The sequence below is a fragment of the Corynebacterium yonathiae genome, assembly GCF_027570195.1.
Lineage (GTDB): Bacteria > Actinomycetota > Actinomycetes > Mycobacteriales > Mycobacteriaceae > Corynebacterium > Corynebacterium yonathiae.
This window is the reverse complement of the sequence record NZ_JAKMUZ010000006.1, coordinates 55,737-111,294: the sequence shown is the minus strand read 5'-3', so window position 1 is coordinate 111,294 and position 55,558 is coordinate 55,737. Positions and strand designations below refer to the sequence as shown.

59 protein-coding genes (2 of these 59 only partly in view) are annotated in these 55,558 nt (G+C 62.7%); 24 read left to right on the top strand and 35 right to left on the bottom strand.

Going from position 1 to position 55,558, the window contains the following annotated elements; translation table 11 throughout:
• From L8V22_RS04615 to L8V22_RS04595, 5 genes are all read right to left on the bottom strand, one after another.
• Positions 1-278, bottom strand: partial view of a glycosyltransferase family 4 protein gene (locus L8V22_RS04615; protein ID WP_238800457.1) — the 5' end (the start) only. The gene continues 922 nt to the left of window position 1, outside the view; only the first 278 of its 1,200 coding nucleotides appear in the window; it begins with the start codon at positions 276-278; the stop codon falls past the left edge of the window.
• Between the two features lie 60 nt (positions 279-338).
• A complete protein-coding gene (locus tag L8V22_RS04610) occupies positions 339-809 on the bottom strand; it encodes a DUF3592 domain-containing protein (RefSeq protein ID WP_238800459.1) in 471 nt (156 codons plus the stop codon).
• Positions 810-2,432 (bottom strand): 2-succinyl-5-enolpyruvyl-6-hydroxy-3-cyclohexene-1-carboxylic-acid synthase, encoded by a 1,623-nt coding sequence (gene menD, locus L8V22_RS04605; protein ID WP_238800461.1) that lies wholly within the window; start codon positions 2,430-2,432, stop codon positions 810-812.
• 58 nt (positions 2,433-2,490) lie between these two features.
• Entirely contained in the window at positions 2,491-3,231 is a 741-nt protein-coding gene (locus L8V22_RS04600) for a hypothetical protein (RefSeq protein WP_238800463.1), read from the bottom strand.
• Between the two features lie 78 nt (positions 3,232-3,309).
• Entirely contained in the window at positions 3,310-5,712 is a 2,403-nt protein-coding gene (locus tag L8V22_RS04595) for an excinuclease ABC subunit UvrA (protein WP_238800464.1), read from the bottom strand.
• Between the two features lie 360 nt (positions 5,713-6,072).
• Here L8V22_RS04595 and L8V22_RS04590 point away from each other — a divergent pair, with 360 nt between their 5' ends.
• On the top strand, positions 6,073-6,843 hold the full coding sequence (locus L8V22_RS04590) for a hypothetical protein (RefSeq protein ID WP_238800465.1): 771 nt from the start codon (positions 6,073-6,075) through the stop codon (positions 6,841-6,843).
• 3 nt (positions 6,844-6,846) lie between these two features.
• Here L8V22_RS04590 and L8V22_RS04585 read toward each other — a convergent pair whose 3' ends face one another.
• Positions 6,847-7,872 (bottom strand): o-succinylbenzoate synthase, encoded by a 1,026-nt coding sequence (locus L8V22_RS04585; RefSeq protein ID WP_420839955.1) that lies wholly within the window; start codon positions 7,870-7,872, stop codon positions 6,847-6,849.
• Positions 7,873-7,947: 75 nt separating this feature from the next.
• Between L8V22_RS04585 and L8V22_RS04580 the strand changes: the two genes are divergently transcribed.
• The 4 genes from L8V22_RS04580 (at position 7,948) to menE (ending at position 10,947) form a co-directional block, all read left to right on the top strand.
• Positions 7,948-8,409 carry a DIP1984 family protein gene (locus tag L8V22_RS04580; RefSeq protein ID WP_238800748.1) on the top strand — a complete coding sequence of 154 codons (462 nt, stop codon included), beginning with the start codon at positions 7,948-7,950 and terminating at the stop codon, positions 8,407-8,409.
• A gap of 296 nt (positions 8,410-8,705) precedes the next feature.
• A complete protein-coding gene (locus L8V22_RS04575; RefSeq protein WP_238800466.1) occupies positions 8,706-9,674 on the top strand; it encodes a 1,4-dihydroxy-2-naphthoyl-CoA synthase in 969 nt (322 codons plus the stop codon).
• Positions 9,674-9,799 (top strand): hypothetical protein, encoded by a 126-nt coding sequence (locus L8V22_RS04570; protein ID WP_255711695.1) that lies wholly within the window; start codon positions 9,674-9,676, stop codon positions 9,797-9,799. Before L8V22_RS04575 ends, L8V22_RS04570 begins: the two co-directional genes overlap by 1 nt.
• Before the next feature lie 11 nt (positions 9,800-9,810).
• Positions 9,811-10,947 carry an o-succinylbenzoate--CoA ligase gene (gene menE / locus L8V22_RS04565; RefSeq protein ID WP_238800467.1) on the top strand — a complete coding sequence of 379 codons (1,137 nt, stop codon included), beginning with the start codon at positions 9,811-9,813 and terminating at the stop codon, positions 10,945-10,947.
• On the opposite strand, the gene L8V22_RS04560 is transcribed toward menE, so the two are convergent.
• Complete coding sequence (locus L8V22_RS04560; protein ID WP_238800468.1) at positions 10,944-11,627, bottom strand: metal-dependent transcriptional regulator; 684 nt, start codon at positions 11,625-11,627, stop codon at positions 10,944-10,946. The genes menE and L8V22_RS04560 overlap by 4 nt on opposite strands.
• Positions 11,628-11,735: 108 nt before the next feature.
• Between L8V22_RS04560 and L8V22_RS04555 the strand changes: the two genes are divergently transcribed.
• Genes L8V22_RS04555 through L8V22_RS04535 form a run of 5 tightly spaced genes read left to right on the top strand, consistent with a single transcriptional unit; the run spans position 11,736 to position 16,018 of the window.
• A complete protein-coding gene (locus tag L8V22_RS04555) occupies positions 11,736-12,656 on the top strand; it encodes a metal ABC transporter substrate-binding protein (protein WP_238800470.1) in 921 nt (306 codons plus the stop codon).
• Complete coding sequence (locus L8V22_RS04550) at positions 12,656-13,366, top strand: metal ABC transporter ATP-binding protein (protein ID WP_238800472.1); 711 nt, start codon at positions 12,656-12,658, stop codon at positions 13,364-13,366. Before L8V22_RS04555 ends, L8V22_RS04550 begins: the two co-directional genes overlap by 1 nt.
• Positions 13,363-14,217 carry a metal ABC transporter permease gene (locus L8V22_RS04545; RefSeq protein WP_238800475.1) on the top strand — a complete coding sequence of 285 codons (855 nt, stop codon included), beginning with the start codon at positions 13,363-13,365 and terminating at the stop codon, positions 14,215-14,217. The genes L8V22_RS04550 and L8V22_RS04545 overlap by 4 nt, the downstream gene beginning before the upstream one ends.
• Positions 14,214-15,041, top strand: coding sequence for a metal ABC transporter permease (locus tag L8V22_RS04540; protein ID WP_238800477.1), 828 nt, complete (start codon positions 14,214-14,216; stop codon positions 15,039-15,041). The genes L8V22_RS04545 and L8V22_RS04540 overlap by 4 nt, the downstream gene beginning before the upstream one ends.
• A 38-nt stretch (positions 15,042-15,079) precedes the next feature.
• Positions 15,080-16,018: a 1,4-dihydroxy-2-naphthoate polyprenyltransferase gene (locus tag L8V22_RS04535; RefSeq protein ID WP_238800479.1), complete on the top strand. Its 939-nt coding sequence runs from the start codon at positions 15,080-15,082 to the stop codon at positions 16,016-16,018.
• Here L8V22_RS04535 and L8V22_RS04530 read toward each other — a convergent pair.
• Positions 16,015-16,341, bottom strand: a complete 327-nt coding sequence (locus tag L8V22_RS04530) for a DUF4229 domain-containing protein (protein WP_238800483.1) — start codon at positions 16,339-16,341, stop codon at positions 16,015-16,017. The two genes, L8V22_RS04535 and L8V22_RS04530, sit on opposite strands and share 4 nt — an antisense overlap.
• A 38-nt stretch (positions 16,342-16,379) precedes the next feature.
• On the opposite strand from L8V22_RS04530, the gene L8V22_RS04525 reads away from it, so the two are divergent.
• A complete protein-coding gene (locus tag L8V22_RS04525; RefSeq protein WP_179387346.1) occupies positions 16,380-16,625 on the top strand; it encodes a hypothetical protein in 246 nt (81 codons plus the stop codon).
• On the opposite strand, the gene L8V22_RS04520 is transcribed toward L8V22_RS04525, so the two are convergent.
• From L8V22_RS04520 to hemL, 7 genes are all read right to left on the bottom strand, one after another.
• Positions 16,622-16,882, bottom strand: coding sequence for a helix-turn-helix domain-containing protein (locus tag L8V22_RS04520; protein WP_049358704.1), 261 nt, complete (start codon positions 16,880-16,882; stop codon positions 16,622-16,624). The genes L8V22_RS04525 and L8V22_RS04520 overlap by 4 nt on opposite strands.
• A complete protein-coding gene (gene ccsB / locus L8V22_RS04515; RefSeq protein WP_238800484.1) occupies positions 16,883-17,902 on the bottom strand; it encodes a c-type cytochrome biogenesis protein CcsB in 1,020 nt (339 codons plus the stop codon).
• Between the two features lie 95 nt (positions 17,903-17,997).
• The gene (locus L8V22_RS04510) at positions 17,998-19,629 is read right to left on the bottom strand and encodes a cytochrome c biogenesis protein ResB (RefSeq protein WP_269966409.1); all 1,632 of its coding nucleotides are present in this window, start codon (positions 19,627-19,629) and stop codon (positions 17,998-18,000) included.
• Positions 19,630-19,636: 7 nt separating this feature from the next.
• On the bottom strand, positions 19,637-20,440 hold the full coding sequence (locus L8V22_RS04505; protein ID WP_238800488.1) for a cytochrome c biogenesis CcdA family protein: 804 nt from the start codon (positions 20,438-20,440) through the stop codon (positions 19,637-19,639).
• Positions 20,441-21,052, bottom strand: coding sequence for a TlpA disulfide reductase family protein (locus L8V22_RS04500; RefSeq protein WP_238800490.1), 612 nt, complete (start codon positions 21,050-21,052; stop codon positions 20,441-20,443).
• On the bottom strand, positions 21,052-21,660 hold the full coding sequence (locus L8V22_RS04495) for a histidine phosphatase family protein (protein WP_238800491.1): 609 nt from the start codon (positions 21,658-21,660) through the stop codon (positions 21,052-21,054). The genes L8V22_RS04500 and L8V22_RS04495 overlap by 1 nt, the downstream gene beginning before the upstream one ends.
• 8 nt (positions 21,661-21,668) lie before the next feature.
• Positions 21,669-22,970: a glutamate-1-semialdehyde 2,1-aminomutase gene (gene hemL, locus L8V22_RS04490; protein WP_238800492.1), complete on the bottom strand. Its 1,302-nt coding sequence runs from the start codon at positions 22,968-22,970 to the stop codon at positions 21,669-21,671.
• 107 nt (positions 22,971-23,077) lie between these two features.
• On the opposite strand from hemL, the gene L8V22_RS04485 reads away from it, so the two are divergent.
• The 3 genes from L8V22_RS04485 (at position 23,078) to L8V22_RS04475 (ending at position 25,621) form a co-directional block, all read left to right on the top strand.
• The gene (locus L8V22_RS04485; RefSeq protein WP_255711729.1) at positions 23,078-23,203 is read left to right on the top strand and encodes a hypothetical protein; all 126 of its coding nucleotides are present in this window, start codon (positions 23,078-23,080) and stop codon (positions 23,201-23,203) included.
• A 424-nt stretch (positions 23,204-23,627) separates the two neighbouring features.
• The gene (locus tag L8V22_RS04480; RefSeq protein ID WP_238800493.1) at positions 23,628-24,476 is read left to right on the top strand and encodes an NAD(P)-dependent oxidoreductase; all 849 of its coding nucleotides are present in this window, start codon (positions 23,628-23,630) and stop codon (positions 24,474-24,476) included.
• A gap of 116 nt (positions 24,477-24,592) precedes the next feature.
• A complete protein-coding gene (locus L8V22_RS04475; protein ID WP_238800494.1) occupies positions 24,593-25,621 on the top strand; it encodes an HNH endonuclease signature motif containing protein in 1,029 nt (342 codons plus the stop codon).
• 183 nt (positions 25,622-25,804) lie between these two features.
• On the opposite strand, the gene L8V22_RS04470 is transcribed toward L8V22_RS04475, so the two are convergent.
• The 9 genes from L8V22_RS04470 to L8V22_RS04430 form a co-directional block, all read right to left on the bottom strand.
• Positions 25,805-27,184, bottom strand: a complete 1,380-nt coding sequence (locus L8V22_RS04470) for a protoporphyrinogen oxidase (protein ID WP_238800495.1) — start codon at positions 27,182-27,184, stop codon at positions 25,805-25,807.
• Positions 27,185-28,219, bottom strand: coding sequence for a uroporphyrinogen decarboxylase (hemE, locus tag L8V22_RS04465; RefSeq protein WP_238800498.1), 1,035 nt, complete (start codon positions 28,217-28,219; stop codon positions 27,185-27,187).
• 37 nt (positions 28,220-28,256) lie between these two features.
• Positions 28,257-28,748 carry a tellurium resistance protein TerC gene (locus L8V22_RS04460; RefSeq protein WP_238800501.1) on the bottom strand — a complete coding sequence of 164 codons (492 nt, stop codon included), beginning with the start codon at positions 28,746-28,748 and terminating at the stop codon, positions 28,257-28,259.
• Positions 28,745-29,446, bottom strand: a complete 702-nt coding sequence (locus L8V22_RS04455) for a hypothetical protein (RefSeq protein WP_238800503.1) — start codon at positions 29,444-29,446, stop codon at positions 28,745-28,747. Before L8V22_RS04455 ends, L8V22_RS04460 begins: the two co-directional genes overlap by 4 nt.
• A gap of 9 nt (positions 29,447-29,455) precedes the next feature.
• On the bottom strand, positions 29,456-30,439 hold the full coding sequence (gene hemB, locus L8V22_RS04450; RefSeq protein ID WP_238800505.1) for a porphobilinogen synthase: 984 nt from the start codon (positions 30,437-30,439) through the stop codon (positions 29,456-29,458).
• A gap of 28 nt (positions 30,440-30,467) precedes the next feature.
• Entirely contained in the window at positions 30,468-32,189 is a 1,722-nt protein-coding gene (locus L8V22_RS04445) for a bifunctional uroporphyrinogen-III C-methyltransferase/uroporphyrinogen-III synthase (RefSeq protein ID WP_420839953.1), read from the bottom strand.
• 163 nt (positions 32,190-32,352) lie between these two features.
• Entirely contained in the window at positions 32,353-33,240 is an 888-nt protein-coding gene (gene hemC / locus L8V22_RS04440; protein WP_238800508.1) for a hydroxymethylbilane synthase, read from the bottom strand.
• Positions 33,241-34,575, bottom strand: coding sequence for a glutamyl-tRNA reductase (locus L8V22_RS04435; protein ID WP_269966408.1), 1,335 nt, complete (start codon positions 34,573-34,575; stop codon positions 33,241-33,243).
• Between the two features lie 73 nt (positions 34,576-34,648).
• A complete protein-coding gene (locus L8V22_RS04430; protein ID WP_238800513.1) occupies positions 34,649-34,891 on the bottom strand; it encodes a glutaredoxin family protein in 243 nt (80 codons plus the stop codon).
• A gap of 88 nt (positions 34,892-34,979) precedes the next feature.
• Between L8V22_RS04430 and L8V22_RS04425 the strand changes: the two genes are divergently transcribed.
• Positions 34,980-36,017, top strand: coding sequence for an HAD family hydrolase (locus L8V22_RS04425; RefSeq protein ID WP_238800515.1), 1,038 nt, complete (start codon positions 34,980-34,982; stop codon positions 36,015-36,017).
• An 84-nt stretch (positions 36,018-36,101) separates the two neighbouring features.
• Here the strand turns inward: L8V22_RS04425 and L8V22_RS04420 are convergent, their stop codons facing one another.
• The 5 genes from L8V22_RS04420 to L8V22_RS04400 form a co-directional block, all read right to left on the bottom strand.
• Positions 36,102-36,203 carry a 30S ribosomal protein bS22 gene (locus L8V22_RS04420; RefSeq protein ID WP_003855542.1) on the bottom strand — a complete coding sequence of 34 codons (102 nt, stop codon included), beginning with the start codon at positions 36,201-36,203 and terminating at the stop codon, positions 36,102-36,104.
• A gap of 238 nt (positions 36,204-36,441) precedes the next feature.
• Positions 36,442-36,630, bottom strand: a complete 189-nt coding sequence (locus L8V22_RS04415; protein ID WP_005276651.1) for a helix-turn-helix domain-containing protein — start codon at positions 36,628-36,630, stop codon at positions 36,442-36,444.
• Between the two features lie 225 nt (positions 36,631-36,855).
• Positions 36,856-37,647, bottom strand: coding sequence for a pyrroline-5-carboxylate reductase (gene proC, locus L8V22_RS04410; protein WP_238800517.1), 792 nt, complete (start codon positions 37,645-37,647; stop codon positions 36,856-36,858).
• Positions 37,648-37,719: 72 nt separating this feature from the next.
• Positions 37,720-38,844 carry a tripartite tricarboxylate transporter TctB family protein gene (locus L8V22_RS04405; RefSeq protein WP_238800519.1) on the bottom strand — a complete coding sequence of 375 codons (1,125 nt, stop codon included), beginning with the start codon at positions 38,842-38,844 and terminating at the stop codon, positions 37,720-37,722.
• A 9-nt stretch (positions 38,845-38,853) separates the two neighbouring features.
• A complete protein-coding gene (locus L8V22_RS04400; protein ID WP_238800521.1) occupies positions 38,854-39,783 on the bottom strand; it encodes a Ppx/GppA family phosphatase in 930 nt (309 codons plus the stop codon).
• A gap of 33 nt (positions 39,784-39,816) precedes the next feature.
• Here L8V22_RS04400 and L8V22_RS04395 point away from each other — a divergent pair, with 33 nt between their 5' ends.
• Positions 39,817-40,743 carry a DUF3109 family protein gene (locus L8V22_RS04395; RefSeq protein WP_238800523.1) on the top strand — a complete coding sequence of 309 codons (927 nt, stop codon included), beginning with the start codon at positions 39,817-39,819 and terminating at the stop codon, positions 40,741-40,743.
• Here L8V22_RS04395 and L8V22_RS04390 read toward each other — a convergent pair.
• From L8V22_RS04390 to mshA, 4 genes are all read right to left on the bottom strand, one after another.
• A complete protein-coding gene (locus L8V22_RS04390) occupies positions 40,740-41,447 on the bottom strand; it encodes a response regulator transcription factor (protein ID WP_238800525.1) in 708 nt (235 codons plus the stop codon). The two genes, L8V22_RS04395 and L8V22_RS04390, sit on opposite strands and share 4 nt — an antisense overlap.
• On the bottom strand, positions 41,444-42,706 hold the full coding sequence (locus L8V22_RS04385; RefSeq protein WP_238800527.1) for a sensor histidine kinase: 1,263 nt from the start codon (positions 42,704-42,706) through the stop codon (positions 41,444-41,446). The genes L8V22_RS04390 and L8V22_RS04385 overlap by 4 nt, the downstream gene beginning before the upstream one ends.
• Positions 42,707-42,769: 63 nt before the next feature.
• On the bottom strand, positions 42,770-43,516 hold the full coding sequence (locus L8V22_RS04380) for a phosphoglyceromutase (protein WP_238800529.1): 747 nt from the start codon (positions 43,514-43,516) through the stop codon (positions 42,770-42,772).
• A gap of 39 nt (positions 43,517-43,555) precedes the next feature.
• A complete protein-coding gene (mshA, locus tag L8V22_RS04375) occupies positions 43,556-44,821 on the bottom strand; it encodes a D-inositol-3-phosphate glycosyltransferase (RefSeq protein WP_238800530.1) in 1,266 nt (421 codons plus the stop codon).
• A 67-nt stretch (positions 44,822-44,888) separates the two neighbouring features.
• Between mshA and L8V22_RS04370 the strand changes: the two genes are divergently transcribed.
• The 4 genes from L8V22_RS04370 (at position 44,889) to L8V22_RS04355 (ending at position 50,422) form a co-directional block, all read left to right on the top strand.
• Positions 44,889-46,604, top strand: coding sequence for a long-chain-fatty-acid--CoA ligase (locus tag L8V22_RS04370; protein ID WP_238800531.1), 1,716 nt, complete (start codon positions 44,889-44,891; stop codon positions 46,602-46,604).
• Between the two features lies 1 nt (position 46,605).
• Entirely contained in the window at positions 46,606-47,091 is a 486-nt protein-coding gene (locus tag L8V22_RS04365; RefSeq protein WP_238800532.1) for a methylated-DNA--[protein]-cysteine S-methyltransferase, read from the top strand.
• A 71-nt stretch (positions 47,092-47,162) separates the two neighbouring features.
• The gene (locus L8V22_RS04360; RefSeq protein WP_238800537.1) at positions 47,163-48,872 is read left to right on the top strand and encodes a long-chain-fatty-acid--CoA ligase; all 1,710 of its coding nucleotides are present in this window, start codon (positions 47,163-47,165) and stop codon (positions 48,870-48,872) included.
• Positions 48,873-48,883: 11 nt separating this feature from the next.
• Positions 48,884-50,422: an AMP-binding protein gene (locus L8V22_RS04355; protein ID WP_238800539.1), complete on the top strand. Its 1,539-nt coding sequence runs from the start codon at positions 48,884-48,886 to the stop codon at positions 50,420-50,422.
• On the opposite strand, the gene L8V22_RS04350 is transcribed toward L8V22_RS04355, so the two are convergent.
• Positions 50,419-51,657: a YihY/virulence factor BrkB family protein gene (locus L8V22_RS04350; RefSeq protein WP_238800540.1), complete on the bottom strand. Its 1,239-nt coding sequence runs from the start codon at positions 51,655-51,657 to the stop codon at positions 50,419-50,421. The genes L8V22_RS04355 and L8V22_RS04350 overlap by 4 nt on opposite strands.
• A gap of 71 nt (positions 51,658-51,728) precedes the next feature.
• Here L8V22_RS04350 and L8V22_RS04345 point away from each other — a divergent pair, with 71 nt between their 5' ends.
• Positions 51,729-52,205: an S-ribosylhomocysteine lyase gene (locus L8V22_RS04345; protein WP_238800542.1), complete on the top strand. Its 477-nt coding sequence runs from the start codon at positions 51,729-51,731 to the stop codon at positions 52,203-52,205.
• Between the two features lie 144 nt (positions 52,206-52,349).
• Here L8V22_RS04345 and L8V22_RS04340 read toward each other — a convergent pair whose 3' ends face one another.
• Positions 52,350-53,456 (bottom strand): UDP-N-acetylmuramate dehydrogenase, encoded by a 1,107-nt coding sequence (locus L8V22_RS04340; protein WP_238800543.1) that lies wholly within the window; start codon positions 53,454-53,456, stop codon positions 52,350-52,352.
• 24 nt (positions 53,457-53,480) lie between these two features.
• Between L8V22_RS04340 and L8V22_RS04335 the strand changes: the two genes are divergently transcribed.
• From L8V22_RS04335 to L8V22_RS04325, 3 genes are all read left to right on the top strand, one after another.
• Complete coding sequence (locus L8V22_RS04335) at positions 53,481-53,972, top strand: DUF2505 domain-containing protein (protein WP_238800544.1); 492 nt, start codon at positions 53,481-53,483, stop codon at positions 53,970-53,972.
• 20 nt (positions 53,973-53,992) lie between these two features.
• A complete protein-coding gene (locus L8V22_RS04330; RefSeq protein WP_238800546.1) occupies positions 53,993-54,805 on the top strand; it encodes a class I SAM-dependent methyltransferase in 813 nt (270 codons plus the stop codon).
• Positions 54,806-54,914: 109 nt separating this feature from the next.
• A protein-coding gene (locus tag L8V22_RS04325; RefSeq protein ID WP_238800547.1) for an LmeA family phospholipid-binding protein crosses the window boundary here: on the top strand, positions 54,915-55,558 show its 5' portion. Its footprint extends 208 nt past the window's final position; the window shows 644 of its 852 coding nt (coding positions 1-644); its start codon is at positions 54,915-54,917; its stop codon lies off the right edge, out of view.

Sequence of the window (55,558 nt, the reverse complement as noted above, 5' to 3'; positions counted from 1 at the left end):
TGGATGATATCCGGCTTAAAATCACGCAGCGCCTCATCCACCGCCGTGGTAGGAACTCCCACGGGAAGCGAATCCACCAGCGGCACGCGCACGGTAGGCACGCGGTAGATAGGGAATCCGAGGTAGTCCGGAATCTCCTCTTGGCCTTCGCGAGCGCCCGGCGCGATGACAATGGCCTCCTGTCCAGTCTCGTGCAGATGCTCCAAAACACGCAGCACTGAGTTGGTCACACCATTGACATTGGGAAGGAAAGATTCAGCCACAATCGCTACACGCATGCCACCATCATGACCCATTTTCTTAAGTTAATGGTGAAGCTAGCGGAAAATCTTGGTTAATTATTTCTCCGCACGGCGAGTAAAGAAGCTAATCAGCTTCCACAAAACAGCCGCAATGAGTGTCGCCACCACCCCTACTGAAGCCGCTGGAATAATAGCCAGCGTCCACTTACGGCCTTCTACCTTGACCAAATCTGGGTCATCTTGGGCGTATTGCACCCACACCTGCTGCCCTTCACCCAGGCCACTGGGATAAAGCAGCCCGTGCTTCGGGGCGTGGTAAATCCCCTCACTATCTTGGAAATCCACCGTGGTGCGCAGCATTCCCACATCCTTGACCGTAGCCAAAGCACGCGCGGGGTGGGCGGCGATGGCGTGATCATTTATCGCCGGTCCGATGACCATGCCCACCACTCCCACCAACGCGGCCAGATACAGTGCCAGCGTCAGCTGATGCAGGCGGCGACGATAGACCGCGGGTGTATAGCGCGGCACCACGGCTGCGTGCGGTTTATGCTGCGGCGGGGCCACTTACTGGCCTACCTTTGCGGTCAGCTTCTCATTGAGTGCCCGGCGCGTGGAACGGGTGGTCTTTGCCTCGACAACAGTAATACCGGTGGAGTATTCCTTGAGCTCCGCCAGCGTATCCAGCAGCTCCTGCGGGGTGGTGACCTCGCGGTAGTCTGCCTCATAGGCTTCTGCCAGCTTGCCGACGTCCACCCCATGCGGCGTCCCAAACGCCGGCTCAAAGGACTCGCGCAGCGCATCGGCTCCCTGCTCGAGAGTCTCAAAGATGCCGCCACCATTGTCATTGGCTACGACGATGGTGAGGTTTTCCGGCCGCGGTTGGTCTTCCGGAATGAGCAGGCTATTGGCGTCATGCAAGAAGGTGACATCGCCCATCAGCGCCATAACGCGTGGGGCGCGCCAATTGGTGGGATCCAGCGATTGCGTGGCCAAGGAAATTCCGATGGCCTGGGCGATGGTTCCATCAATACCGGCCGCCCCGCGGGGAGAGTACGTATCGACGCCGTCGAAAGGCAGGCCCACTAATGCAGCATCGCGCACCGGGTTCGAGGCGCCGAGGACCAGGGTGTCGTTAACGGAGAGCGTATCGCCCACCGCGGCGGCAACGTGTAGCCCAGTAAATCCCAGTTCCTCCTCCTCGAGCGTCTCGCGCACGGCTTGTCCCGCCATGTCGGTAGCACCCTCACAGATCTTCATCCACTCGCGGCTCGGCTCGCCGGTGACCTTGACGGTGGTGCCAAGGCGGGCGTCCTCACCACGCTGGTTGGTGAAGTCCTTGGTGCGCGAGAGCACCACCAATTCAATATCGGGGTCATTCATCAGCGCTAACACGCCGCGATGCAGTGTCGGGTGCCCGACGACGATAACCTGCTCAACCTTGGTATTGACCACATAATCATTCGCGGAGACCTGTGCTTTGCGGAAGATATGCGCCGCCGCCGGATGCACCGGATAGTACGGGCCCGGCGCGCTTGGCTCCGCGATGGTCGGCACGTCTTGGAGGCCTTCCACTTCCCAGGCCTCATCCCCCGCAATGACCAGTGTGTTCTTGCTCAAGTCCACGGCTACCTCGCCGTGATCTACAAAGGTCGGCGCAGGCTCGCGCACGCCATCGCCGGAGGTACGGGCGGGCAAGGCGGCGTCGACAAGCGGGGCATCAAAGGCCACATTAATGTGTACTTGCAGGTCTGTGCGGAAGCGCTGGGACATCGCCTCCAGATCATTTGCGCTGGTGACCTGGGTGGTATCCGCATAGACGCCGAAGATGCCCTGTTGCTCGATGGTTTGGGAAGCACCTGTGCCTACCAGACGCTCTGGCCGATCGGCGCTAATGATGGCCAGCGGCGTATGGGAATAGTGCGCCTCCACCACGGCCGGCAGGGTATTAGCCACCGCAGTTCCCGAGGTCATCACCACACCTACGTGGCGGCGCTGCACCCGCGCCATGCCTAGAGCGGTAAACGCTCCCCCGCGCTCATCCAGGCGGGTGTGTACGCGGATATCATCACGCGCCAAGAGTGCCAGTGACAGCGGCGCGTTGCGCGAACCAGGGCACAGGACGACATCGGTGAGGTGCCGCGCTAACTGGGCGGCTACCTTCTCAGCCAACTGCATCGATTCATTCATGCCGCCCGATTTTACCTGCCCGCGCGCCATTTCCCTTACCGGGGCAGGTGCTTGGCGCTTAGTTCTGAGCGCCCTGCTGCCCGGCCGGCTGCTCGCCGCCGCCCAAGAGATCATTGAGGAGACCCTCTACATCCACTTCGCCGCCATTATCCAGCTGGTCTTGCACCTCTGGCGGAAGTTCGGTCGGAATTTCGGAGGGCAGCTCCTTTTGGAAATCCGGCAGCTTTGGCAGTTTATTGGAATTCTCATCCTGTGCGTCTGGCGCATCAGTCTGGGTCACGGTGGTGGGAACTTCCGTGGTCAGCGTCTCCGTTACCGGCTGTGGCTCCGGTTTATCCGCCTCGTCCGCGGCATTGCGCCACAGGAAAAACAGCACGGCTGCGGCAAGCACTGCTAGCACCGCGATAGCCGCAAAGACGCCGGCCATAGCGCCGCCGCCACCACGCTTCTTCTTGCGCTTTTCCGGCTGGTCCGGGTCATAGTCCGAGGGCACCGGCCCGTACTCGGGCTGCTGCGCGTACTGCTGATCATATGCCTGCCCGGCCGGCTGTTGATAGCTCTGGCCATAGCCCTGCTGATAGCCAGCTGCGGCATCGAATTGACGAGTCTCATTCTGTGGCTGCTGCTGACCTGGAAAATACTGCTTGGGGTGCTCGCGGCGCGCTTGGCCACCGCTGGACCCGGCAGCGTTATCGGGCACGCGCCCTATCTGGCGCGTAGCGTCATCCGCCGGACTGGACCAGCTGCGGGTTTCGTTATTATCGCCATGGTTTCCGCCATGAGGACCTTTAGTAGTCATACCCTCTACCTCTACCCCATTTTGCTGTGAGATCCCAGAGGACTCTCCCACAGCTAACGGGCAGCTATGGCTCGCTACTTAGTGCGCTTGGCGCGCATTCAAGGCGCGTCCGGTGGCGGTATCCTCCGTGGCCACCTGCGCCGGAGTGGCATCCGCGATGATGCGACCACCATCTTCACCGGCACCTGGGCCCATCTCAATGATGCGGTCCGCATTCGCCATCACCGAAAGATCATGCTCGACGACGATCACCGTATGCCCCGCATCCGCCAACTTGTGCAGCTCAGCATTGAGCAGGTCGATATCGGCCGGGTGCAGGCCCGTGGTGGGCTCGTCGAGGAGGTAGACCGTGTGGCCGCGGCGAGAGTTGCGCGAGCGCTGCAGCTCCGTGGCCAGCTTGATGCGCTGGGCTTCGCCGCCGGACAGCTCCGGTGCGCCCTGGCCCAAGCGAAGGTAGCCCAAACCAACGGCCTGCAGGGTGGCAATGGCGCGGTAAATCTTGTCCTCTTCGGCGAAGACCTCGGCTGCTTCGTCGACGGTGAGCTCCAAAATATCCGCGATGGTGCGGCCCTGCCAGCTCACCTCAAGAGTCTCGTCGTTGAAACGGGCGCCGCCACACTCCGGGCAGGTGGTGTACGAGCCTGGCAAAAAGACCAGCTCCACTTCGATCTTGCCCGCGCCGCCACAGGTGGGACACTGGCCTTGCTTTACGTTGTAAGAAAAACGCGAGACCGTCCACTTGCGCTGCTTGGCCTCGTCGGTGGAGGCGAAGAGCTTGCGGACGTTATCGAAAAGCCCCGTGTAGGTAGCCAGCGTGGAACGCGGGGTGCGGCCGATGGGCTTTTGGGTAATCTGCACGACGCGCTTGACTCGGTCAAAGCCTTCCGTGCTCTCTACGGACCAGCCCTTTTCCTCGCTCTCTTCTTCATCGGAAACGGCTGTAGCGGATTGGCGCAGTAGACCGGCAAGCACCGTACTGACCAGGGTGGATTTGCCGGAACCGGAAACACCAGCGACTACCGTGAATTGGCCCAACCCAAAGTCCACATCCAGATTGTCGATGCTGCGGGCTTTAATGCCGCGGAGAGTGAGGTGAGAGGAGGGGGTTCGGGGGTCGTCGGCAAGCGCGAGCGTGCGCTTAGCCAAAGCGCGGGCGGTGGGGGTATCCGCGTCGTAGTCGGTAACCGGGCCCGAATAGACGACGCTGCCGCCGCGCTCGCCGGCCAGCGGGCCGACGTCAACGAGCCAGTCCGCCTGCGCGACCAGATCCATGTCATGCTCTACCAAGAGCACGGAATTGCCGGCCGCGATGAAACGGCGGCACATTTCCATCACGGCATCGCGCTCATCTGGGTGCAGGCCGGCCGAGGGCTCGTCGAGCACATAGGCCACGCCGAAGAGACCGGAGCGCAGCTGCGCCGCCAGCCGGATACGCTGCATCTCGCCGCCAGATAGGCTCTGCGTTGGCCGATCCAGGCTTAGATGCGCCAGGCCAAGTTCGAGCGCCGAGGTCAATGCAGGAAGAATCTGTTTGAGCAATAAATCCTCGGCCGAATTCTCCTCCGGATTCTGCTTGCTGAGCACTGCGTGGACCCTATCGAGCGGCAACGCGCCCAGCTCATCAATGGGCATACCCGCATAGGTCACTTTCAGTGCGGCCGGGTTGAGACGGCGGCCGCCGCAGGTTTCGCACTCGCGCGATTCCATATAGGAAAGGGTGCGCTTGCGCAGGGTATCTGATTGGGTCTCTGCCAGCGTCTTCTTCAGGTAGCTAGCCACCGAACGCCACGTGCCCTCATAGTTGCGCTGAATCTGATCTTTTCCGCGTAGAGGTTTTACCGTGACGACGGGGCGCTCCTCGGTAAAAAGAATCCAGTCGCGGTCTTTCTGTGGCAGCTCTTGCCAGGGCGAATCGAGGTCATAGCCTAGGTTCATCAGGATGTCGTGGAAGTTCTTGCCGGCCCAAGCGCCAGGCCAGGCTTGGATGGCGCCTTCCTCGATGGAAAGGGTGGGATCCGGGACCATCGAGTCCTCGGTCGGCTCATGCACCACACCCGTGCCGTGGCACTGCGGACACATTCCCTCCGGGGTATTCGGGGAGAAAGAATCCGAGTACAAGCCCTCTGGATTATCCCCGGCGCGCGAATAGAGCAGGCGCACGCTATTCGAGAGCGCGGAGACCGTACCTACCGTGGAGCGCGCACCCCCGCCGGAAGTTGATTGTTGCAGCGCGACCGTCGGCGGCAGGCCCTCTACCTGGCTGACCTGCGGATCGACGGCCGAGCTAATGAGGCGGCGTGCGAAGGGTGCTACCGATTCAAGGTAGCGACGCTGGCCTTCGCCGTGAATCGTGCCGAAGGCAAGCGAAGACTTGCCAGAGCCGGATACTCCAGTAACTGCGACGAGTTTGCCGCGGGGCATATCGACGTCGACATTGCGCAAGTTGTGCAGGTGAGCATCGCGGACCTTGATAGTAGACATGTCCTCCAGCGTACGCACAGGTGACGAGCTGGGCAGTTTGAAATCTGACGGCAGTCTCTTTTGGCGGTTCGCCGGTTCTCTTTTCTCGTTTCACCGGTTTTCAACAATTTCGTCCATACAGATGGCGAAAACCGTCGACGGTTTAGGTGTTTTAGATGGACGAAATCGTTGAAATCAGAAAGGTGGAACCTTCTCGGAAGATTTCCAGTCCAATGAGTCATGTGGACGAGAAATGAATTACTAGATTTAGGCCTTACTGACTATCAAATCCGCAGCAGGATAAGTAAAGGGACGCTGTTACGCTTGCGGCGCAATTGTTATATCGCGGCGGAGGCGAGTGCTAGGGACAAGGTAGCCGCAATGGCGCAGCTTTATCCGGAGGCGGTGTTTTCGGGGACGGCGGCGCTCGCGGCCTATGGCTTATGCGAGGTGCGGCTGCCAGCGGTGATCCGGGTGGATAATAGCTGCCGGATCCAGGCAGATGATCTGGTGTATACGGTGAGGTCGCGGCCGGTGCCGGCGAATCGGATAAAGGGTGTAAAGATGGCGTTGCCGGCACAGGCGGTAGCAGATGCATTGAGCTTTGAACGCTGCAGCGAGGGGGTGCTCAAGGAAACACTGGCGCAGGCGTATCGCGGGCTCAACGGAAGGGGGAGGTTCGCAGCCGATTTAGAGCGAGTGAGCAGCAAGAAAAGGCACGCGGTGCGCGAGTTAGCGGAGCGGGCGCCGGTGGGGACGGCGTCGAAGTGGGAGCAGCGAATGTATCACGAGATGCGGCGGGTGGGTCTCAAGCCGGTGCCAAATTTTCGATTAGGACCATATACCTGGGATCTGAGCTTCGAAGCGGGAACGACGGTGGCGGACTTGGACTCGCTTTATTATCACGCGCCGGAAGATAATCACCGGGAATTTCTCATCAGGACGTGGAAGACCAATCATGCGGTGCAGCACGGATGGGCACCGCTGAAGTTTACGGATGAATGCACCGACTACCACCTCAAGCTGGTGGTGGAGACGGTGCAAGAAACGGTGGCGCATCGGCGCAGCGTGCGCGGACTAAAAAGTAGGCCGCATAAGGTGCGGCGGGCGCTGGCGACTCCGGCGTGGCGATTCCACCAAAGCTTGCTCTAGCGCCTAGTCAGACAGGTGCGGCCAGCAGGCACGAAGGCGGTCGAACCACCAATCGCGGCGGTCGGCGGGGGCGGCGAGCGCAGCGAGGCGGTCTGGGTCGGGGGCGAGGATATCGGCGGGAAGGTGGCCATCGACAAGCGGGCGCGGGGCGGTGACGTCTTCTTCAAAAAGCGAGCCGGTGGCAAGTCCAGCGGCGGCCGGGGTGACGTCGATGTCTTCGTCATCGTAGATGTGTGGGAGGGCGGCAACGGCCGCCAGTCCCATATTGATACCGATGGAGGTGTCGAGCGCAGAAGCCACCGTGATGTCCATATGACGCTGACGCAGGTGCTGGGCTACCTCGAGGACGCGGCGCACGCCACCGAGTGGGGCGGGCTTGACCACGGCGACGTCTGCGGCCTGCAGCTCGGCGACGCGATAGGGGTCGGCGACCTTACGAATGGACTCATCGGCGGCCACGCGTACGAAGAGACCCGCGCGCATGAGACGGCCGCGCACCTGGGCAAGCTCCTCAGTGGTGGCGCAGGGCTGTTCCATATAGTCCAATGGCATCATCATCTGCGCGGCCTCGACCGCCTCATCGACGCTCCAGCCGCCGTTGGCGTCCACGCGCAGGATAGGGATTTCGCCGCGTCGGGTGACGGCATCGCGGACGGCGCGGACGCGAGCGGCGTCGTCGGCAAGCGTGTGGCCCTTTTCTGCCACCTTAATTTTGAAGGTGCGGCAGCCCGGGTAGCGCTCCACTACGGCCGGGACCTCGCTGGCGGGCACCGCCGGAATGGTGGCGTTGACCTCGACGGAATCGCGCACCGGCTCCGGGAAGCCCTCGTAGGCGGCCTCGAGCCCCGCGCGCAGCCAGGCGGCGGACTCAACCGGGCCGTACTCCAGGAAGGGAGCGAACTCGCCCCAGCCGGCCGGGCCATCGATGAGCAGGGCCTCTCTGGTGGTGATGCCGCGGAAACGCACGGCAAGCGGGAGGGAGACTACGTGGGCGCGGTCGAGGACGTCATCGATATGCATGGCTTTCATGGTAGCGCTCTCAGACCATTGACCCTTCCCCCACTCTGCGCTACTTTGGGAACCTATACCAATAAAGGAGGAATGATGCTGCTAGCTGAGGCATTGGCGGAACGTGCCCAGGCGCAGGAGCGCCTTAATAGCCTGCACGAGCGGCTGCTCGCCGTGGTTCGCGTGCAGGAGGGCGATACCCCGGAGGAGGATCCGCAGGAGCTGCTGCGCGAGCTCGATGGTGTGACTGGGCGCATCGATGAGCTGGTTCAGGCCATTAATGCGACGAATATCGCCACCGCCTTTGATGAAAAGATGAACCTGATGGAAGCCCTCGCGCTGCGTGACGGCCTTTTGCGCAAGCGCCGCATCTACCACGACTTGGCGCAGCGTGCGGGCACGCGCTCGGATCGTTATTCCCGCAACGAGATTAAGTTTGTCTCCACCATTCCAGTGGCGGATATGCGCAAGCGGGTCGACGATCTATCTAAGCAGTACCGCGAGCTCGATACCCGCATCCAGCAGCTGAACTGGAATACCGAACTGAAAAACGGATAGTCATTTCGCGCGCCGCATAAAGCGCGCGTTGGTAGCCCACACGCCTGCAGCGAGCAGGCCCCCACCCTGGAGGGGAAAGTCTAGGGAATGCAGGCCCCCTTTAGCGCTTTTAAGGGGCGGGGGAGTTCGAGTCTCCCCACAGCATGGAGTACCGCGCTGGTATGGCGTACACGGGTACATTGCGAGGCAAAGCCCTCGTAGTATCGCGCATTGATTATTACCGGCCTGCTGGGTAGCGCGTGTGGGTGAGGGTTGGGAATGGGGACTATTCTTCTTTTGCCACTAAGCTGGCTTTTATGAGCGAGCAGAAAAAATACAGCACCGATAATCCGTTCCGGCCGGAACTATGGCATTCCGTAGAGGGCTTTGAGGACCTCACGGATATCACCTATCACCGGCTCAACGGTGAGGGCCGCAAGAACGGCATCGTGCGCATCGCCTTCGACCGCCCGGAGGTGCGCAATGCGTTTCGCCCGCATACCGTAGACGAACTCTACCGCGCCCTTGACCACGCCCGCCGCACACCGGATGTGGGCACGATTTTGCTCACCGGCAATGGCCCGTCCGAAAAGGATGGCGGCTGGGCGTTTTGTTCCGGCGGCGACCAGCGCATTCGTGGTCGCTCCGGGTACCGCTACGCCACCGAGCACGCCCACGATGATGCCACCGCGGATGAGTCCACCGTGGACACCGCGCGCGAAAAGGTGGAGGGCGGCCGTTTGCATATCCTCGAGGTCCAGCGCCTTATCCGCACCATGCCCAAGGTGGTTATCGCCGTGGTCAATGGTTGGGCGGCCGGTGGCGGCCACTCACTGCACGTGGTCTGCGATATGACGCTCGCCTCCCGCCAGGAGGCGCGCTTCAAGCAGACGGACGCGGACGTGGGTTCTTTCGACGCCGGTTATGGTTCGGCGTACCTAGCCAAAATGGTGGGGCAAAAATTCGCCCGCGAGATTTTCTTCCTGGGCCGCACCTACGATGCGCAGCGCATGTACGAGATGGGTGCGGTCAATGAGGTCGCGGACCACGGCGAGCTTGAGGACGCCGCCATCCGCATGGGCCAGGAGATTAATATGAAATCCCCCACGGCTCAGCGCATGCTGAAGTTTGCCTTCAACCTCACCGATGATGGGCTTATGGGCCAGCAGGTCTTTGCCGGCGAGGCCACCCGCTTGGCTTATATGACCGACGAGGCCGTCGAGGGCAAGGAGTCCTTCCTGGAAAAGCGCGAGCCTAATTGGGATAGCTTCCCGTACTACTACTAATGCTTATCGCTTTTTGTATCGGCATAGCTGTCGTTGCCACGGGTGCGCTCGTCGCCGGACGCATCGTGTTGCTGCGCGGCATACGCAAGGCGGAAAAGAACGACGATCGGCCTTTTGACAGCTAGACTCTACGGCCGTGACTATCCTCTCCCCGCTTCCGGTTGACCCCCACTCCCCAGCCGCAATCCTCCCGGATTTGGAGGCCGCGATTGCAGGGCAGGCCTGCTTTTTGCCGCTCCCGCTTGCCGACGCCACCCGTGCCACCCTCCTGCGCAATACCCAACGTGCCGGCGAGCCCATCGACCCCAACATCGCGCTGGTAATGTCCACCTCTGGCTCCACCGGCACGCCGAAGGGCGCGCAGCTTACCCCAGCAAACCTCGTGGCCAGCGCGGATGCCACCCACCAAGTACTCGGTGGCACCGGCCAGTGGTTGCTCGCTATGCCGGCCCATCACATCGCCGGGATCCAGGTATTGGTGCGCTCGCTGGTGGCGGGAGTCGATCCGCTGTGCATGGATCTCAGCGAGGGTTTCGATATCCCCACCTTCGCCCGCGCGGCCGGGGAGCTCAACCGCACCGGGGACCGCACCTATACCGCGCTCACCCCGCTGCAGCTGGCCAAGGCCATGGATTCGCTCGAAGGCATCGACGCCCTGCGCGCTTTCGATGCCATCCTGGTCGGCGGCGCAGCCATCAACCCGCGCCTGCGCGCGGCCGCCGAGGAGATGGGCATTGCGGTGGTGGCAACGTATGGTTCCTCAGAAACCGCGGGCGGCTGCGTCTACGATGGCCGGCCGATTCCCGGCGCGCAGGTCCGGGTCCGCGACGGCCGCATTTTATTGGGTGGGCCGACCATCGCCCACGGCTACCGCAATGCGCCCGAGCACGAAGCATTCCGCGAGCCTGGCTGGTTCGCTACTTCCGACGGCGGCTTTATCGATGCCGGCACCCTCACCGTCACCGGCCGGCTGGATAATGTCATCGATTCTGGCGGCCTGAAGCTGCACCCTGAGGCGCTAGAAACCGAAATCCTCAAGGTCAAGGGAGTCGACCATGTCTGCGTGGTCGGTGTGCCACACCCACGCCTCGGCCAGGCCATCATGGCGGCCTACACCGGCGGGGCCGAAATCGGCGATATCCTCGAAGCTCTCGAAGATGCAGAGCTTCCCCGCTGGCAGATCCCCAAAGACATCAAGCGCCTCGCTGAATTCCCTACGGCCGGGCCAGGCAAAATTGACCGCCGCGCCGTAGCCCGCATCTTCGGGGCTTAGCCGCCCTCCACATCGCGCACCGCGATATCGCGCGCGGCGGATTCGCCGAGGGAGAAACTGCCCCCTCCGTCCACGCTGACTTCCAGCAGGCCGGCCACCGGCGGGGCGACAACAGTTAGGACCACACCCGGCCGAACCCCGTGTTTATCCAGGTAGCGCAGGAATTCGCCGTCGGCATCATTGACCTGTTCCATGGTGACGGGGGAATTGGGTGGGACGTCGGCAAGCGTAATGCGTGAGAGCGGCTCTGCCGTACCATCGGCCGTCGGGATGGGATCGCCGTGAGGATCGCGCGCGGGGGCGCCGAGGAAAGCATCGATGCGCTCGACAAACCTATCGGAGGTCGCATGCTCTAGCATTTCCGCTTCCTCGTGCACCTCGTCCCAGGTATAGCCCAGGGTGCGCACCAAGAAAGTCTCGAGCAGGCGGTGGCGGCGCACCATGGCCACGGCCAACTCGCGCCCCTCCTGGACCAGCCGGACGCCAAAGTAACGCTCGTGTTCCACAAGGCCCTTGGCGGCGAGCCGCTTGACGGCCTCAGAAGTGGTGGGCAGCTTTTGGCCGGCGGCTTTGGCCAGATCCCCGAGCGGCATGGCGGCATCGCGCCCCGCCTTTTCCTCGTGGTTCCACAAAATCTTGAGGTAGTCCTGGGTGCGTTCGGGCAGCTCGCTTACGTGCATTCACCCCATAGTAGTTCATCCTATTGCCTACATAAGATTCAATATGTATGTTTTTAAAAGTTCAATCTATTGAACTTTGGTATTCATTTCTACTTTAAGGAACCTTCGTTGCAGAAAACCACCACACCTCCCCTCGCCGTACTGCTCGCCGCTACTACGCTCACGGCCTGCTCAAGCGGCGATAATGACCACGCAGATGGTTTAAAAATCTTCGCCACCACCGGCTACTTGGCCGATGCCGCCGCCAATCTCGCCCCCGATGCTGATATCACCACCATGGTCGGGCCCGGCGGCGACCCGCATACTTACCAGCCCACTACTCACGATATCGAGGCCATGAAAAACGCCGACCTCGTGCTCTGGAATGGCCTCCACCTCGAGGCACAGATGGTGGACCAACTAGAGTCCCTAGGCGATAAGCAGCTCGCAGTCGGCGACCAACTCAATGAACAAGACCTCCTGCCCTGGCCGGAACAAGGAAAGGGCGGCGAGCAGCTCTATGATCCGCATATCTGGAATAGCCCCAAGCTGTGGAGCCAAGCTGTCGAGAGCATCGGCGACAAGCTCGGCGATATCGACTCCGAGCACGCCGCGGACTACTCCACTGCCGCCGATAACTACGAAAGCCAGATCGCCGCTGCACAGGACAAGGCTCAAAAGGAACTCGCTGCTGCGAAGCCACGAGTATTGATCACGGGCCACGATGCCTTCAATTACTTTGGCAAAACCTTCGACTTCGATATCCACGCCACCGATTTCGTGACCACCGAGGCCACAAAATCCGCCACCGAAATCTCCGAACTGGCCGATACCATCGCTAAGAAGAAGGTCCCGGTCATTTTCAAGGACAACCAAGCCAACCCACAGGCGGTCACCTCGCTGCAGCAGGCCGTGGAATCTCGCGGTTGGAAGGTCACCGTCTCGGATGAGGAGCTCTTCGCCGATACCCTCGGACCCGACGCGCCCACCGATACCTATCTCGGTGCCTTCGAGCACAACGCGCACACTGTGGCAGAGGCTTTAAGCTAATGCTGCGCGCTACACATTTGACCGTGGGCTATCCGCGCACGCCCTTGCTTGCCGACGCCACCTTTGCCCTCACCCCCGCCACCATCACCGGCCTCGTGGGCGCCAACGGCTCCGGCAAGTCCACCCTCGTGCGCACCTTGGTAGGTTTACTTCCACCGCTCGCCTGCGAGTCTCTCATGTTCGATGGCACCGACCTTGCTCATTTCCGCCACCGGCTTGGCTACATGCCACAGCACGCGAATATCGATTGGGATTTTCCGGCGACAGCCTTCGATGTCGCCCTTATGGGCCGCACCGCCGGCCTGCGCTGGTGGCAGTGGCCGAACCGCACCGATAAGCGTGCCGCTCACGACGCGCTCGCCCGCACCGGAATGCAAGAGCACTCGCACCTGCCCATTTCGGCTTTATCCGGTGGCCAGCGCCAGCGCGTCTTGCTCGCTCGCACGCTCGTAAGCGATCCCGAGCTCATAATTTTGGATGAACCTTTCGCAGGAGTCGACGCCGCAAGCCAGCGCGCCATCATGGACGTGCTGAACAGGCTACGTGCCGATGGCGCCACCATCCTATTGGTCCACCACAACCTCGCGGAGGTTGCTGATTTCTGTGATGAGGTCTTGATGGTGGGCCAAGGCCGCCTCATCGCCGCCGGCCCTACCGACCAGGTGCTGACCGAATCCGCCATCGCCGACATGTTTTGCCTGCCCTCATGAACCCACTAGAGCTCTTTCAGGATTTCACCTATACCCAGGCACTATGGGGCACCGTACTTATCGGAGCCTGTGCCGGCGCGCTCGGCCCGCTGGTCTATGTGCGCCGCACCAGTCTGCTGGCTGATGCCATCTCACATTCCTCCCTGCCTGGCCTATTGGCCGCTTTCGTCGCGGCCACGGCCTTAGGTTGGGACGGTCGCAATATTTGGCTGCTTTCGGCCGGCGCCATCCTCACCGGTGCGCTGGCCGTCGGCTGCATTTACTCAATTCCGCGGCTGGCTCCGCTCGGCCCGACCACCGCCATGGCCGCTACGCTTACCACATTCTTCTCCATCGGCATGCTGCTCATGCAGTATATTTCCCGCCAACCCTTACCCGGCAAGGCCGGCATCCAGGATTATCTGCTGGGAAACGCGTCCACGCTCACGCGCGCCGATGTGAGTTCTGCGCTCGTCATTGGCGGCGGCGTCTTGCTATTTCTTTCTTCGGTACACACTCGGCAAGCCGCCGTCGCCTTTGACGCCTCCTTTGCCCGCGTAGCCGGCATCCGCACCACGGCCTTAAATGCCCTCAGCTTCCTCGCTCTTACCGCCATCACGGTTATAGGCGTCAAGGTAGTCGGCGTGGTCCTCATGGTGGCCGTAGTCATCAGCCCGGCCGCGGCCGCCCGACCCTGGGTTCACCGCCTTTTGCCTTTCATCGCCTTAGCCGGCTTCCTGGGCGCGCTCACTGCCGCCGCGGGTTGTTACCTTTCCATCGCTTTCGGTCCGCTGCCTACCGGCCCGATCATCGTGCTGGTCCAAGCCGCCGCCGTAACCCTTAGCCTTGTCACCAGAAAGCTCCGACCATGACCCTTGCCGCTACCGCCTGCTTGCTTGCCGTTCTTACCGCTGTGGCGTGCGCGCTGCCCGGCACTTTTGTAGTTCTACAGGGACAGGCCATGCTTATCGACGGCATCGGCCACGCCATCCTTCCCGGCATCGCCGTCGGCTACCTTTTAACCTCCGATATCAAGTCGCCGTTGCTGCTCATTACCGCCGCAGCCGGCGCACTGGTAGTTGCCCTTGGTACGCGGTGGCTGCAGCGCAGCGCACTGGTTACTGCCGACGCCGCCCTAGGCCTCATCTTCCCCGCCCTCTTTGCCGCCGGCGTCATCCTCATCTCTACCCGAATGAGCCACGTGCATATCGATGTCCACGCCGTCTTGGTTGGCGATGTTAACCTCGCTGCCTTTTCTAACCCCCACTACTGCTATGTCATGGCCGCCGTGCTCGCCGCGAATGCGATCTTTTTCGGGTTTGCCCTGCCGCGCCTAGCAGCCACGTCATTTGACGCTGCGTTCTGCACCGTGCGTGGAGTCCGCTCCCGCGCTGTACAGACGACCTTTATGGCGGTCGTTGCTTGTACCGCTACTGCTTCCTTCCATGCGGCCGGCGCCATGTTGGTTATTGCCTTGATGGTGTTTCCGACCATGACCGCGCGGCTTATCACCCACCGCGTGCCCGCCCTAGTGCTGGCAGCCTGCGGCATCGCCGCACTCAGCGCTGTGGCAGGATTCTGGCTGGCCTATTGGCTTGATGCGGCCACCTCCGCCGCGATGACGGTCACCAATGCTGCACTCTTCTGCGTGGTGCTGGCCGCTTATCGGGTGCGCCATCGCGCCTACCTCGGCTGATTGCCGTCCGCGCGTGCCGCAGTGGCACAATGGTGGCTATGTCTGCCTCGAAGTCTGCCCCGCATTCCGGGGCCCATTCCACCGGTAACTCCACTGGTAATTACTCCGCTACTGCCCAGGATTGGCTCGAGGGCGCTCGCCCGCACACGTGGGCCAACGCGTTTGCGCCCGTCGTGGCGGGCACCGGCGCGGCCTTCGGCATCGACGGCGGCCACGTGGGCCGCGCGCTCCTCGCCCTCATCGTGGCGTGGGCACTTATCATCGGCGTGAACTATGCCAATGACTATTCCGATGGCATCCGCGGCACCGACGATGACCGCACCGGCCCGCAGCGCCTGACCGGCGGCGGCCTGGCCCGCCCGCAGCAGGTGAAGCTCGCGGCCTTTGGCGCCTTCGCTGTGGCTGGGCTCGCCGGCATTGCGCTTTCCTTTGCGGCGCACGCGTGGTGGCTCATCCTCGTCGGCGCGCTGTGCATCGCCGGAGCATGGTTTTATACCGGCGGCAAGAACCCGTATGGCTATCGCGGGCTCGGCGAGGTCGCCGTCTTCATCTTTTTCGGATTGGTCGCCGTGCTCGGTACCGAATTCACGCAGGCGGGCCGGCTATCGTGGTCGGGCCTCGCGCTGGCCGTGGGCATCGGCGCGATGAGCTCCGGAGTCAACCTAGTCAATAATATCCGCGATATTCCCTCCGACGCCGAAACCGGCAAGATTACCCTCGCCGTGCGCCTCGGCAACGAGAAGGCGCGCCTGCTCTTTACGCTGCTACTCCTACTGCCATTCCTGCTGACCATTGGCATTGCCTTTAGCAGCTGGCTCGCACTCATCGGCTTGGTCTACTTCCCCTTCGCGCTTCGCGCCATTCGCACCGTCAATCGCGGCGCTCAAGGACCAAAGCTTATCCCCGTGCTCGGCCTGACTGGCCGCGCGATGCTCCTGTGGGCGATTATCGAGGCCGCCGCACTCATCCTCGTCTAGTCCTGCGCGGCGCGGCCTTCCAGCTCCGCCTGGACCCAGCGCTTGTGGGCCTTGCGCTGGGCGGAGTACTCCGCAAGCGTTTGAGTGGCCTCGATGCGCCATTTTTTAAAAATGAGCATCGATAGCGGCAGCGCAACGAAGAGCGCCAGCAGCGCCGCGACGAGCACCGGGATGGGAAAGCGGATGGCGATAGAAAGCAGCTCGATCACCACGGTCAAAGCAATAAAAAGCACTACGCGGGCGAGCCCGTACTTCCACAGCGCCGCGCGCGAGCGGCGGCGCAGTTCTGGGTCCGGCTTGGGTGGCTCAGGATTATGCGTCATGGGGGTTGATTGTACGCGGTGCAGGTAGAATTCCACGCATGGGCCGAATCATCCTCCTCTTACTCTTTGTCCTCGCCGCCTACTTGGTGTGGAAGGCCTTCGGGCCCTCCACTTGGAAAAAGCGTGAGGTGGAACAACCCCGCGCTATCAAGGGCCCCGACGATGACGAGGAATTCCTCTGGAAACTGGAAAAGGAGCGCTTCAAACAGCGCCGGGCGCAGGAGGCAGAAGAAGAAAAACGCCGCCAGCGCCGCAAACGCGACGCCGACGGCGAAAAAGATTAGGATTCCTTCGGTACAAACCGCATCTCGAGGCCTAAAGCCTCGGCCACGGCGGTGATTTTTTCCCACCGCACGCCAGCCCCACCGTGCTCGATGGTGTGGAGGGTGGAGCGGGAGATACCGGCGGCGTCGGCAAGCTGCTGCTGCAAAATGCCCAACTCGCGGCGGCGCTCGGCAAATTGCGCGCCCAGCCCCAAAATCACCGCATTATCGCCCGCCGGCTTGCCGAGCTTATGGCGCGGGCTCGTATGCTCCGCCATCTAGTTCAGCCCCGCGTAGGAATGCAGGCCGGAGACCACCATGTTGATGAAAAAGAGGTTGAAGACCATCAGCGCCATCGCGATGACATTGATCCACGGCGCAGCCTTGCGGAACGCTGGCGTCGCACGCGCGTGCAGGTAGGCGGCATAAAGGATCCAGGTAGCGAAAGACACGGTTTCCTTCGGGTCCCAGCCCCAGAAGCGGCCCCAAGCGGACTCGGCCCAAATAGCGCCCAAGATGATGCCCAAGCCCAAGGTTGGCAGGGTGATCACGGCCAGACGGTAGGCCAGCTGATCAATCTTCGCGGCCGAAGGCAAAGGGCGGGCTACAGCACCAACGAGGCCGTGCTCGGCATGCTTCGGCTGTGCCATGCGGAGAAGGGTCAGTAGCGAGACAATGCCGGAAATAATACCAATGGACGCACCCAGAGAAACCACGGTGACGTGGATGGGCAGCCAGTGCGACTGCAGCGCCGGCACCACCGGGGCAGACTCTGCATAGAGCTTGGTGGAGCCATAAAACATTAGCGCCAACACCGGAGTGAGCAGCCATGGCCACACGGTGCGCCACTCCTTGCGCTGCATGGCAATATTGCCCACCAGCAGCACACCGAAGCTCACCATCAGCACGTACTCGTATAGGTTGCCAAAGGGGAAGCGGCCGGTAGCCAGCCCACGCAGCACAATCGCCGCGGCGTGCAGCGCAATGCCCACCCACATCAGCGCGCTGGTCATGCCGCCGAGTTTATCGGCCTTGCGCTCCTTTTCCTTCAGCTCATCGGCCGTCATTCCGGAGGAGGACTGAGCTACTTCGCCTGCATAGCTCTGCTTATCGACGCCCCCGGCGCCCGCCCCCACTAAAACCTTCGCGGCCTGGGATTTCACGGCGCGGCGGCCCTCAATAATTCCCTGCATGCGGCCGTAGTAAAACAGCGACAAAAAGAGCGCGACGCAGTACACCACAAAGGCGGTCTGTACCGCGATATCTGAGAAATTAGACAGATTCTGATCGATCTGCATGAATGCTCCTAGCCTTCACACGTGTGGGGGTAAGTGCTGATTACCTTACTCAGCGAAACGGCCTAATCCAACTTTTGTTGGACTAGGCCGGCGTACTAATCATCGGTATAAAGCTCGTCTTCTTCGACTTCGTCTGGGTCCGGCAACTCCAACAGCGCCCGGTGCAGCTCGTGGAACTCCTCGGACCAACCGGCGCGATCGGTGCGGGCGAGGCCGCCCATCTCCACATCGGTGCCGCCGGCCGCATTCGGCCGCAGGCGAATATAGACGCGGCGGCGCTTAATGACCAGCGAACCCACCAAAGAAATGAGCATGACCAACGCGGAGGCCAGCACCCACTTCTGGAAGGGGTCATAAGAGACCTGGTAGTTAGCGAACTCGCTGGCGCCGTCGAAGGTGATCTTGGTGCCATCATCCAAGGTGACATCCTCGCCCTGGTTAAGGTTCACGCGGTCAATCTTTTGCAGCTGGCCGGACTGCACCAAGTTCGGATCCAAAGAGAAGAAGGACTGCGGGGTGCCGGTATCCAAGCCGGCATCGCCGCGGTAAATATCGATGGCCATGGCCGGATCCTGCAGGCCCGGGTAGGCCGACTGGAGCAGCTTGCCGTTTTCCCCGGCCCACTCGGCCGTGGGTGCGAAGAGGCCCTGGATAGCAATCTGGTTCTGACGGCGCTCATAAAGGTCCGGGTGCATGCCGGCCGGCGGGTCGAAGCGCATCGCGCCGGAGGACAAGAAGAAGGTCGTATCATTCGGCTGGAACTGAATGGTCTGGGTGCGCTTTTCACCATTGGGCCATTCCACGGTGACCGTCGGCGCGTAGCCATGGCCCTGCAAATAAACGCGGTTATGCGCTAAGCGCAGCGGATGGTTGACCTTGAGCTCATAATCCTTCCACTCGGAGTCATCCTTGTAGATCTCATCGCCCTCCGCGTAGGAGACGTTGGAGGTAAACATCTCGGCCTGGCCATTCGGCAGGTATTCGGCCGCGAAGTCATGGGCGATGAGGCAGAAAGGGTGGAGCCCGGTGCCGTCGAAAAGCGGGCCGGCACGGAAGGAGTCAAAATTAGACGTAGAGGTATTGCAGAACTCCGTGGACTGGTCCAGGGTCTGGCCGCCGCCCTGCGAGCCAGACTCAGTGACCACGATGACCTGGCCTTCGTAGTTGACCAGTTTGCCGGCGGCAACCGTAACCAGGATGGCTACCAGCGCCACGTGGAAAATGAGGTTGGCTAGCTCGCGGCCGTAGCCGCGCTCCGCGGAGAAGGTATGCACGCCGGCACGGTCCTTCTCCGGGGAATACTCGGCCACGCGCCACCTCTTCAGACGCTTCTTAATTTCCGCGGATAGTTCCTCCTCGCTCTTTTCCGAGTGCCCCTCGGCCGCCAGCGGCAGCTTGTGGAGGTACTTCGGGGCGCGCGTCGGCGGGGTCTTCCACGCCTTATAGTGATCCCAGGAGCGCGGCAGGATGCAGCCAACCAGGGAAATAGCGAGAAGGACGAAGATGGCTTGGAACCAGACGGAAGAAAAGACGTCGAAAAGCTGCAGCTTGTCATAAATCTTCGCCACGTTGCCATTGGACTCGATAAAGTCCTGCACGTTCTGCTCGTTGAGATCGCGCTGCGGCAGCAAAGAACCGGGAATCGCGGCCAGCGCCAGCAAGAAAAGCAGCGCTAGCGCGGTGCGCATACTGGTCAGCCAACGCCAGGCTTTGCGGAAATATTTCACGTCTCTCCTAAATAAGGGTTGCGCCGTAGTTGCCGGTCCACTGGCGGATGAGGCTAATAAATTCGCCCCATAGGCCGGTTACCAGTGCCAGGCCGACGAGGATCATGGCCACGCCGCCGATTATTTGGATGGTATGCGAGTGTTTGCGGGCCCACGAAATCGTGCGCATCGCCCGCGCGGAGCCCAGCGCCACCAGAAGGAACGGCAAGCCCAGGCCCAGGCAATAAAAGATGATGAGCAGCACGCCACGCGCGGCCGTCATGCCCTCGGTGCCGGCCGATACGGAAATGATGGCGGCCAGCGTTGGGCCCAAGCACGGCGTCCAGCCCAGCGCGAATACCCCGCCGAGTAGCGGCGCTCCCAGCCAGGTGGTCCAGCGCTTCGGCGCCATGCGGGTATCTTTCTGCAGCGCTGGAATCGCGCCCAAGAAAACCACGCCCATCAAGATGGTCACGCCGCCGCCTACCCGCATGAGCATTTCCTCATTAAGCCGGAGCGCGGAAATCGCGCCGAATACCGAGACCGTCGCCAGCAGGAATACCACGGTAAAACCGAGGATGAACAAGGTCGCGGCCAATGCCACGGCCCATTGCCTGCGCTTGCCGACGCCCACCCCCAGCTCCCCATCGAAGGTAACCTCGCCGCCCACCACGCCGGCCAGATAGGAAATATAACCAGGCACCAGCGGGATCACGCACGGGCTGGCGAAACTCACCAGCCCCGCTAGGGCTGCCGCGAGCAGGCCCAGAAGGAGAGGGCCGGAGGTCGCGGCTTCAGCAAAAGAGTTGCCGATGCTCGCTGCGTTGTCCATTTATTCCTTTTCTAGCTTGTCCACGACTTCCATCACATCTTTAGCGGTGATGGACCGCAAAAAGACCGTAGCCGGGCGGTGCTGTTTATCCAAGACGATAGTGGTGGGCACCACGGAAGTCGGCACGCCGCCTAGGGCCGCGGCGGTCTTAAACGGTGGATCATAGATGGAGGGATACTCCAGTCCGTTGTCTTCGAGGAAGTCATTGGACACCTGCGGGTTATAATCGCGCACATTAATCCCCAAGACGGTGCCGATCTGGCGTTTTTGCAGATCGGAGTGGACCTCTTGGAGGTCATCGGCCTCGGAGCGGCAGGGAGCGCACCACTGACCCCAGGAATTGAGCACGACGATTTCGCCGTCATAGTCCTCGAGGGAAATGGTCTTATCCGTATCGCGCACATCCTCGCCGGAGAACGTACGTAGCGGCTTGCGCTCGGATTCCTCGTAGTTGATGACTTTTTCGCCACCGGGGGTGATGAACTCGAAGTTGCCGCCGGTAGCAACCGCATTTTGGGCGTTATCGGAATCCTGCGCGCAACCGGCAAGAGGCAGTGCGATGGCTGCCGCCGCCAGCACCGCGCCGGCTGCGCGTTTGCTTTGGAGTGCCATTAAATCTCCTGCGCCGGCGAGGAGTAGAAAATATCCGTGACCTGGTTATCCTCGAATAACAGGGAAGTTACCGAGGCCAGGTCACATTCGCGATTCCACGGCGCGTGAGGCAGGCGCTGGCCCAGCACGATGCGCTGCACCATCACGATGGGCAGCTGGTGGCTGACCAAAATCGCCTCGTGGCCGGCCGCGGCGGTGCGGGCGCGCTCAATGGAGCCCAGCATACGCTCGGCAATCTGCTCATAGGGCTCGCCCCACGATGGCTCTAGCGGGTTGACCAGCAGCGGCCAACGACGCGGGTTCCACAGCGCGGAGCGCAGGCCCTTAGTGCGCAGGCCTTCAAAACGGTTGCCGGACTCAATGAGCGTCTTATCGACGTCCACGTCCAGCCCCGTTGCCTCCGCAATCGGCCGCGCGGTCTCCTGGGCGCGCTGCAGTGGCGAGGCCGCCAGGTAGGTCACATCGTGGTCGCGGAAAGTCTCCGCGGTCCGCGCCGCCATGGAATGCCCGCGGGAGGATAGGTGGTAGCCCGGGATGCGCCCGTAGAGAATCTTCTCCGGGTTGTGAACCTCGCCGTGGCGCACGAGGTGAACGATGGTGCGTGTCATGTTTCTCCTTAGTTTGCGGGACGCGCGGCGGCCGCGGCTTGGGCGGCGGGCTTGAGGGCGGCTTCGATGAGCTCGAAGTCGGCGTCGTTAAGAGCATCCGAGACAAACCAGGTCTCGAACGGGCTCGGCGCGACGTAGATGCCGTTATCCAGTAGGGCGTGGAAGAACGGGGTGAAGCGGAAGGTCTCGGCCGCCTGCATATCGGCGAAGTTGCGGCCCTCGCCCTCGGCAAAGCGGATGGAAAACATCGAGGATGCGCGCTGGATGTGGTGCGCTACGCCCTCGGCCGACAGCGCCTCAAAAATCATGCCGGTCAGACGGTCCGCATTGGCCTGCAGACGCTCATAGAGCGATTCATCGGCCAGCTCCAAAGACTTCAGGCCCGACGCCATCGCCACCGGGTTACCGGACAGCGTGCCCGCCTGGTAGACCGGTCCTTCCGGCGCGAGGTAGTCCATGACCTCGGCGCGGCCACCGAAGGCGGCGGCCGGCAGCCCGCCGGAGACGACCTTGCCAAAGGTCACCAGGTCCGCTGCCACGCCGTCGACGCCGTACCAACCCTTATAAGAGGTGCGGAAGCCAGTCATGACCTCGTCGAGGATGAGGAGGGCGCCGTCTTTATGGGCGACGTCGGCAAGCGCGGCATTGAAGCCCTCATCTGGTGCCACGGTGCCCATGTTTCCGGCCGAGGCTTCCGCGATAATGCAGGCAATCTCTCCCGGGTGCTGCGCGAAGGCCTCACGCACGGCCTCGATATCGTTATAAGGAACGACGATGGTATCGGCCGCCGTCGCGCCCGTCACGCCCGGGGAATCCGGCAGCGCAAAGGTCGCCACACCGGAACCGGCCGAAGCCAGCAGCGCATCTACGTGGCCGTGGTAGCAGCCCTCGAATTTCAATACCTTGGCGCGGCCGGTATAGCCGCGGGCCAGGCGGACCGCAGACATAGTGGCCTCGGTGCCGGAGTTGACCATGCGCACCTTATCGGCCGCGGTGCGCGAAACGATGGCCTCCGCAAGCAGGGCCTCGCCTTCCGTGGGCGAGCCGAAGCTCAAACCGCCTGCAGCGGCCTGCTGCACGGCCTCCACAATCTCCGGGTGCGCGTTGCCGTGAATCATCGGACCATAGGAACTGACCAAGTCGACGTACTCATTGCCGTCGGCATCCCACAGGCGCGAGCCCGCACCCCGCTCAATCACGCGGGCCTGGCCGCCCACGGAGCCAAATGCGCGCACCGGCGAGTTCACCCCGCCCGGAATCACCTTGGAGGAACGCTCAAACCACTGTTGTGACTGGGAAGTATTAGGCATGTCTGACATTCTAGCGACTCGCGCGCTATACAAAAGTTGGAGTGCGCGATTCACAGTCAGCCGCTAAACTTCGGGGCGTTGCACTTTTCAATTCGGGGGGATTTTCAATGCAGCGCACTGTCATTTTCGCCATCCTGGCCGCTTTATGCCTCGCCGGCTGCGCCCAGCCCGCGCCCGACCGGCCGCTGCCGGCCTCGGTAGGCGCCGCCCCGCTTGCCGACGTCCCCTCCTGACAGCCCCCTCCCCACCCTCTCAACCCTCGCGACCTGCCGCAGAAAGACGCAGCCCCTCCTTCGCCGCCGGCCGCGGAACCTTCGCCGTCGAACGCGACGTCCGCGCCTGCGCCTAAGGCCGCGCCGCCCTCGCGCCCACAACCGGGCCCGCCGCCCGCTCCTGCACCTAGGCCCGCGCCGGCGCCTGCACCACAACCGGCGGCGCCACGCCCTCCTGCGCGGGACAAAACCGGCCTGCCGAACCTCAACATTCCGCCGCATGAGGTCCGCGGGCGCATCGAGGACGCCGCACCGGCCGTTCCAGCTATGCCCGCCCCGCCGGCGCTACCGCTGCCGCCTGCGCCGCGGATTCCGGGACTCTAGCTCACCGGATATTGCGCATACCGCGGCGAGCCTGCCCCCAAAGATGGCACACTGGGAAAGCATGAGGATTGCATTTCTTGGAACTGGCCGCATGGGAACCGAACTAGCCCGCCGTCTGCTCAATGAGCAGGACGGCATCGAGATGACCGTCTGGAACCGCACCGCCGAGCGCGCCCGGCCGCTCGTGGAAGAAGGTGCCGAACTCGCCCCCACCCCGACCGACGCCGTAGCGGATGCTGAAGTCGTCATCACCTCGCTTTTTGGCCCCGACGATGTCCGCGAAGTCGTCATCGAGCCGCAGCTCATTCCCGCGGGCGTGACCTGGATCGATACCACCACCGTCTCACCCAACGATGCCCGCGAATTCGCCGCCGTCGTGGAAACCTATGTCCACGCTCCGGTCGTCGGCACGCTTGGCCCGGCCCGTGAGGGAAAGCTCGGCGTCTATGTGGGCACGCCCGACGATAACCGCCGCGAGCAAGCCATGTCCCTCGCCGAGTCCTGGGCGGGAGAAGAAAAGCTCATTGGGGTGGAGGCGGCGGCCACGGCGGCCATCGGAAAGCTGCTTGCTAATTTGGCACTCGCCGTCACCGCCGAAGGCCTGCTCGAAGCCCTGCAGCTCGGCGAATCCGAGGGCTTGGACTCCGAGGTGGTGCTGCAGATGCTTGATATCACCGGCTTGTCCTTCATCGCGAATATGAAGGCGCCGTTTATCACCGGCGAGCGCAATACCGACCCTGGCGATTTCACCGTCGACGCCCTAGCCAAGGACGCCAAACTCATGGAGATGACCTCCACCAAGCCACTTCCCGCCCTTACCGCTGCCATCGGCCGCTTCGAGGAAATGCAGGCCATGGGACACGGCGATCAGGACTTCTCCTCCATCTTCGTCTTCCGCAATAAGGGCTAGTTATCCACAGCCCCGCCGGACTGGCGGGCCGAAATTCGCCCTTTCGGTCCTAGTTATCCACAGATTCGCGCGCTCACCCTCGCACGGATTGCGCGCGGTGGCTTAGGCTGCGGGGCATGACAGCTCTTCAGACCTATCTCGCGGCCTTGGCGCCCGGCATCGATATCGTTGCCGGGTGCGCTGGCATGTCTGAAGACCAGCTGTGCGCCGCCGGTGCGCCCAATAAAACGGCCCGCACCTTGCTCACGCTTGCCGACGCCCTCTTTGCCCCCACCTCCTTTACCCGCCTCCAACGCCAGGCGGTTGACGCTGCGCGCGACCGCGCCCACCCGCTGCCCACGCTGGAGGTAATCGAGCGCTACGCCGCCCGTGCCAAGACCAAGCGCGACGCCTGGCGCCTGCGCGTGGAGCTGTGCCGCACCGCCGCCGATACCGACGAAATGGAAAAGCTAGCGCGTAAAAAGCTGCGCGAACTCAATCCCCCGACCCCGCCACGCCCCGGCGTGCGCATCCGCCGCCGCAAGGACGCGCCATGGACCCTCGCGATTACCGGGCCTTCCTCGCTCATCGCGGATCTGGAGTCCAGTCTTGATGAAGACTCGCCGCTGGATTCGGTAGCGGAACTCTTCTCCTCCACCGCTGCTTCCGCCGCCGACCGCCCGACCATTACGACCAACGCGATCATCACGCTCGACGAACTCGACCGCATCATCGACGGCGACGGCGAAGAAATCAGCATCCAGCTCACCAATGGTGCCCGGATTTCTGGCGCGGATCTCGTTTCGCGCACGCTCGCCGAGCGCGGCCTTATCACCCTCGTCCACCCCTTTGAGGGCGCGGTCAACCTCTACCGCACGGAGCGCATGGCCAGCGAAAAGCAGCGCCTCATGGCCGCAGCCGAAAACCCAGTATGTCCCTGGACCGACTGCAACTACCCAGCGGATAAATGCCAAATACACCACTTGCAGGCATGGCAGCACGGCGGCGATACCAATATCTCGAATCTCGCCACCTGCTGCCCGTATCACAACGGCGTCAACGATGATGACCCGAATGCCCCGCCTATCCGCGGGCGCCTCGTTCGACGCCGAGGCCGCGTGGTGTGGCAGCCGCCGTGGGCCGACACTGCACCCACCGACACCTAGTCCGGGCGCCCCCGCCCGGCCGGCCCCGGCGGATCCACCGCACTAGTTTTGTTGCCCACCAGACTTGCCACTAGGCAGCAGGATGCCCTGCTGCCGTTTTGGTGTGCCCGGACCTCACCACAGTGCGGATTGGACCGCGCACAGATATGCCCCCGCGCTAGCGTGGCGGCGCTAGCAGGACCGCTAACGAACGATGCGGGCGGCAGCGGCGCGAGCGTCCGCGATGACGTTGGGGACGCCAACCCCGCCCGCCCAAGCGCCGGTGGCATCGATGCCTGGCGTCGCCGCGAGGGCGCCGCGCGCGCCGGCCACGGTTTCAAGGTGCGCGGCGTCGTAGCGCGGCAGGCCGCCGAACCAGCGCTGCGTGAAGATCTCCGCGACGCCGGCGGCGCGGCCGTCGAAGCCGGTGAGGTGCTGTAGGTCGTCGAGAGCATAGTCGACGAGGTCGTCTTCCTCAGCGCGCACAATGGCGTCGTCGCCGAAGCGGCCGAAGGAGGCACGAACCAAGGCCCCGCCACGCTCAGCCAAATGCGGCCATTTGCGCGAAGAGAGTGTGAAGGCCTTGGCATGCACGTCGTCTTGGTCGGTGGCTACAAGGATGCCGGAGTTCTGCGGAAGCGCGTTACCGGCCGGGTCCGTGTCAGACTCAAACTTCAGGCCCACGACTGCCGACGCCGCCAATTTCACGCCCTTCAGCCGGTCCGCCGCCTGCGGGGACACCTTGGGCAACAGGCGAGCCGCGGTCGGGGCCGGGGTGGCCACGAGCACGCGGTCGAAGGGAGCGGTATCGCCGGGTGCGCCGGCCAAGCGAAATTGCTCGCCCTCACGAGAAATGCCGGAAATAAAGGTATCGAGGTAGATCTTGGCGCGAGATTGCTCGGCCAGCGCCTCATATAGTTCTGCGTAGCCGCCGCGGAAGGTCTGGAAGACGGGGCCGTCGCTGCGGGGCGCGGCCGCACGGGCCTCCTCCAGTGCGCGGACCGCGGCCGAGAGGGTGACTGGTCCGCGCTCGGATAGCGCGTCAAGGGTTCCGGCCACCGCGGGGATGGTCGCGCGCAGTCCCAGATCATCGGCCGAGCAGGAGTACACGCCACCGAGGAGGGCGGAGATGACGTGGTCGACGAGGTCGTCGCCAAACTGCTGGCGCGCCAGGCGGCCCACGGACACGTCACTGCCCGCCGTCCACTCAAAGGGCTCCTCGTTGTCGATGCGGCGCGCGGTCTCGGCCGAGACCAGGTGCGCGACCGGCTCCGAGTGCGAAGGAATACCCATCATTCCGCTGCGCGGCAGGGGCTTTAGTTCGCCGGAATACACCAGCGAGTGCAGGCCGGAGGGCTCAACCAGGCTATCGCCGAGGCCGAGGGATTCAATGAACTCCACGGCATCGCGCCGGCGGGCGAGGAAGGCCTCGGCGCCCATGTCGGTCGGGCCGTCGTTAAACGGCACGGAGTACAGCTTGCCGCCGATGCGGCCGGCGGCCTCGAAAACCTCGACGTCGTGATCGCGCAACTCGTAGGCGGCCGTCAAGCCCGCCAGGCCGGCACCGATAATCGCAATACGCATTTAGCCCTCCTCGTGGATGATGGATACGGCGCGGGTGATTGCTTCCGCGTCAGTAGTTGGCAGGACCCCGTGGCCGAGGTTCCAGATGTGGCCGTCGATATCGCCGCGCTCGCGCGCCCGGCTGACCTCGCCGCGGATGGTGCGTACGGCCTGGCGCACGGCGTCGTCGCCGGCAAAAAGCATGGCCGGGTCAAGGTTGCCCTGCAGCACGCGGGCGCTCACGCGCTCGGCCGCGGCATCCATGGGCACGCGATAATCGACGCCCATGACCTCCGACCCTGCCTCCGACATGGCCGGCAAGAGCTCGCCGGTGCCGACGCCAAAGTGGATGCGCGGAATATCTACGCCGGCCAGGATTTCTCGCGAATACGGCAAAACGAATTCGCGGTAGTCGCGCTCATTGAGGTAGCCCGCCCAGGAGTCGAAAAGCTGCATAGCATCAATGCCGGCGTCTACCTGCACCTGCAGGAAACGGGTGATGGTAGGAACGAGACGGCGCATGAGCATATGCCAAGTCTCCGGCTCGGCGTGCATGAGGGCCTTGGTGCGCTCGTGGTTCTTGGATGGCCCACCCTCAACGAGGTAGCTAGCCAGCGTAAACGGCGCACCAACGAAGCCGATGAGCGCTTGGGTTTCGGTGAGCTCAGCCAGGATGCGGGCGATGCCTTCGGTGACCTCGGGGACGTCGGTCTCTAGCAGCGGCAGCTTGCCGACGTCCTCCCTACTCCGCACCGCCTTTTCCATCACCGGCCCGCGGCCCGGCACGATATCGACCTTGACGCCGGCGGCTTTGAGCGGGACGACGATATCGGAGAATAAAATAGCGGCGTCGACGTCGTGGCGGCGCACCGGCTGCAGGGTGATTTCCGCCAGCAGTTCCGGCATGAAGCAGGAATCAAGCATGCTAATCCCCTCGCGCGCGGCGCGGTACTCCGGCAGCGAGCGGCCGGCCTGGCGCATGAACCAGACTGGGGGTCGCGAGGGGGTGCGGCCGAGGGCGGCGTCAATAAGCGGGGCATGTTTTAGTCGAGACATGCCCCAATTATGAATCAAAAGTTGGAGTAGGGGCTAATTAGCCACGCAAACTGCGGTCCTTGATGAAGCGGTTGGACTGCGGCTGGAAAAGCAGCGCGAGGGCGATGATCAAGGCGATGGGGATGAGCAGCAGGCTCAGCCCGCCGATGCCGAGCGCGAGGGCGGCGATATTGCTAAAAAGCGCGAACGCGATGACCGCGGTAATAATGCGGCGCGCCCATTTAGACCCGCCGGCCAGCTGCGCGGCGAAGAGCGCGAGCAGGATAGCGCCGACGGTATTGGTTACCGCAACAAAAAGGCGGTTGGAGTGGAGGTACTCCGCGACCTGCATATTTTGCGGCTCCACCTGCGGCCCGCCCGAGCCGAAGATGCCCACCAGGCCGCTGACCAGCATGAGCACGGCACTGACGACGAGCACCCAATATGCCCAGCGCAGCGACCGCGGCCACGCGTCGAGGTTCTGCGGTGCGGAGGCGTTTCTGGCCGCGCGGTTATAGTCGCGCGGCCCGGGGCGCTCGGTGCTATTCATCGCTTATCCTCCCGGTCACTGCGCTTGCTGCGCTGGTCATCCTTGGCACGCTTGCGTTCTTCCTCGGCGCGCTTCTTCTCGCGCTGGGCTTGCTCGAGTTCCTTTTCCAACTCGCGCATCTGCTCGAGCTCACCGGTGTAATCCAAGGTATCGACCCGCACGGAGAAAATCAGGCCGAGCACCGCCGCGACGCCGACCAGGATCTGCACCATGCCATCGACGACAAAGAGCCAATCAGGCACATCAGCGCCGGCCGGGGTAACCATAAAAGTCAGCAGGATGCGGAATCCAAAGTAGAGCGAGAAGGCGAACCACACGCGACGGGAAGTGCCGGCTCGCTTGCCGCGACGAGCCAGGGACCGCAGCAGGAAGGCCAGCAGCACGATTATCGCCAGGGAAATGGCCGCCGAAAGGGCGACGGAGGCGTAGGCGGCGGTGCGGAGGAAGGCGTCGGAAAGCTGGGCTTCATCAACGCCGGCCGGTGCGGACTTGGCCATCTCCTTGGCCTGCGACATGAGAACGTCGTGGTTGAGCAGCGTCAGCACCACATTGAGCACCTGGTGCACGGCCTCGCCGCACAGCGCGCCCAGCCACAGCCACAGCATGTACGTCACAGACTCCGGCCGTTGCTGCCGCGGCAAGCGTTGCGTGCGCGGTGGACGCGGAGCAGGGGCGGGCGACGGGGGCGTAGCAGTCACAGGGATCCTTTACTTGAGCAGGCGGGCGGCTTCGGTGGCGAAGTACGTGAGAATCTGATCGGCGCCGGCGCGCTTGAATGCGGTCAGCGACTCGAGCATGATGGCCTCGCCGTCGATCCACCCGTTGGCGGCCGCTGCCTTGACCATCGCGTACTCGCCAGAGACCTGGTAGACCGCCACCGGCACGGGAGAAGTCTCCGCCACAGCCGAAAGCACGTCCAGGTAAGGCAGGCCGGGCTTGACCATGACGAAGTCAGCGCCCTCTTCGATATCTAGCTCGGCCTCGAGCAGGGATTCGCGGAAGTTGCGCGGATCCTGCTGATAGGTGCGGCGGTCGCCCTCGAGGGAGGAGCCGACGGCGTCGCGGAACGGGCCGAAGAAGGCAGAGGCGTACTTGGCGGAATAAGCCATGATGGCCACGTCCTCGTGGCCGGCCTCGTCGAGGTCGTCGCGGATGGCGGCCACCTGGCCGTCCATCATGCCGGACGGGGAGACGATGTGGGCGCCGGCGCGGGCCTGGGAGCGGGCCATGTCTTGGTAGAGCTTGACGGATTCGTCATTTAGCACGCGGCCTTTGTCATCCAGCACGCCGCAGTGGCCGTGGGAGGTGAACTCGTCGAGGCAGGTATCGGCCATCACGATGAGGTCATCGCCAAATTCCTCGCGCAGGCAGGCAATGCCACGGTTCAAAATGCCCTGCGGGTCCCAAGCCACAGAGCCGGTCTCATCCTTGTCTTCTTCTAGCGGCACGCCGAAGAGGTCGACGCAGGTGACGCCAGCCTCCAGCGCCTCCTCGGCCGCGCGGCGCAGGGAGTCGAAAGAGTGTTGGTAAACGCCCGGCATGGAGGGAATCTCGCGTGGGGCGTCGAGACCATCCGCGATGAACATGGGCAAAATCAGGTCCGAGGGGCGAACCTGGGTTTCGGCCACGAGGTTGCGCATCGCGGGGGTGGTGCGCAGGCGTCGTGGGCGGCGGGCTGGGAAGGTGCTCATTCGGTACTCCTTAGAGCGAGACTAAAACTTATGCCTTGTCGACCTTAGTAGCCTTCTTGCGCGAGCGGCGTTTCTTACGCGGCGCGGGCAGGTTCCCGGCAGCGCGAAGAGCGGCGACGTGGTCTGCGAGGGCGTCGACAAGCGCGGGCACATCCGCGACCTCGGGCACGACATCAACGCGCAGGCCCATTTCTTCCGCGGCCGCTCTTGCCGACGGCCCGATACACGCAATGATCGTCCGCTGGTGCGGTTTGCCCGCGATACCCACCAAGTTGCGCACGGTGGACCCCGAGGTGAAGGCCACGGCGTCGAAGCCGCCGGTCTTGATCATGTCGCGGATCTCGGCCGAGGGCGGGGCGGCGCGGACGGTACGGTAGGCCACGACGTCGTCGACCTCCCAGTCGAGGGCCTTGAGTCCATCCACGAGGGTATCGGCCGCGATATCGGCGCGCGGAAGCAGGACGCGACCGACGGCGTCGATATCCTCCACGAAGTTAGGGAAGACATCGAGCAGGCCCTCGGCGTTCTGCTTCTTTTTGTGCGGTAAGAGCTCGGGGACCATGCCCTTGGCGCGGATGGCGGCCGCGGTTTTGGTGCCCACGGCTGCGAGGTGGACGCCGGCGAAATCGCGGGCGTCGAGGCCGAGCTGGGCGATTTTCTCCCATACTGCGGTCACGGCGTTAACAGAGGTGAAGACGATCCACTTATAGCGGCCCTCGACGATGCCCTTGATGGCGCGGTCCATCTGCGCCGGGTTGCGCGGCGGCTCGATGGAGATGGTGGGCACGTTTTGCGGAATGGCGCCATAGCCAGCCAGGCGCGCGGACATTGGGCCGGCTTGTTCCTTGGTGCGCGGCACGAGCACGCGCCAGCCGTAGAGCGGGCGGTTTTCCCACCAGGAGTATTTGGTGCGGTCGTCGATGCTGCGACCGAGGGTAACCACGAGTGCTCCGGCGAGATCCGCATCGAGCTTGCCCATGGTGCCCAGTGTGGTCTCATAAGTGCGCTGCAGGCGGGTAGTACCGTGCACGGTGACAAATGCCTCGGTCTCGGCCGGCATGCCGCGCTGCTGCAGCTCGTCGGAGATAACCGGTAGGTCTTCCTTCGTGGCCTGCAAAACGATGGGCTGAGTGGCGTTAGCCAGCGCATCCCAATCGGCACCATCGGTGACATCGGCCTCGGTATAGGTCGAGCCGAGCGCAATGCCAGCAAAGGACGGCACAGTAGAGGGCAGGGACATTCCGGGCACCACCTGGAATTCCAGACCGGCGGAGGCCACGGCGTTGATCTCGGTCTTGATGGACTCGCGGTGCAGCGGGTTGCCAGTTACTAGGCGGATGACGTCCTCGCCGTCGGCCTCAATCAAACACTCGCGCAGCTGGCCGACGATATCCTCACCCGGTTCATACAGCACCGCGGCCGTCGGCGGTGCGGGGCGGGGTGGTTTGCGGCGCGCGCCCTTGGCCTTGGCGTCGGCGCACATTTGGGCGTATTCGGCCTCGGCGGCGTCGAGAAGCTCCTGCGGAACGGGCAGCGCAGCGGCGACGGCATCGCGCACGCCCTGCATGACCTGCGGATCGGTCACGGCGATGGCATTATTTGCCAGAACCTCGCGGGCGCGGACGGTCAGCAGGTCGGGATTACCTGGACCAGCGCCCACAAAGACGATCTTGCCCAATTGGGTGTCTGGCGCAGCTTTGCTCATAAAGTTCTTTTCTAAAATCGGGCGCGCGGCACCGCGCACGGACATGATCGCATGCGGTGTGGGTCCCCGCGCCGGCGGTGGGTGACACGGTCATAACGGCCAAAATCCCAGGACGCAAGGCCTGGGATGCCCTTAAAGGGGGCCGGATCATTGCGGGACAATGATTTGTGGTATCTACACCTTAAATTATTAGCGCCTAAAGGCGAAATTACTTGCCCAGCAGCTCGGCCGCACCACCGGCGAAAAGCTCGTCCGAAACGCGGGCGCCGAGCTCTGTGGCTTCGGCCGCGGGACCGGAAGCGGTGGCCGTGAGCTGGCGAGATCCGTCGAGGGCAAAGACGCCACCGCGCACGGTGAGCTGTTCGCCGTCCCAGCGCGAAGTTGCGGCCACCGGAGCGGTGCAGCCGGCCTCGAGGCGGGCTAGCACGGCGCGCTCACCAGCAGCGGCGGCCGAGGCGCGGTCATCAACGATGGCGTCTAGGGCCGCCGCGGCCTCGGTTCCGGCCACGGCCTCGATAGCGAGGGCACCCTGGGCCGGCGCCGGCATGAAGACGGAAGGCTCGAAGATTTCGGTGGCGCGGTCCGCGTAACCGCCGCGCAGCAGGCCGGCATAGGCCAGCAAAACAGCATCGAGCTCGCCGTCGGTGACCTTGGACATGCGGGTATCGATATTGCCGCGCAGTGGGCGAATCTCCAGATCCGGGCGGATTGCGGCCAGCTGGGAAATGCGGCGCGGGGCGGAGGTGCCCACGCGCGCACCCTGCGGTAGCTGCGCCAGGGTCAGGCCATCGCGGGCGACGAGCGCCTCGCGGGAATCTTGGCGCTGCGGCACCACGAGGCGGAAGCGATCATCGGGGGCGGTGGGCAGGTCCTTAAAAGAGTGGACGGCAATATCGCATTCGCCGGCATAGAGCGCCTCGCGCAGCGCTTGGGTAAATACGCCGACGCCGATGCGCTCGACGGGCGCCATATTGACGTCGCCGGCGGTGGCGACGATGTGGAGTTGGGAGTCAAAGCCGGCGTCGATAAGCCAATCGCGCACATGGCCCGCCTGGGTGGTGGCGAGCTTGGAGCCGCGGGTACCAATCTGAAACATTTAGGCCTCCTTAGTCATGGTGGGCAATTCATTAACGGCCACGGACACTCCGGAGCCTTCCAGTTGCAGGCCAAAGAGTTCCTGCAGAGCATTCTCGCTGCTGACACTGCTTTCCGACGCCGCCAGCTTCTTCGCCCTCACCGTCGGTTCATGCAGCAGCTTATCGGCCACGCGCTTGAGGGCGCGCTGGACGTCCTCCAGCTGCTTGCCGGCAAGCTCTGGGTGCTTGTGTTGCAAGCGCGCGGCTTCGCACTCGACGAGGTCGGCCGCGCGGCGATGCAGGGCGCTTACGGCCGGGGCGACATCGCGCACGCGCTGGGCCGAGGTATAAGCTGCCAGCTCCTCGTCGACGATGCGACGGGCCTGCGCGTGCGGGCTAGTGCCGGCCGCGACATCGGTATCGGCGGCCGAGAGCGACTTGCTCAGGCGCTCGATATTGACCAGGTCCACACCGTCGGCCGCAGCGGCGGCATCGTCGATATCGCGTGGTAGGGAAAGATCGATGAGCATGAGCTCGCGTCCGGCCGGAATATCGGCGGCCTCGATGGTGAAATTATCGGCGCCGGTGGCGGAGATGGCGAGGTCGACGTCGGAAAGCGCGGCGGCACGCTGGGAAAAGTCCACGACGCGGGCGGCGACACCGGCCTCCTCAGCGTGGCTGGCCAGGCGCTCGGCGCGCTCGCGGGTGCGGTTAGCCAACACCAACTCTTTGACCCCAAGGCGGCCGGCGTGGGTAGCAGCGAGCGAAGCCATGGCACCCGCGCCGAGGACCAGCGCGGTCTTGCCGGCCAAATCCTCGGCGTCTAGGCGCTGCAGGGCTTGATCGAAAGCGAAGGACACCATGGAGGAACCTGCCTCATCGATGTCGGTCTCGGAGTGCACGCGCTTGCCCGCCCGTAGCGCAGACTGCGCCAGCGCGTGGATGCGCGGGCCGGCCGTGCCCTGTTCGGAGGCGGCCTGGTAGGCGCTGCGCACCTGGCCGATGATCTGCTGCTCTCCTACCACCATGGAATCCAGCCCTGAGGTGACCGACATCAGGTGCTCGGCCGCGGCGTCGGCATAGCGTACGTAGAGGTAGCTGCGCAGCTCCTCCTCGCTCACGCCCGATACTTGGGTGATCACGCGCACGACTTCCTGCACGCCGGCGTGGAAGGAGTTGGTGACGGTGTAGACCTCCATGCGGTTGCAGGTGGAGATGATCATCGCCTCTGAAAGTGAGTCGGCCGCCACCAGTTTCCCGCAGGCGGAATCCTGGACCGCACTATCCATGCTCAGCTTTTCCAGCAGCGCCACCGGCGCCGACTGGTGGGACATACCCACAACGAGCACGCTCATGCACAACACTCCTCAACCCTTTGATTGATTTTAATCCTCCAAAAGACTACCTGTCGGTGTCGTGGATCCCGAATCAACCGGCCAGCTCGGCCGCCAGCTCCTCATTGTCTACTTCCCAGCAGGCAAACTCTTCGCCGCCGATAACCACGACGGGTACGCGGTCACCGAACTCCATGGCCAGCTCCGCGTCCTCATCCACGTTACGCACACTAAGCTCCGCGCCTGCCTGCTTGATAACGGGGGTAATCTGTTCCCTCACGCGCGCGCAAGAACCGCAGGTGGTGCGCACCATGAGCTCGACGAGATGCTGAGACATATTCTCCTCACAAGGACGGCGGCGGTCGAAACCATTACTATGGACACGTTAGTCCACCCCGCGTTTGCGAAAGCTGTTTGTCTTACTCGTGTCCGCTACCACTCCCCCAGGATTCCCCGAATCCCCCCGCGACTTCTTGGCCAATTGGACCGCCTCGCGCGGCAATCTGCGTAATTTCTTAGAGACCCAAGCACTCGCCCCGCTGGACGAGGAATCCCAGCGCACCGCCGGTGAAGCCGCAGCCGCCGCGGCACTAGAAGAATTCGGGCTCGAGTTGGAGGATTTTGCCTCCGGTGTGGATTCGGTAACCGGCTCCTACGACGCGGCCGGCGCGCAACGCATCACCGACCAAGACCCGGACGTACCGGTAGATGTGGGGGCGGCGGCGTTTTTCGATGTCGACAACACCCTCATCCAAGGCTCCTCCCTCGTGGAATTCGCCTTCGGACTGGCGCGCAAGCGCTATTTCCGGCTTTCCGAAATCTTGCCGATTGCGTGGAAGCAGTTAAAATTCCGCGTTTCCGGCAGTGAGAATGCCAAAGACGTAGCTCACGGCCGCGCGCAGGCATTAGAGTTTGTTAAGGGTCGCAGTGTCGATGAGCTGGTGGAGCTGTGCGAGGAGATCGTGGATGCCTCGCTGGCGCGCCGCGCCTACCCCGGCACCACGCAGCTAGCGGAGATGCACCTGGCCGCTGGCCAGCAGGTGTGGCTGGTTACCGCCACGCCAGTGCAACTGGCCCAGGTGCTGGCGCGGCGCTTCGGGTTCACGGGTGCGCTCGGCACCGTCGCAGAGGTCAAGGACGGCAAGTTCACCGGCCGGCTGGTCGGCGATATTCTGCACGGGCCCGGCAAAAAGCACGCCGTGGCCGCGCTCGCGACCATCGAAGGCCTCGATCTCTCGCGCTGCACCGCCTATTCAGATTCCGCCAACGACGTTCCCATGCTGTCGATGGTTGGCACCGCTGTGGCAATTAATCCGGACCGCAAGCTACGCGATATCGCCGGTGACCGCGGCTGGCTGGTGCGCGATTACCGCTCCGTGCGGCGCGCTATCCGCACCTATGGCTTGCCAGCGCTGGTTACCGCCGCTTTTTCCTATGGCGGTTGGCGCTACTACCGGCGGTAGGAAACAGAGATATCGGTCGAGCAGGCAAAAACCCTCCGCCGTGCTTGGACACACGAAGCGGAGGGTAAGAAGCGCGGGCTGGGTTTACTTACCCAGCTTACGACGCTGCACGCGGGTGCGGCGCAGCATCTTGCGGTGCTTCTTCTTGGACATGCGCTTGCGGCGCTTCTTAATGACGGAACCCATGGAGTCCTCACTTTCGTGTAGTACGTACTTTTAACCTGCCGGCGCTAGGAACAGCGAAGGTGCACTCTTGCCGCCTTGACCTCACGGACCGCGGGCCACATCAGCGAGCCGACACGAATGCACACCATCTTACCCAGCACCCAGTGCGTAACCAAAAAGAGCCCATGAAAAATAACAACGCCCACCACCGCTGACCACGAGGGCCAACAGAGGTGGGCGCTGTCCAATAGGCGCGAGCCTAGGCTCCGTAAACGGAAGCCTCCAGGTACTCGTTGACGGCGGACTCGTGAACGCGGAAAGAGCGTCCGACGCGAACGGCCGGCATTTCGCCTGCGTGAACCAAACGGTAGACGGTCATTTTGGAGACGCGCATAATCTCGGCGACCTCCGCGATCGTCAGAAAGGTTCCCTTTTCTTCATTTGCCATATATATCTAACCCTTCAGCTCGTTACGCGCTGTAGGCTTCCCCTCCCACAGGACTTCACGCACGTGCTTGCCCTAGCCTATCGTGAAACATGTGACTAATGCGACCCAAGTGCCAAATTTTCTCACAGCAATCATTAGGGTTAACCCTAAAAGCGCTGCTTAGCACCCGCCCCAGCGCTCCCGGGTGGGTACACCCCCACCACGGGGAGGTCGCATATGGCAGCTTTAGCCGAGCTCCTTTGCCTTGTCGGAGCAGGCCTCTGCCGCGCGGTAGAACGCACCGCGCAGACCAGACTCCTCCAGCTCACGGACGGCGGCCGCGGTGGTGCCACCCGGCGAGGTGACACCAGCGCGCAGCTGAGTGGCCGAGCGGCCGGAGCTAGCCAGCATCTCACCGGAACCGGCCGCGGCCTGGGCAGCAAGCTTCTCGGCGACGTCGCGCGGAAGGCCGAGCTGCACGCCGGCGTCGACAAGCGCCTCTGCCACAAGGAAGAAATAGGCCGGGGAGGAACCCGCCAATGCGGTGGCGGCGTCGATATTCTTCTCTGGAATGACCGCGACCTCACCGACGGCCTCTAGCAGCTCGCGCACGCCGTCCATCTGGGCGTCGCTCACGTGCTCGCCGGCCGCACAGGTGCACATGCCGCGGCGCACCAACATGGGGGTATTAGGCATAACGCGCACCACCGGCACGCCTTCGCCCACCGCACCCTGCAGCTGCTCCAGCGTCAGGCCTGCCGCCATGGAGACCACCACGGCGTCCTTGGCTGGCTTGAGGCCTTCGAGCAGGTCCAGGATGGCGTAGGGCTTTACGCACGCAAAAATATAGTCCGCGCCGTCTACCGCGGCCGCATTATCGCTAGTGGTGTTAACGCCGTAGGCGTCTTGGAGCTCTTTGCTGCGGGATTCGGTGCGGTTGGTGACCGTGATATCCGAGCCTGCAAAGCCCGATGCCACCAGTCCCGAGGTCAAAGCCTCACCGATTTGTCCGCCGCCTAAAATTGCAATCTTTGTCATGATCTCCACCATGCCAAAAATGCGGAACCCCGGCTACCACGTGGGGTAGCCGGGGCATCGACAAGCGAGGGCTTAGAGCATAACCAACAGCAATGGGCCGAAAGCCAGGATGAGGCCGGTAAAGCCGGCCAAGAACATGGAGAAGCCATCGCGCGCGGTGCGCAGCGCGTGCGTTACGCCCACCATAATCGCCGTGACGCACAGCGCCAGGATGGCGACAACGAGGCGGGGGAAATTGTCCCACAGAATCTCAAAGCCCTTGAAGATGACAATCGCTAGCAGGATGCCCGCGACAATCATTAGCAGGATGGAGACTGGGTTGAGCTTCTCGTGCTCTTCCTCGACCCATTCTTCGTCATCCTCGACCTTGGGCAGGTTGCCGGTTTCCTCTGCATTCTTAGCGACGCCCGCTTTCTTCGACGCCGGCACCGCCGCCGCAGCGGCAGCTCCAGCGCCTACTGCTCCCGCTTCGGCCGTTTTCTCGCCCTTGTCGGACTTTGGCTTTTCAGCAGCGGGCTTTGCAGCGCCCTGCTTCTCCACGCCCGACTTTTCCGCGCGGGCATGGTCCGCTGCAGCCTTGTCCGCTGCAGTCTTGTCCGTAGTAGCCTTTTCCGCGGTCGACTTTTCTGCTGCTGGCTTAGCAGCCGGTTTAGCTCCTGCCTTGGCCGCAGCTGGCTTGGTCCCGTCTGCCTTCGCCTTGTCCACGCGCTGGATTACCGCGGTGTCATCGGCAGAAGGCTGATTCTTCTTCGCCGCCTCCTGTGCCGCGCCGGCAGCTGCGGGCTTCTGTGCGGCCTGCGCGGCGGCAGAAGAAGCAGCTGCGGTCTTCGCAGCAGACTTGGCGCGAGGCTTATCCGTGGACTTAGCGGCAGGCTTCGCTGCGGCCTTGGGTTTGGCCTTTGGGGCGGCAGGCTTTTCGGCGGGCTTCTGCGCAGAATCAGCCTCGTCCTTGCCTGCAGACTTGGGGGCGCGGATGACGGGGGCATCCTCGTCGATGGATACGGAGGTGTGCTTAGCCTCGGCGGGAGAGGCTTTAACCTTCTTGAGGTTGCCAGTCAGCTCGGCAACGGAGATGCCGCCCTCATCCAGGCTGCGGCGATGGCGGCGGGAACGCTTGTCGTCCTTGCCTTCTTCGCCGCGGGCCTTTTTATTGCGGGCCAGCAGCTCCGCCACGGTCAACTGGTTTTTGTCAGCCATGATCTCTTCCTATTCCAATCCCTTGTCGGTCCGGCGCAAAATGACGCCCTCACGCAGCGCCCACGGGCAGATTTCCAGCTTCTCGATTTCCAAGGCTCGCATGGATGCCTCGGCCACCAGAGCGCCGGCAACGATTTGGTGCGATCGGTTAGAACTTACACCCTCTAGGTCCGCTCTGTCTGCCGCAGTCATGCGAGAGATGAAGGAAATCAACTGCCGCAGACCCGGTGCAGTCAGTGTGCGCTTGACATAGGGTCCAGCAGACGAGGGTGCGGCACCGGTTAGTCGTGCCAGTGTACGGAAGGTTTTAGAAGTACCGACGGCAAGGCCGGCGGGTCCCATTGCCTTCATCTGCTGAGCGACGTCCTCAAGCTCCGCATCAATAAAATCGCGCAGCGCGCTGACCTTCTTCTTCTCTGGCGGGTCGGTGTCGAACCAATTATGAGTCAATCGGCCCGCGCCCAAGTCGAGAGAAAAGGCAAGATCCGGGTGCTCATCGGTACCAGTGGACAGCTCCAGCGAGCCGCCACCGATATCCAGGTTGGTGATCCGGCCGGCGGACCAGCCGTACCAGCGACGCGCGGAGAGGAAGGTCAGCTGTGCTTCTTCCACGCCGGAGAGGATCTGCAGACGCACGCCGGTCTGCTTTTCCACCTCATCGAGCACGGCCTCCGAATTGGGCGCGGAGCGCACCGCCGAGGTGGCAAAGGCGATAAATTCCGCGCAGCCCAGCTTCTCGCCCAGCTCGCTAGCCTCTGCTACGGCACTGACCAGCTTCTTTACACCTTTTTCATGGATATTCCCCTTCTTGTCCAGCTGTTCCACCAGCCGGAGCGGGGTCTTCCAATCGCTCATCGGAGTTGGCCGTCCGCCTGTCGCGGCATCGACCGCAACGAGGTGGACGGTATTGCTTCCGACGTCTAATACACCTAATCGCACACTAATAGCGTAGTAGGTCTACCGTGGTTAGGTGTGAATCGCCCAAAATCTGACACGGTATACCTAGGTTTTCCTGCGAGCTCGCCCGCGGCGGCGTCGATAAGTGCAGGCCGCGAGGAGGCCCCCGACTTTCCGCGGGAATGGTTCGAATTTTGCAACCCAAACGACCCGCACCACGTCTTTTCCATCGACCTGACATGGGTAGAGTCGCACTACAGCTGCCAATTTGGGACGTCGGCGTGCAGGGGAATCGATAAGAGCCAGCCCGAAGTGGGCTGCTGCGTGCATGGCGCATATATGGCCGACGAAGAAGACCGCGACCAGCTTTACGACGCCGTCTCGCGCATGCCCGCCAAATATTGGCAGCTGCGCCCAGCGGGGGTAGATGGGTTCCTCGCCCAAGACGCCACAGACGAGTTAGAGCCTTGGTTGGAATGGGACGAACTCGACGGCGAGGACGGCGAACCAGAACCAGCGCTGAAGACGCCGATTGTGGATGGCGCGTGCATTTTCGCCAACCGCACCGGCTGGGCCACGGGCACGGGCTGTGCACTGCACCAGTGGGCAGTTGATGCCGGTGAGGAGCTCACGGTGGTCAAGCCGGAGGTGTGCTGGCAGCTGCCGTTGCGCCGGTATGAAGATTATGAAGAACGCCCAGATGGGCAGGAGATTCTACGCACCCAGATAGGCGAATATGACCGCCGCGGTTGGGGCAATGGCGGCGAGGATTTTGATTGGTATTGTTCGGCCGACGCCGCCTGCCATGCCAACCCACTGCCCATGTGGCAGTCGCACGAGGACGAGTTGGTAGCACTCATGGGCCGCGAGTCCTATGAGATTCTGGCCGCACACTGCAAGGCGCGCGCCGCAGCGGCCGAACACGGCGTCCAGCTCACGCAGCACCCAGCCAGCGTGAAGGCTGGGCGCCTACAGACAGAAAGCCAGCAGGCGGAAAATTAGAGCTCGAATTTATAGCCCAGACCGCGCACCGTAACCAAGTGTTTCGGGCGGGAGGGCTGCTCCTCAATCTTGGAGCGCAGGCGCTTGACATGGACGTCGAGTGTCTTGGTATCGCCGACATAATCGGCGCCCCAGATGCGATCAATGAGCTGACCGCGGGTGAGCACGCGGCCGGCGTTGCGCAGCAGGTACTCCAGGAGGTCGAATTCCTTGAGAGGCATGGATACCGGCTCGTCTGCGACGGTAACGGTATGGCGCTCCACGTCCATCTTGACGCGGCCGCCTTCGAGAATCTGCTCGCCTGCCGCTTCCTCCGCCTCGGTATCGGCACCGGCTCCGGAATCGTGGCCGCGGCGCAGGACCGCCCGGATGCGGGCAATAAGCTCGCGAGAGGAATAGGGCTTGGTCACGTAGTCATCGGCGCCTAGCTCGAGGCCGACGACTTTGTCGATTTCGGAATCACGCGCGGTAACCATGATGACCGGCACGGAAGAGGTGATGCGCAACTGCTTGCACACTTCGGTGCCGGACATACCGGGCAGCATGAGGTCTAGAAGGACGATATCGATGTCGTTAGCAGCAAACTTTTCCAGCGCGGTGGGGCCATCGTGCGCGATGATCGGCTCGAAGCCCTCCTTGCGAAGGAGGAATGCCAGCGGATCTGCCAGCGACTCTTCATCTTCAACGATGAGGATGGTGGTCATTGTGCTTTATCCTTTCGACGTGCTGCAACGCGTGCTACCGCACGCGGGAGCCCAGGCGCCGCCGCGTCGACGGCATCCCTTTTCTCATTATCCTTCATGCCAGCATCCGGCGCTGGCTTTTCTTCCCTGTAGATAGGCAACTCAATGGTGAATGTGGAACCCGTACCGGGCCGGGACCACAGTTTGATGTTGCCGCCATGGTTGGCCACCACGTGTTTAACAATTGCTAATCCTAGGCCAGTGCCTCCGGTCTGCCGCGACCGGGCTTGGTCTACGCGGAAGAAGCGCTCAAAAACACGTTTCTGGTCATCCGGTGCGATACCGATGCCGCGGTCCGTGACGCGGATGAGCACGACCCCGCCATCCACCACTTTTTGGGAGACCGATACCGGCATTTTCTCCGGCGAATAGTTAATCGCGTTGGAGACGAGGTTAGACAGTGCTGTTACCAGCAGGGATCGATCGCCTTTAACCTGCACGCCGACGGAGGCGCCGCGGTTGAGCTCGATGGAACGGGCCTCCGCAGCCAGTTGGTTGCGCGAGAGCGCTTCCTCGATGAGGTCATCGACGGCCAACGGTTCCATCTCTGGCAGCGCCTCGGCACCTTGCAGCTTGGACAAGGAGATGAGCTCGCTGACCATATCGGCCATGCGGTTGGCTTCCTTGTAGACTTTATTGCCAAAGTACTCCACGGTTTCCTGATCGCCGGGATCCTGCAAGAGGGCCTCGGCCAATAAAGCGATGCCACCGACGGGTGTCTTGAGCTCGTGGGAGACGTTCGCCACGAAGTCCCGGCGAGCTGATTCCATGCGGACGTTTTCGCTCTCATCGGTGCCGTAGATGATGACAAAGCGGCCGTCGTTAAGCGTCAGCGGCTTGATCACCGCCTTGAACTGCGTGACGCGGTGGCCCGTACGGCGTTTGGGAATGGCCAGGTCGACGGTGCGGGTCTCCTTGTCTTCAAAGACCTCCTGCGCGGTCTGCCATACATCCGGATTCACGGCGCGATCATGGACCAAGGACATCTCATGGGCGGCCGGATTGGACATGACGATTTCTTGGTTGCGGTCCAGCACCGCCAAGGCCGTCGGCGAACCTTGTACCGCCAAGTGCAGTACCTGGCTGACAGTCGTGACCTGGTTGGCCTCGGCATCGGTGGCCTGGCGGTAGTGAGCAATGCGACCGCGCAGCCAAGAAATAGCCGGCAGCGCCAGCCCACAGGCCACCACGCCGGCGACAAAGGAAAGAATCAATTCCACGTGTCCAGCCTATCCATCACAAAGTCCCCAGGGAATATTCCCCGGGGACTGTAGCGCAGTTTCTTACTTACCGCCCTGCGCAGCAACGGCAGCGGCGCCGGCGGCGGCAGCCTCCGGGTCCAGGTAGGTGCCGCCTGGGTTTACTACGGAGCCGTCCTCGGTGATCTCATAGACCAGCGGGATGCCGGTCGGGATATTCAGGCCAGCAATATCGTCATCGGAGATATTGTCCAGGTGCTTAACCAGTGCGCGCAGGGAATTACCGTGCGCGGCGATGAGTACGGTCTCGCCTTTCTTAGCGCGTGGGAGGATTTCTTCTTCAAAGTACGGCACGAATCGGGCAACGACGTCCTTCAGGCACTCGGTCTGCGGGACCTTTTCTAGGTCCGCGTAGCGCGGGTCATTGGTCTGGGAGTACTCGGAGTCATCGGCCAGCTCCGGCGGGCGCGTGTCATAGGAGCGGCGCCATGCCATGAACTTTTCCTCACCGTATTCTTCCTTGGTCTCGGCCTTGTTCAGGCCCTGCAGGGCGCCGTAGTGGCGCTCGTTTAGGCGCCAATCACGCACCACTGGGATCCAGTGGCGGTCGGCGGCGTTGAGTGCGATATTTGCGGTACGGATAGCACGGCGTAGAAGAGAGGTATAGAGAACATCGGGCAGAACGCCTTCCTGCGCAAGCAGCTCACCGCCGCGCTTGGCTTCCGCCTCGCCTTTTTCGGTCAGATCTACATCCACCCAGCCAGTGAACTGGTTGGACTCGTTCCACTTGGATTGGCCATGGCGAAGAAGAATCAATTTTCCGTTAGTCATGCTCCTAGCATGCCACGAAATGACTACCGGCGTAAGGGTTTAATCCCCAATCGCCCGACGTTGGTGGCAGTCTGGGACCTCGATGCGGCTGGCCTCGTCATAGATTTCTACGAGCGCGGCGGCGGAGCTGGCCCAGCTAAAGCGCGCAGCGTGGGCGACGGCGGCTTCGCCCATGGCGATGCGCATGGGGTCGTCGTCAAGCAGGCGGGCTAGAGCATCGGCCCAGTCGGACGGGTCATGCGAGTGCACCAGCAGGCCGGTCTCGCCGTCGGCCACGGCGATGGGCAGCCCGCCAACGGCGGCAGCAACCACCGGCGTGCCCGAGGCCTGGGCCTCTAGCGATACCAAGCCAAAGGACTCGTTATAGCTGGGCACCGCGACAATATCGGCCGCGCGGTAAACCCCCACCAGCTCCTCTGGCGGCCGAGCGCCCAGAAAACGCACGCGCTTATCGACGCCCAATTCATGCGCCAAATCTTTATACACCTCCGGCGCAGTATTTGCTCCCGATGGACCGCCGCAGATGACCACGCGCAGGTTGCGGGCCGGCTCGCGGCGGAAGAGCTCGGCCGTGGCGCGAATGAGGACCTCTGGGCCCTTGAATTTTTGTAGGCGCCCCACAAAGGCAACCACCTTGGTATGCAGTGGAATGCCCAGCTCGCGGCGGGAGCGCTCGGTATTGCGGTCCGTGCCTGGGGTAAAAAGCTCGACGTCGGCGCCGGGCGAGACCACGCGAATGATGTCACACTCAGCATCGTAATGCTCGGCTAGGTCGCGGGCCTCCTGCTCGGTATTGACCACGAGCAGGTCCGCGTTATCCACCAATTGCTGCTCGCAGATGCGGCGGGCCTCGGACTCCAGGGTGTCATCCGCGGTCCGGGAGGCGTTTTTCACCGCGGCGAGGGTATGGGCCGTGTGGATGAGCGGGATGCCCCAGAGATCCCGCAGTAGCCAGCCCACCTGACCAGAGAGCCAATAGTGGGAGTGAATAAGGTCATATTTCTTGCCCTGCCACTTGGCAAATTGCACCATGCCGCCCGCGAAAGCGGCCAGCTGGGTGGGCAGATCCTCTTTATCCAGGCCCTCGTACGGCCCAGCGACGATATTAATAACGCGCAGGTGGGGTTCAACCTCAATGATTTCGCCCTGGCTAGGCCGCGTGGCGCGGGTGTAGACGTCCACCTCGATTCCCCGGCGAGCCAGTTGGCGCGCACTATTGAGGACGTAGACGTTCATGCCGCCAGCGTCCCCCGAGCCGGGCTGTTCAATCGGCGAGGTATGCATAGAGATCATGGCGATGCGCATGGCGCACAATTCTACCGGCGCTATACTGGCCCCTGCCAGAAACCTACGCTACCGAAAGGTAATAGTTTTGTCCGCATACGAATCACAGGCTTGGCTCCAGTATTACCCGGAATGGACACCGCATACGCTGGACTATGGCGATACCACGCTGCTAGATATTTATGACAACAACCTGAAAGTCAACGCGGATCGGCCGGCAACCTATTTCTTTGGCCGTACGCAGTCCTATGCTGAGCTAGACCGCCAGGTTCGCGCTGCGGCCGCAGGTTTGAAGGCCTTCGGCGTGCGGCCAGGTGACCGCGTAGCCATCGTCGCACCCAACTCGCCGCAGTACATCGCGGCGTTTTATGCCATTCTGAAGCTCGGTGCGCAGGTGGTGCTGCACAACCCACTCTACACCGCCCATGAGCTGGAAGGACTCTTCCAAGATCACGGCGCGCGCATCGCCATCGCTTGGGACAAGGCCGCGCCCACGCTGGAGAAGCTGCGCGCGACCACCAACCTGGAAACGGTCGTGTCCATCAATATGATCAACGCCATGCCCACCCTGCAGCGCGCCGCTTTGCGCTTGCCTATCCCGCCACTTAAGTCCAAACGCGAACAGCTTTCTTCCCCGGCACCAAATACCGTGCCGTGGGAGACCTTAGTGGGCAACGCAATCGGTGGCGACGGCAGCGATATCACCACGCCGGAAGACGTGGATAAGGACACCATCGCGCTCATCATGTATACCTCTGGCACCACCGGCGCCCCGAAGGGCGCCATGCTGTCACACGGAAACTTATTTTCCAACCTCCTGCAGGGCAAGGCGTGGGTACCGGGCTTGGGTGATAAGCCGGAGCGCATGCTCGCTGCCCTCCCCTTCTTCCATGCTTATGGCCTGACCATGAACGTGACCCTGGCGCAGTTTATCGGCGGCGAGCTAGTCATGCTGCCTAAGCCGGATATGTCGCTCATCATGCAGCTGATGAAGAAGCACACCCCGACCTGGGTGCCGGGTGTACCAACGCTCTACGAGCGAATCATCAAAGCCGCCGACGAGCAGCAGATTCCTATCAAGGGCGTGCGCGCAGCCTTCTCCGGCGCTTCTACCTTGCCTTCGGACACGGTCAAGAAGTGGGAGGACTACACCGGTGGCCTCTTGGTGGAAGGCTACGGCCTGACCGAATGCTCACCCATCATCGTAGGCAACCCTATGAGCACCGACCGCCGCCCCGGCTACGTCGGCATCCCCTTCCCGGATACCGAGGTGCGCATCGCCAACCCAGATAACCTCGATGAAACCCAGCCCGATGGCACCGAAGGCGAAGTTTTGGCGCGAGGTCCACAGATTTTCAAGGGCTACCTCAATAACGAAGAGGCCACCGAGGCCGCATTCCACGGCGAGTGGTTCCGCACCGGCGACATGGGCGTCATGGAAGAAGATGGCTTCATCCGCCTAGTCAGCCGTATCAAAGAAATCATCATCACCGGCGGCTTCAACGTGTATCCGGGCGAGGTGGAAGAAATCTTGCGCGAGCACCCGAGCATTGATGACGTCGCCGTGGTGGGCCGGCCGCGCGAAGATGGCTCCGAGGACGTCGTGGCCTGCCTCGACTTGGCCGATGGCGCCGCACTTGACCCGGAGGGGCTCAAGGAATACTGCCGCGAGCGCCTTACCCGCTACAAGGTCCCGCGCACCTTCTACCACTTTGAGGAGCTGGCCAAGGATCAAATGGGCAAGATCCGCCGCCGCGAAGTCCAGGCAGACCTTATCCGCCGCCTCGAGGCCGAACAGAACTAACATGTTCCGCCTCATCGATAGCCCCCTCGGACCCCTGCGCTTGCAGGCGAGCCCGCGGGGGCTTTCCCGCGTCGACATCACTGCGGCCAGCACCCCGCTGGAAGCGGTGGACGGTGTGAAAGAAGGGGGCATCGAAAAGCGCAGCGCGGACGTGCTCGACGCCGCCCAAGCACAGCTCGCGGAGTATTTCGCCGGCCAGCGCCGCGCCTTCGAGCTGCCCCTCGACCCGCCTGCGACGACCGACTTTCGCGCCGCGGTGCACGCGCAGCTAACGGAGATTGGCTATGGGGAGACGGTTACTTATCGCGACGTCGCCAAGATGCTCGGCCGGCCCGGCGCGACGCGGGCCGTGGGCAGCGCGTGCGGCGCCAATCCCCTGCTCATTGTGCGGCCGTGCCACCGGGTGCTGCGTAGCGATGGCGGGCTCGGTGGCTACGCGGGCGGGCTAGCTGCCAAACGATTTTTGCTGGCACTGGAAGAAATCTAGAAGGATTCTTTCCGTTTGAGATAAACTATCCCCTCAGAAATAGTTTTTGTAGCCAAACGAAAGGTTTTCGCGTGTCCGCTTCCCCCTCCCAAGCCTGGCTTCAGCACTACAGCGACTGGACCCCACACACGCTGGACTACGGCGATAAGACCATCGTCGACTACTACCGCAATAACCTGCGGGTCAACGCCAATAAATCCGCCACCTATTTCTTCGGGCGCACGCAAACCTACGGGGAGCTCGATAGCCAGGTGCGCGCCGCTGCGGCCGGGCTGAAGGCCTTTGGCATTCGCCCGGGCGATAAGGTTGCCATCATTCTTCCCAACTGCCCCCAGCACATCGCCGCCTTTTATGCGGTCCAACTACTCGGCGCCACCGTGGTCGAGCACAACCCGCTTTATACCGCCCCGGAGTTGGAAGGCCTACTCAATGACCATGGCGCGCGCGTAGCTATCGCCTGGGATAAGACCGCCTCCACGCTAGAAAAGCTGCGCTCGACGACCCCACTAGAGACCATCATCTCCGTCAATATGGTAGATGCCATGCCTCCGCTCAAGCGCCTCGCGCTGCGCCTGCCCATCCCACCGCTGGCTGCCAAACGAGAGCAGCTGACCACCCCTGCCCCCAATACCGTGGAATGGTCCACGCTCATCGGCGCGGCCATCGGCGGCGACGGCACGGACCTCGATTTCCCCGAGATCTCCCAGGACGATATCGCGCTCATCCTCTACACCTCCGGCACCACCGGCAAGCCCAAGGGCGCGTTGCTCTCGCATGGCAATCTCATTGCCAATGCCATCCAAGGCAAAGCCTGGGTACCGCAGATGGGCAAACAACAAGAGCGCTTCCTCGCAGCGCTGCCCATCTTCCATGCCTATGGCATGACCACGCTGTGTATCTTCAGCATCTACCTGGGCGCCGAGCTCATCCTGCTTCCCTCGCCGCAGATGCCGCTCATCCTGGACATCCTAAAGAAGCGCACTCCCACCTGGCTGCCCGGCGTGCCCACCCTCTACCAGAAGATCATGGACGCGGCCGAAGAAAAAGACGTTGACTTAAGCGGCATTCGCAACGCCTTTTCCGGCGCGGCCACGCTGCCCATAGAAATTGTGGAGCGCTGGGAAACCCTGACCGGTGGACGGCTCGTGGAGGGCTTCGGCATGACGGAAACCTCCCCGGTCCTCACCGCCAACCCCATGAATGGCAAGCACCGCCCCGGCTATGTGGGCGTGCCCTTCCCGGATACGGAGGTGCGCATCGCCAACCCCGATAACTTGGATGAAACCCAACCCGATGGCCAGCCGGGCGAGATGCTCGCGCGCGGTCCGCAAATTTTCCAGGGCTATTTTGGCAATGCCGCTGCCACCGAAAAGACTTTCCACAATGGCTGGTTCCGCACCGGCGATATGGCACTGATGGAACCGGATGGCTATATCAAGCTGGTCAGCCGCATCAAAGAAATCATCATCACCGGTGGTTTCAACGTGTATCCCGCCGAAGTGGAAGAGGCCATTGCCCAGCACCCCGATGTGGTGGACGTCGCCGCCGTGGGTCGCCCCCGCCAGGATGGTTCGGAGGACGTCGTTGGCTGCGTCACCCTGCGCGATGGCGCCGTGCTTGATCCCGAGGGATTGAAGGAATTCTGCCGCGAGCGCCTTACCCGCTACAAGGTCCCGCGCACGTTCTATCACTTTGAGGATTTGGCGCGCGACCACTTGGGCAAAATCCGCCGGCACCAGGTGCGCAAGGACCTACTCGAGCTGCTGGGGGCAAAGGCCTAAACTTATCGGCTATGGCAGAAATTCACTATGGCGCTACCTTGACGGATTTCCTTAAGGCGGCCGTCGCCAAGTTTCCACAGCGCCCGGCCACCTACTTCGCCGGCCACACGCTAACCTATAGCGAGCTCGATGCCCAGGTGGCGGCCGCGGCCGGCGCCTTGCGCGAGAAAGGCGTGCGCCCCGCCGACCGGGTAGCACTCCTACTGCCTAATTGCCCGCAACACGTGGTGGCGTTCTTTGCCATCCTGCGCCTGGGCGCGGTGGTGGTGGAGCATAACCCGCGCTATACCGCGCACGAGCTCGCCCCGCTGCTCGCCCATCATGGCGCCCGCGTGGCCATTGCCTGGGAGGACATTGCCCCCACCGTTTCCGCGCAGGTAGCGACCACCATCTCCGTCTCCCTCACCCAGCCGCTTCCCCTCTCCGGTGCCCCGGTGGAACCGCACCCGGCCACGCTTGCCGACGCCGCCCTTATCCTCTACACCTCCGGCACCACCGCCCGCCCCAAGGGCGTGGTCTTAACCCATGGCAACCTCGCCGCCAACTGCCTACAGCTAGAAACTCAGGCGCCACTGCGCCCCGGCCAGGAGCGCTTCTTGGCCGCTTTGCCCATGTTCCATTCCTATGGCCTGACGATGAGCGTGCTGCTCGCGGTGCGCTGCGCGGCCGAGATTATCCTGCTTGCCGCCCCACACACCGATGCAGTTACGGATGCTCTTGCCACCCGCCGCCCCACCTGGATGCCGGGCGTGCCGACCATCTACGAGCGCGCCATGGCAGCCACGCCCACAGACGCCGCCGCAGTTGGTGCCGACGTGCCCACAGACCTCGGTGGGGTGCGCTATTCCATCTCGGGCGCGGCTTCTCTCCCCTCGCGCATCATCGAGCCATGGGAGAAGCGCACCGGCGGCATGCTGGTGGAAGGCTACGGGCTTACGGAAACCTCTCCCGTGCTGACCATCAATCCCCTTGATGACACCCGGCGCGCCGGCACCATCGGCCTGCCGCTGCCGGATACGCAGCTGCGCATCGGCGATCCTGCCGATCTCAGCCGCACCCAACCAGATGGCGTGGCTGGTGAGATCCTCGCCCGCGGCCCGCAGGTTTTTGGCGGCTACCTTGCCGACGCCCCCGCTACCGCAGCCGCCTTCCATGAAGGTTGGTTCCGCACCGGAGACATGGGCGTGCGCGAGCCCGATGGCCATATCCGGTTGGTGGGCCGAATCAAGGAAATCATCATCACCGGCGGCTTCAATGTTTATCCCGGCGAGGTCGAGGAAGCCTTAACCTCCCACCCCGACATCTCCCAGGCCGCGGTCGTAGGCATTCCCCGCTCCGATGGATCTGAGGACGTCGCCGCCTGCGTGGTCCTCGCCCCCGGCGTGCGGCTCGATGAGTACGCCTTGCGCGAGCATTGCCGCGGGCTGCTGGCGCGCTATAAGGTCCCGCAGCGATTCTTTGCCATGGATAAGCTGGCTGGAGATCAGCTAGGCAAGCTGCGCCGCAGAGACGTCCAGCGGGATCTGCTCACGCTACTCAACCAAGGCTAGCCCTCTTCGCGATCTTCCCGGCGCACTGCCTGTTCATAGATACGCTCGGAACGCTCCTCTAAATCGTGCTGGGCACGGGCTTGGGCTCTAGCGGCGGCATCGGAACGCGGCGGAGCTTGGATATGCCGCGCGGCGCGTAGGCCCAATTGCAGCTCCTTGGCGCGCAGAATCTCCGCATCGATCTTGATGCCCAAAATGAGCATCGTATTCGATAGCCACACGGCCATAAATACGGCCATGATGAGGCTGAAGGCGCCATAAACGCTGGCACCAGCAAAGCGCTGTGTATACAGCGCGAATGCTCCCCACACCACCACATTGGTGCTAAGCGCCACTACGGATCCGAGAGTAATCCAGCGAAAGCGCGCCGGCCGCACATTCGGGGAAAAGTGGTACAGGATGGCAATCAACGTCAGCACTATCACCACAGTGAGCGGGAAGCGCAGCCAATTCCACACCGGCATGAATATCCCGCCCAAAAAGTCCGCGGTACCTTGCATGTCCAGCTTTCCGGCCAGCGGTTCGACCGCACCGCTCACGATGGTATCGCGCAGCAAGTTAGCAAAGAGCACGGTGACCGCGCCGATGACCAGGACGATGGTAAGCCCCCACATGAGCGCCCAGGTGCGGATAATCCCGCGGCCCTCCACTCGCCCGTAGACGGTATTGGCGGTGCGCGAGAAGGCACGTACGTAGGCCGAGGCGGAAAAAAGCGAAACCAGTACGGATACCACCAGCGCGAAGGTGCCTTGGGCGGCAGAACCGATGATGGAGCCCACGAGTTTTTCGGCCTGCTCCGTCATGGAACTAGGAACGTAATCCGCAATGAACTGTGAGGTTAATTCGTGTATCTCGGTGCGCCGAGAAGAAAAGATGAGTGTGGCTATCGAATAGGCCGCGAGCACCGTAGGAGCAAAGGCCATGAGCGTGAAGTATGTCATCGTGGCGGCGCGATCCATCAAGGCATCATGGAAGAAGTCCGCCCACACGCGTCGGATGACCAGCCCCCAGCTTTCCTTGCGCAGGCGGTTGCCGCGGGCCAGGGGATCTACCTCATCGGTGTGGCCCTCAATTTTGATCACGGTCGGCGCGGTACTCGGCACGATCTTATCCGCGCCTTCATAGACGGATTCGCTAGCCGGAGTGGCCGCGGCGCTCGGTGGTTCGCCGGAAGACGAATTGCCAGGGGTGTGTGCGGCGCCGGGGACCTCGGCGGCGTCGTCCAGTGTGCTCATATTATCCCAGCGTATGCGGTAAAGAATCTATTTCAGGAAGTGACACTCAGCCGTGATTACACTGGAGAAGCATGACTGAACAGAATGAAAAGAAGCTCAATGTAAAATCCTTCGAACTCGACCACCGCCTAGTCAGCGCGCCGTATATTCGTGTGGCCGACCGCACGGACTTGGGCGGTGGCGTCGAAATCATTAAGTATGACCTGCGCTTCTGCCAGCCCAATCAGGATCACCTTGATACCAAGGCGCTGCATTCGGTGGAGCATATGATGGCCAATTTCATGCGCAATTACACCGATAAGCTCATCGGCTTTGCCCCAATGGGCTGCCGTACCGGATTCTATGCCATCACCAACGGTATGGAGCAGGACGAGCTGCTGCGCGCGGTGGAAGGCGCGCTCAACGATATTCTTAACGCCACCGAGGTACCAGCTGCCAACGAAGAGCAGTGCGGCTGGGGTGCGCACCACAGCTTGGAAGGTGCGCAGGAAGCAGCCCGCGCATTCCTAGGCGCCAAGGATGAGTGGCTCCAGGTCATGGCGGCCTAATCTAGGAGCCTTAGCGGACGCGGCGAGCGCGATAGACGCCGGGCCTGCAAAGCGGCCACGATAGACCCGAAGACCATGTGGTGTAGGGCGCTATCGGGGCCGCTTTATAGGTTTTAAGCCCCGGTGTGAAGGGGCAACCTCGCGCTACTCATCGAGGGCGAGGCCAATCCAGACGGGTTCGGGCACGAGTTCCACGTCGAAAGCATCGCGGACGCCGTCGCGGATGGTGCGGGCAAGCTCCACGATATCGGCGGCCGTAGCATCGCCGCGGTTGGTGAGGGCCAGCGTGTGCTTTGTCGAAAGCGTAGCCCGGCCGGAGCCCGGGTAGCCCTTGGCAAACCCGGCGCGATCAATGAGCCAGGCCGCGGAAAGCTTTTCTCGGTCGGCCGCGGAGGAGGGGTGGCGGGGCATGGAGTCAGCGGTGGCGTCGCCAAGCGAGGCACGGACCTTGGCCTGCACGGCGTCAGCAAGAGCAGAGTCCACCACCGGGTTGGTGAAGAAGGAGCCGGCGGACCAGGTGTCATGATCGGCAGGGTCAAGCACCATGCCCTTGCCGCGGCGCAGCTTTAAGACCTCCTCGCGGACCTCGGCCACGGGGCGGCGCTCACCCGGGTTCTGGGTGAGCTGGCCAAAGCGCAGCGGGCGGGACAGGCCCTCGGTATCGAGCTTAAGCTCTACCTCCAGAACCACGGCGCGGCCGGTGAATTTCAGGTTGGAATAGCGATAGGCCAGCTCCAGATCGGAGGCGGGGACCCACTCATCGGCATCGGTGCGGCGGTTATAAAGGCGCACACGGGTAAGGACCTCGGAGATTTCGGCTCCATAGGCGCCCACGTTTTGCACAGGTACCGCGCCCACGGTGCCGGGGATACCGGACAGACACTCGATGCCGCCCATGCCGAGCTGCACGGAGCGGGCCACCACGTCATCCCACACGGCACCCGCCTGCGCGCGCACCAGGCCGGTCTCGGTATCCATGGAGACCCCATCAAAATCGAGTATGACGGCGACCAGATCCACGGCGCCATCGGCCACCAGGAGGTTGGAGCCGCCGCCAACGATGATGAATTTCACTTCGGCGTGATCAAGGGCACGCACCACGGCAACGGCGGCCTCTGGCTGCGAGCAGCGCAGTGCGGCCTGCGGTTTTCCGCCCACACGCAGCGTAGTCAGATCCGCGAAGGTGGCGGCGGAATCCAGTTCTACGCCGTCGATCGCTGTGAGCTGTTGCGTCAAAGATTTATCAAGCACGCCTACCAAGGTAGTCTGTTAGGCATGTCAACCCGTAGTGAAAACACCGTAACCATCAATCAGCCCATCGAAAAGGTCCACAAGGCGCTGCTTACCAAGGAATACTGGGAGTACATCGTGGCTAACCTCTCCCCCGAGCCGGGCCAGGTGCACGACTTCAGCGATAACGTAGCCACCCTCTTCGAGGTACTGCCTACCACGCTGCTGCCAGAGGCGGTACGCGCCATGGTCTCCCAAGACCTGAAGGTCAAGCGCGTGGTTACCGTCGGCGAGCTCAACGGTGAAGCCGCTGACGTCAACTACACCGCGGATGTCAAGGGCACCCCGGTTGACTTCAAGGGCGATATCTCCCTGGCTGGCGAGGGCGAGATGACCAAGCTGTCCTACGTCAACGAGATTTCCGTCAATATCCCGATGATGGGCGCCGCCATCGAGCCAAAGGTGGGCGAGTCCCTGGCTGAGCTCTTCGATAACGAAGGCAAGCTGACCGAGCAGTGGATCTCTGAGAACGCTTAAGTTCTCGACCACCACTATCTATGGCCGATCACGCACATAATCTGCGCGCCAACGCAGCTGCGGGTCGGCCTTTTGGCGTCATTACCCGCGGCACTACCAATCACAATCGCCTGCGCCGCTGCGATAGATGGATGCTCGCGCACCCGGAGATTTCCACGCTTCTGCGGCACGTGGACAAGCCGCTCGCGATCGACGTAGGCTACGGGGCTTCGCACGCCACCACCGTGGAATGGGCGGGGTGGCTGCGCCGGGCGAATCCGCAGGTAGACGTCCGCGGGCTCGAAATCCACCCGGACCGGGTTCTACCGCCACGCGATGGCGTGCGTTTCGAATTGGGCGGCTTTGAGTTAGCCGGTTATCGGCCGCAGCTGGTGCGCGCATTCAATGTGCTACGCCAATACGACGTGAACCAGGTCCAGGAGGCCTGGCAGACGGTGTGTTCTCGGCTGGCCCCCGGTGGCTTCTTTGTGGAGGGCACCTGCGATGAACTGGGCCGGCGCGCCGCCTGGTTGCTGCTGGATACCCACGGCCCGCGGACGCTCACCCTGGCGTGGGACCCGTTCGATGTAGCACGCCCGTCTGACCTTGCCGAGCGCCTGCCCAAAATCCTCATCCACCGCAACGTTCCCGGCGAGCCCATCCACGAGCTGCTTAAGGCCGCGGACGAGGCCTGGGACCACGCGGCGGGGTGGGCGCCCTACGGCCCGCGCGTGCGTTGGCGCATGGCACGAGCCGCGCTTGCCGACGCCCCCTTTACTATCCACCCCATCCGGCGGCGCCTGCGCGATAATGTGCTGACCGTGGACTGGGAGTCCGTCGCGCCACGGGACTAAACGCGCCGCGCGGTGATGACAGCTGGGGCAGCTGTGAAGTGCCTAGCAATGTGTCCAAAGGCTCCCGCAGACTTTGCCCCGCGCCGTCTCATGCGCCACACTGGTACGCATGGCTTCGAAGAAATCGGCGGGTTCACTCGCCTGGAAAATCATCATTGGCATCCTCGTAGCACTGCTCGTGCTCATCCTCTTGGCCGAGTTCGGTCTGCGCTGGTTCATTGGTCACCAGATGACCTCGCAATTTAACCAGGCTGCCGAGGAAGAAGGTATCCAGGTCAAAGAAGATCCCTCTGTCAGCTTTGGCGGCAGCCCGCTGCTCGTAGGGCTGTTTAAGGGCTCCATTTCCCAGATGGATATGACCACGCCGTCCACCCTGCAAATCGATGGCACTGATATCAAGGGCCAACCTGCCTCCGAGATCCACGTAGAAGATATGAGCACCGACCAAGAGAATCCGGTAGCCGGCAAGCTGCGCGCTTCTACCACCGTGCCGGATGACTACCTGCTGGCGTCCTTCCAGAAGGGCATTTCCGAGCAGGCCGGCAGCGAGAAGGTGGGCAATATGGTGGTCACGGAGATCACAGCCAATGAGCAAGACCACGTGCTGGACGTCAAGTTCGCAGGCGGCCTTGCTAATCTCTCGCTAGAGCCCACCGCCCACGATGGAAAGCTTGATATTCGCGCCACCGAGGCCTCCATCTTTGGACTTGAGCTGCCGGACCAAGCCACCGAAGCTATCTCCTCCGCCCTGCA

What these genes read in the sequence shown, in the direction of transcription:
- L8V22_RS04560 (WP_238800468.1), bottom strand. Translation starts at nt 11,627, where the DNA reads ATGCACGTAAGCGAGCTGCCCGAACGCACCCAGGACTACCTCAAGATT.
- proC (WP_238800517.1), bottom strand. Translation starts at nt 37,647, where the DNA reads ATGACAAAGATTGCAATTTTAGGCGGCGGACAAATCGGTGAGGCTTTG.
- L8V22_RS04445 (WP_420839953.1), bottom strand. Translation starts at nt 32,189, where the DNA reads ATGTCCGTGCGCGGTGCCGCGCGCCCGATTTTAGAAAAGAACTTTATG.
- L8V22_RS04545 (WP_238800475.1), top strand. Translation starts at nt 13,363, where the DNA reads ATGAACCCACTAGAGCTCTTTCAGGATTTCACCTATACCCAGGCACTA.
- L8V22_RS04390 (WP_238800525.1), bottom strand. Translation starts at nt 41,447, where the DNA reads ATGACCACCATCCTCATCGTTGAAGATGAAGAGTCGCTGGCAGATCCG.
- L8V22_RS04335 (WP_238800544.1), top strand. Translation starts at nt 53,481, where the DNA reads ATGTCAACCCGTAGTGAAAACACCGTAACCATCAATCAGCCCATCGAA.
- L8V22_RS04520 (WP_049358704.1), bottom strand. Translation starts at nt 16,882, where the DNA reads ATGGCGGAGCATACGAGCCCGCGCCATAAGCTCGGCAAGCCGGCGGGC.
- L8V22_RS04550 (WP_238800472.1), top strand. Translation starts at nt 12,656, where the DNA reads ATGCTGCGCGCTACACATTTGACCGTGGGCTATCCGCGCACGCCCTTG.
- L8V22_RS04460 (WP_238800501.1), bottom strand. Translation starts at nt 28,748, where the DNA reads ATGAATAGCACCGAGCGCCCCGGGCCGCGCGACTATAACCGCGCGGCC.
- L8V22_RS04500 (WP_238800490.1), bottom strand. Translation starts at nt 21,052, where the DNA reads ATGGCACTCCAAAGCAAACGCGCAGCCGGCGCGGTGCTGGCGGCGGCA.
- L8V22_RS04475 (WP_238800494.1), top strand. Translation starts at nt 24,593, where the DNA reads ATGACAGCTCTTCAGACCTATCTCGCGGCCTTGGCGCCCGGCATCGAT.
- L8V22_RS04420 (WP_003855542.1), bottom strand. Translation starts at nt 36,203, where the DNA reads ATGGGTTCCGTCATTAAGAAGCGCCGCAAGCGCATGTCCAAGAAGAAG.
- L8V22_RS04525 (WP_179387346.1), top strand. Translation starts at nt 16,380, where the DNA reads ATGGGCCGAATCATCCTCCTCTTACTCTTTGTCCTCGCCGCCTACTTG.
- hemB (WP_238800505.1), bottom strand. Translation starts at nt 30,439, where the DNA reads ATGAGCACCTTCCCAGCCCGCCGCCCACGACGCCTGCGCACCACCCCC.
- L8V22_RS04600 (WP_238800463.1), bottom strand. Translation starts at nt 3,231, where the DNA reads ATGACTACTAAAGGTCCTCATGGCGGAAACCATGGCGATAATAACGAA.
- L8V22_RS04570 (WP_255711695.1), top strand. Translation starts at nt 9,674, where the DNA reads ATGCTTATCGCTTTTTGTATCGGCATAGCTGTCGTTGCCACGGGTGCG.
- L8V22_RS04330 (WP_238800546.1), top strand. Translation starts at nt 53,993, where the DNA reads ATGGCCGATCACGCACATAATCTGCGCGCCAACGCAGCTGCGGGTCGG.
- hemL (WP_238800492.1), bottom strand. Translation starts at nt 22,970, where the DNA reads ATGCCTAATACTTCCCAGTCACAACAGTGGTTTGAGCGTTCCTCCAAG.
- L8V22_RS04485 (WP_255711729.1), top strand. Translation starts at nt 23,078, where the DNA reads ATGCAGCGCACTGTCATTTTCGCCATCCTGGCCGCTTTATGCCTCGCC.
- hemE (WP_238800498.1), bottom strand. Translation starts at nt 28,219, where the DNA reads ATGTCTCGACTAAAACATGCCCCGCTTATTGACGCCGCCCTCGGCCGC.
- L8V22_RS04435 (WP_269966408.1), bottom strand. Translation starts at nt 34,575, where the DNA reads ATGAGCGTGCTCGTTGTGGGTATGTCCCACCAGTCGGCGCCGGTGGCG.
- ccsB (WP_238800484.1), bottom strand. Translation starts at nt 17,902, where the DNA reads ATGCAGATCGATCAGAATCTGTCTAATTTCTCAGATATCGCGGTACAG.
- L8V22_RS04345 (WP_238800542.1), top strand. Translation starts at nt 51,729, where the DNA reads ATGACTGAACAGAATGAAAAGAAGCTCAATGTAAAATCCTTCGAACTC.
- L8V22_RS04430 (WP_238800513.1), bottom strand. Translation starts at nt 34,891, where the DNA reads ATGTCTCAGCATCTCGTCGAGCTCATGGTGCGCACCACCTGCGGTTCT.
- L8V22_RS04355 (WP_238800539.1), top strand. Translation starts at nt 48,884, where the DNA reads ATGGCAGAAATTCACTATGGCGCTACCTTGACGGATTTCCTTAAGGCG.
- L8V22_RS04540 (WP_238800477.1), top strand. Translation starts at nt 14,214, where the DNA reads ATGACCCTTGCCGCTACCGCCTGCTTGCTTGCCGTTCTTACCGCTGTG.
- L8V22_RS04365 (WP_238800532.1), top strand. Translation starts at nt 46,606, where the DNA reads ATGTTCCGCCTCATCGATAGCCCCCTCGGACCCCTGCGCTTGCAGGCG.
- menD (WP_238800461.1), bottom strand. Translation starts at nt 2,432, where the DNA reads ATGAATGAATCGATGCAGTTGGCTGAGAAGGTAGCCGCCCAGTTAGCG.
- L8V22_RS04535 (WP_238800479.1), top strand. Translation starts at nt 15,080, where the DNA reads ATGTCTGCCTCGAAGTCTGCCCCGCATTCCGGGGCCCATTCCACCGGT.
- L8V22_RS04590 (WP_238800465.1), top strand. Translation starts at nt 6,073, where the DNA reads ATGGCGCAGCTTTATCCGGAGGCGGTGTTTTCGGGGACGGCGGCGCTC.
- L8V22_RS04380 (WP_238800529.1), bottom strand. Translation starts at nt 43,516, where the DNA reads ATGACTAACGGAAAATTGATTCTTCTTCGCCATGGCCAATCCAAGTGG.
- L8V22_RS04580 (WP_238800748.1), top strand. Translation starts at nt 7,948, where the DNA reads ATGCTGCTAGCTGAGGCATTGGCGGAACGTGCCCAGGCGCAGGAGCGC.
- L8V22_RS04350 (WP_238800540.1), bottom strand. Translation starts at nt 51,657, where the DNA reads ATGAGCACACTGGACGACGCCGCCGAGGTCCCCGGCGCCGCACACACC.
- L8V22_RS04495 (WP_238800491.1), bottom strand. Translation starts at nt 21,660, where the DNA reads ATGACACGCACCATCGTTCACCTCGTGCGCCACGGCGAGGTTCACAAC.
- L8V22_RS04595 (WP_238800464.1), bottom strand. Translation starts at nt 5,712, where the DNA reads ATGTCTACTATCAAGGTCCGCGATGCTCACCTGCACAACTTGCGCAAT.
- L8V22_RS04470 (WP_238800495.1), bottom strand. Translation starts at nt 27,184, where the DNA reads ATGCGTATTGCGATTATCGGTGCCGGCCTGGCGGGCTTGACGGCCGCC.
- L8V22_RS04585 (WP_420839955.1), bottom strand. Translation starts at nt 7,872, where the DNA reads ATGAAAGCCATGCATATCGATGACGTCCTCGACCGCGCCCACGTAGTC.
- L8V22_RS04530 (WP_238800483.1), bottom strand. Translation starts at nt 16,341, where the DNA reads ATGACGCATAATCCTGAGCCACCCAAGCCGGACCCAGAACTGCGCCGC.
- hemC (WP_238800508.1), bottom strand. Translation starts at nt 33,240, where the DNA reads ATGTTTCAGATTGGTACCCGCGGCTCCAAGCTCGCCACCACCCAGGCG.
- mshA (WP_238800530.1), bottom strand. Translation starts at nt 44,821, where the DNA reads ATGCGCATCGCCATGATCTCTATGCATACCTCGCCGATTGAACAGCCC.
- L8V22_RS04415 (WP_005276651.1), bottom strand. Translation starts at nt 36,630, where the DNA reads ATGGCAAATGAAGAAAAGGGAACCTTTCTGACGATCGCGGAGGTCGCC.
- L8V22_RS04575 (WP_238800466.1), top strand. Translation starts at nt 8,706, where the DNA reads ATGAGCGAGCAGAAAAAATACAGCACCGATAATCCGTTCCGGCCGGAA.
- L8V22_RS04505 (WP_238800488.1), bottom strand. Translation starts at nt 20,440, where the DNA reads ATGGACAACGCAGCGAGCATCGGCAACTCTTTTGCTGAAGCCGCGACC.
- L8V22_RS04480 (WP_238800493.1), top strand. Translation starts at nt 23,628, where the DNA reads ATGAGGATTGCATTTCTTGGAACTGGCCGCATGGGAACCGAACTAGCC.
- L8V22_RS04405 (WP_238800519.1), bottom strand. Translation starts at nt 38,844, where the DNA reads ATGGCTGACAAAAACCAGTTGACCGTGGCGGAGCTGCTGGCCCGCAAT.